This window comes from Bradyrhizobium sp. B117 (assembly GCF_038969555.1).
GTDB lineage: Bacteria > Pseudomonadota > Alphaproteobacteria > Rhizobiales > Xanthobacteraceae > Bradyrhizobium.
Genome location: NZ_CP152414.1, coordinates 5,963,611 through 6,020,024 on the forward strand (window position 1 = coordinate 5,963,611; position 56,414 = coordinate 6,020,024).

General features: G+C 64.7%; 52 protein-coding genes (2 of these 52 only partly in view). 20 read left to right on the forward strand and 32 right to left on the reverse strand.

The window, feature by feature from the left end; all coding sequences use genetic code 11:
- Positions 1-49: the 5' portion of a hypothetical protein gene (locus tag AAFG16_RS29280; protein ID WP_283079952.1), read on the reverse strand. 128 nt of this gene lie to the left of the window's left edge; the window shows 49 of its 177 coding nt (coding positions 1-49); it begins with the start codon at positions 47-49; the stop codon falls past the left edge of the window.
- A gap of 449 nt (positions 50-498) precedes the next feature.
- On the opposite strand from AAFG16_RS29280, the gene AAFG16_RS29285 reads away from it, so the two are divergent.
- Positions 499-1,974, forward strand: coding sequence for an FAD-binding oxidoreductase (locus AAFG16_RS29285; protein WP_342730855.1), 1,476 nt, complete (start codon positions 499-501; stop codon positions 1,972-1,974).
- A 24-nt stretch (positions 1,975-1,998) separates the two neighbouring features.
- On the opposite strand, the gene AAFG16_RS29290 is transcribed toward AAFG16_RS29285, so the two are convergent.
- From AAFG16_RS29290 to AAFG16_RS29305, 4 genes are all read right to left on the reverse strand, one after another.
- A complete protein-coding gene (locus AAFG16_RS29290) occupies positions 1,999-2,535 on the reverse strand; it encodes a hypothetical protein (protein ID WP_342730857.1) in 537 nt (178 codons plus the stop codon).
- A gap of 270 nt (positions 2,536-2,805) precedes the next feature.
- Complete coding sequence (locus AAFG16_RS29295) at positions 2,806-4,503, reverse strand: GMC oxidoreductase (RefSeq protein ID WP_342730859.1); 1,698 nt, start codon at positions 4,501-4,503, stop codon at positions 2,806-2,808.
- Between the two features lie 89 nt (positions 4,504-4,592).
- On the reverse strand, positions 4,593-6,152 hold the full coding sequence (locus AAFG16_RS29300) for a carboxyl transferase domain-containing protein (protein WP_342730861.1): 1,560 nt from the start codon (positions 6,150-6,152) through the stop codon (positions 4,593-4,595).
- On the reverse strand, positions 6,082-7,056 hold the full coding sequence (locus AAFG16_RS29305) for a helix-turn-helix domain-containing protein (protein ID WP_342730863.1): 975 nt from the start codon (positions 7,054-7,056) through the stop codon (positions 6,082-6,084). Before AAFG16_RS29305 ends, AAFG16_RS29300 begins: the two co-directional genes overlap by 71 nt.
- A 94-nt stretch (positions 7,057-7,150) precedes the next feature.
- On the opposite strand from AAFG16_RS29305, the gene AAFG16_RS29310 reads away from it, so the two are divergent.
- From AAFG16_RS29310 to glsA, 4 genes are all read left to right on the forward strand, one after another.
- On the forward strand, positions 7,151-7,372 hold the full coding sequence (locus tag AAFG16_RS29310) for an acetyl-CoA carboxylase biotin carboxyl carrier protein subunit (RefSeq protein WP_342730865.1): 222 nt from the start codon (positions 7,151-7,153) through the stop codon (positions 7,370-7,372).
- Between the two features lie 168 nt (positions 7,373-7,540).
- Complete coding sequence (locus AAFG16_RS29315) at positions 7,541-8,707, forward strand: TAXI family TRAP transporter solute-binding subunit (protein ID WP_342730867.1); 1,167 nt, start codon at positions 7,541-7,543, stop codon at positions 8,705-8,707.
- Positions 8,708-8,944: 237 nt separating this feature from the next.
- Positions 8,945-11,017, forward strand: a complete 2,073-nt coding sequence (locus AAFG16_RS29320; protein WP_342730869.1) for a TRAP transporter permease — start codon at positions 8,945-8,947, stop codon at positions 11,015-11,017.
- Positions 11,018-11,038: 21 nt separating this feature from the next.
- Complete coding sequence (gene glsA, locus AAFG16_RS29325) at positions 11,039-12,886, forward strand: glutaminase A (RefSeq protein ID WP_342730871.1); 1,848 nt, start codon at positions 11,039-11,041, stop codon at positions 12,884-12,886.
- Positions 12,887-13,081: 195 nt separating this feature from the next.
- Here the strand turns inward: glsA and AAFG16_RS29330 are convergent, their stop codons facing one another.
- Together AAFG16_RS29330 and AAFG16_RS29335 are read right to left on the reverse strand one after the other, a co-directional pair.
- Positions 13,082-13,384, reverse strand: a complete 303-nt coding sequence (locus AAFG16_RS29330) for a nucleoside triphosphate pyrophosphohydrolase family protein (RefSeq protein ID WP_283079962.1) — start codon at positions 13,382-13,384, stop codon at positions 13,082-13,084.
- 25 nt (positions 13,385-13,409) lie between these two features.
- The gene (locus AAFG16_RS29335) at positions 13,410-13,937 is read right to left on the reverse strand and encodes a carboxymuconolactone decarboxylase family protein (RefSeq protein ID WP_283079963.1); all 528 of its coding nucleotides are present in this window, start codon (positions 13,935-13,937) and stop codon (positions 13,410-13,412) included.
- 30 nt (positions 13,938-13,967) lie between these two features.
- Here AAFG16_RS29335 and AAFG16_RS29340 point away from each other — a divergent pair, with 30 nt between their 5' ends.
- On the forward strand, positions 13,968-14,165 hold the full coding sequence (locus AAFG16_RS29340; RefSeq protein ID WP_342730875.1) for a hypothetical protein: 198 nt from the start codon (positions 13,968-13,970) through the stop codon (positions 14,163-14,165).
- A gap of 351 nt (positions 14,166-14,516) precedes the next feature.
- Here AAFG16_RS29340 and AAFG16_RS29345 read toward each other — a convergent pair whose 3' ends face one another.
- The 12 genes from AAFG16_RS29345 to ugpC form a co-directional block, all read right to left on the reverse strand.
- Positions 14,517-14,870 (reverse strand): OB-fold domain-containing protein, encoded by a 354-nt coding sequence (locus AAFG16_RS29345; protein WP_342730877.1) that lies wholly within the window; start codon positions 14,868-14,870, stop codon positions 14,517-14,519.
- Positions 14,867-16,003 carry a thiolase family protein gene (locus AAFG16_RS29350; RefSeq protein WP_342730879.1) on the reverse strand — a complete coding sequence of 379 codons (1,137 nt, stop codon included), beginning with the start codon at positions 16,001-16,003 and terminating at the stop codon, positions 14,867-14,869. Before AAFG16_RS29350 ends, AAFG16_RS29345 begins: the two co-directional genes overlap by 4 nt.
- A 140-nt stretch (positions 16,004-16,143) precedes the next feature.
- A complete protein-coding gene (locus AAFG16_RS29355; protein WP_342730881.1) occupies positions 16,144-17,343 on the reverse strand; it encodes a CoA transferase in 1,200 nt (399 codons plus the stop codon).
- 125 nt (positions 17,344-17,468) lie between these two features.
- The gene (locus AAFG16_RS29360) at positions 17,469-17,675 is read right to left on the reverse strand and encodes a hypothetical protein (RefSeq protein ID WP_027557405.1); all 207 of its coding nucleotides are present in this window, start codon (positions 17,673-17,675) and stop codon (positions 17,469-17,471) included.
- Positions 17,676-17,799: 124 nt separating this feature from the next.
- Positions 17,800-18,969: an acetyl-CoA acetyltransferase gene (locus tag AAFG16_RS29365; protein ID WP_342730884.1), complete on the reverse strand. Its 1,170-nt coding sequence runs from the start codon at positions 18,967-18,969 to the stop codon at positions 17,800-17,802.
- Positions 18,970-19,031: 62 nt separating this feature from the next.
- On the reverse strand, positions 19,032-19,682 hold the full coding sequence (eda, locus tag AAFG16_RS29370) for a bifunctional 4-hydroxy-2-oxoglutarate aldolase/2-dehydro-3-deoxy-phosphogluconate aldolase (RefSeq protein ID WP_342730886.1): 651 nt from the start codon (positions 19,680-19,682) through the stop codon (positions 19,032-19,034).
- A 13-nt stretch (positions 19,683-19,695) separates the two neighbouring features.
- Entirely contained in the window at positions 19,696-20,661 is a 966-nt protein-coding gene (locus AAFG16_RS29375) for a sugar kinase (RefSeq protein WP_342730888.1), read from the reverse strand.
- Positions 20,662-20,690: 29 nt separating this feature from the next.
- Entirely contained in the window at positions 20,691-21,677 is a 987-nt protein-coding gene (denD, locus tag AAFG16_RS29380) for a D-erythronate dehydrogenase (RefSeq protein ID WP_342730890.1), read from the reverse strand.
- Between the two features lie 67 nt (positions 21,678-21,744).
- Positions 21,745-22,671: a carbohydrate ABC transporter permease gene (locus AAFG16_RS29385; protein WP_283079971.1), complete on the reverse strand. Its 927-nt coding sequence runs from the start codon at positions 22,669-22,671 to the stop codon at positions 21,745-21,747.
- Positions 22,664-23,617: a sugar ABC transporter permease gene (locus tag AAFG16_RS29390; RefSeq protein ID WP_051377944.1), complete on the reverse strand. Its 954-nt coding sequence runs from the start codon at positions 23,615-23,617 to the stop codon at positions 22,664-22,666. Before AAFG16_RS29390 ends, AAFG16_RS29385 begins: the two co-directional genes overlap by 8 nt.
- Before the next feature lie 64 nt (positions 23,618-23,681).
- On the reverse strand, positions 23,682-25,001 hold the full coding sequence (locus tag AAFG16_RS29395) for an ABC transporter substrate-binding protein (protein WP_283079972.1): 1,320 nt from the start codon (positions 24,999-25,001) through the stop codon (positions 23,682-23,684).
- Positions 25,002-25,040: 39 nt separating this feature from the next.
- Entirely contained in the window at positions 25,041-26,108 is a 1,068-nt protein-coding gene (ugpC, locus tag AAFG16_RS29400; protein WP_130362355.1) for a sn-glycerol-3-phosphate ABC transporter ATP-binding protein UgpC, read from the reverse strand.
- Positions 26,109-26,311: 203 nt separating this feature from the next.
- Between ugpC and AAFG16_RS29405 the strand changes: the two genes are divergently transcribed.
- From AAFG16_RS29405 to AAFG16_RS29430, 6 genes are all read left to right on the forward strand, one after another.
- Positions 26,312-27,412: a LacI family DNA-binding transcriptional regulator gene (locus tag AAFG16_RS29405; RefSeq protein ID WP_283079973.1), complete on the forward strand. Its 1,101-nt coding sequence runs from the start codon at positions 26,312-26,314 to the stop codon at positions 27,410-27,412.
- 122 nt (positions 27,413-27,534) lie between these two features.
- Complete coding sequence (locus AAFG16_RS29410) at positions 27,535-29,364, forward strand: IlvD/Edd family dehydratase (protein WP_342730895.1); 1,830 nt, start codon at positions 27,535-27,537, stop codon at positions 29,362-29,364.
- A 164-nt stretch (positions 29,365-29,528) separates the two neighbouring features.
- Positions 29,529-30,260, forward strand: a complete 732-nt coding sequence (locus AAFG16_RS29415; RefSeq protein ID WP_130362352.1) for an SDR family oxidoreductase — start codon at positions 29,529-29,531, stop codon at positions 30,258-30,260.
- A 17-nt stretch (positions 30,261-30,277) separates the two neighbouring features.
- The gene (locus AAFG16_RS29420) at positions 30,278-31,024 is read left to right on the forward strand and encodes an SDR family NAD(P)-dependent oxidoreductase (RefSeq protein ID WP_342730898.1); all 747 of its coding nucleotides are present in this window, start codon (positions 30,278-30,280) and stop codon (positions 31,022-31,024) included.
- Between the two features lie 27 nt (positions 31,025-31,051).
- Positions 31,052-32,203 (forward strand): serine hydrolase domain-containing protein, encoded by a 1,152-nt coding sequence (locus tag AAFG16_RS29425; protein ID WP_342730900.1) that lies wholly within the window; start codon positions 31,052-31,054, stop codon positions 32,201-32,203.
- A gap of 3 nt (positions 32,204-32,206) precedes the next feature.
- Positions 32,207-32,599, forward strand: coding sequence for a GFA family protein (locus AAFG16_RS29430; protein WP_283079977.1), 393 nt, complete (start codon positions 32,207-32,209; stop codon positions 32,597-32,599).
- 8 nt (positions 32,600-32,607) lie between these two features.
- On the opposite strand, the gene AAFG16_RS29435 is transcribed toward AAFG16_RS29430, so the two are convergent.
- Entirely contained in the window at positions 32,608-33,507 is a 900-nt protein-coding gene (locus tag AAFG16_RS29435; protein WP_342730902.1) for a DMT family transporter, read from the reverse strand.
- 90 nt (positions 33,508-33,597) lie between these two features.
- Here AAFG16_RS29435 and AAFG16_RS29440 point away from each other — a divergent pair, with 90 nt between their 5' ends.
- From AAFG16_RS29440 to AAFG16_RS29450, 3 genes are all read left to right on the forward strand, one after another.
- Positions 33,598-34,464 carry a LysR family transcriptional regulator gene (locus tag AAFG16_RS29440; protein WP_342730904.1) on the forward strand — a complete coding sequence of 289 codons (867 nt, stop codon included), beginning with the start codon at positions 33,598-33,600 and terminating at the stop codon, positions 34,462-34,464.
- 71 nt (positions 34,465-34,535) lie between these two features.
- Positions 34,536-35,216: a site-2 protease family protein gene (locus AAFG16_RS29445; RefSeq protein WP_283079980.1), complete on the forward strand. Its 681-nt coding sequence runs from the start codon at positions 34,536-34,538 to the stop codon at positions 35,214-35,216.
- A 61-nt stretch (positions 35,217-35,277) separates the two neighbouring features.
- On the forward strand, positions 35,278-35,700 hold the full coding sequence (locus AAFG16_RS29450) for a hypothetical protein (RefSeq protein WP_283087003.1): 423 nt from the start codon (positions 35,278-35,280) through the stop codon (positions 35,698-35,700).
- Between the two features lie 33 nt (positions 35,701-35,733).
- On the opposite strand, the gene AAFG16_RS29455 is transcribed toward AAFG16_RS29450, so the two are convergent.
- The 6 genes from AAFG16_RS29455 to AAFG16_RS29480 form a co-directional block, all read right to left on the reverse strand.
- Entirely contained in the window at positions 35,734-36,525 is a 792-nt protein-coding gene (locus AAFG16_RS29455; RefSeq protein WP_342730906.1) for a TonB family protein, read from the reverse strand.
- A 10-nt stretch (positions 36,526-36,535) separates the two neighbouring features.
- The gene (exbD, locus tag AAFG16_RS29460) at positions 36,536-36,997 is read right to left on the reverse strand and encodes a TonB system transport protein ExbD (RefSeq protein WP_027557385.1); all 462 of its coding nucleotides are present in this window, start codon (positions 36,995-36,997) and stop codon (positions 36,536-36,538) included.
- Positions 36,998-37,000: 3 nt separating this feature from the next.
- Positions 37,001-37,945: a tonB-system energizer ExbB gene (gene exbB, locus AAFG16_RS29465; protein ID WP_342730909.1), complete on the reverse strand. Its 945-nt coding sequence runs from the start codon at positions 37,943-37,945 to the stop codon at positions 37,001-37,003.
- Positions 37,942-38,631 carry a Fe2+-dependent dioxygenase gene (locus AAFG16_RS29470; RefSeq protein ID WP_283079984.1) on the reverse strand — a complete coding sequence of 230 codons (690 nt, stop codon included), beginning with the start codon at positions 38,629-38,631 and terminating at the stop codon, positions 37,942-37,944. Before AAFG16_RS29470 ends, exbB begins: the two co-directional genes overlap by 4 nt.
- 19 nt (positions 38,632-38,650) lie before the next feature.
- Entirely contained in the window at positions 38,651-41,200 is a 2,550-nt protein-coding gene (locus AAFG16_RS29475) for a TonB-dependent receptor (protein WP_283087004.1), read from the reverse strand.
- Between the two features lie 224 nt (positions 41,201-41,424).
- Positions 41,425-41,664 (reverse strand): hypothetical protein, encoded by a 240-nt coding sequence (locus AAFG16_RS29480; RefSeq protein ID WP_235547003.1) that lies wholly within the window; start codon positions 41,662-41,664, stop codon positions 41,425-41,427.
- Between the two features lie 375 nt (positions 41,665-42,039).
- On the opposite strand from AAFG16_RS29480, the gene AAFG16_RS29485 reads away from it, so the two are divergent.
- The 3 genes from AAFG16_RS29485 (at position 42,040) to AAFG16_RS29495 (ending at position 47,007) form a co-directional block, all read left to right on the forward strand.
- Complete coding sequence (locus AAFG16_RS29485; protein ID WP_283079985.1) at positions 42,040-43,212, forward strand: efflux RND transporter periplasmic adaptor subunit; 1,173 nt, start codon at positions 42,040-42,042, stop codon at positions 43,210-43,212.
- On the forward strand, positions 43,209-46,355 hold the full coding sequence (locus AAFG16_RS29490) for an efflux RND transporter permease subunit (protein WP_283079986.1): 3,147 nt from the start codon (positions 43,209-43,211) through the stop codon (positions 46,353-46,355). The genes AAFG16_RS29485 and AAFG16_RS29490 overlap by 4 nt, the downstream gene beginning before the upstream one ends.
- A 64-nt stretch (positions 46,356-46,419) precedes the next feature.
- The gene (locus AAFG16_RS29495; protein WP_342730913.1) at positions 46,420-47,007 is read left to right on the forward strand and encodes an invasion associated locus B family protein; all 588 of its coding nucleotides are present in this window, start codon (positions 46,420-46,422) and stop codon (positions 47,005-47,007) included.
- 120 nt (positions 47,008-47,127) lie between these two features.
- Here AAFG16_RS29495 and AAFG16_RS29500 read toward each other — a convergent pair whose 3' ends face one another.
- Positions 47,128-49,416: an arylsulfatase gene (locus tag AAFG16_RS29500; RefSeq protein ID WP_342730915.1), complete on the reverse strand. Its 2,289-nt coding sequence runs from the start codon at positions 49,414-49,416 to the stop codon at positions 47,128-47,130.
- Positions 49,417-49,518: 102 nt separating this feature from the next.
- On the opposite strand from AAFG16_RS29500, the gene AAFG16_RS29505 reads away from it, so the two are divergent.
- Positions 49,519-50,190, forward strand: a complete 672-nt coding sequence (locus tag AAFG16_RS29505) for a TetR/AcrR family transcriptional regulator (RefSeq protein WP_342730917.1) — start codon at positions 49,519-49,521, stop codon at positions 50,188-50,190.
- Here the strand turns inward: AAFG16_RS29505 and AAFG16_RS29510 are convergent.
- The 5 genes from AAFG16_RS29510 to AAFG16_RS29530 form a co-directional block, all read right to left on the reverse strand.
- The gene (locus tag AAFG16_RS29510; RefSeq protein WP_342730919.1) at positions 50,172-50,891 is read right to left on the reverse strand and encodes an ABC transporter ATP-binding protein; all 720 of its coding nucleotides are present in this window, start codon (positions 50,889-50,891) and stop codon (positions 50,172-50,174) included. The two genes, AAFG16_RS29505 and AAFG16_RS29510, sit on opposite strands and share 19 nt — an antisense overlap.
- Positions 50,888-51,655, reverse strand: a complete 768-nt coding sequence (locus AAFG16_RS29515; protein ID WP_342730921.1) for an ABC transporter ATP-binding protein — start codon at positions 51,653-51,655, stop codon at positions 50,888-50,890. Before AAFG16_RS29515 ends, AAFG16_RS29510 begins: the two co-directional genes overlap by 4 nt.
- Positions 51,645-52,616, reverse strand: a complete 972-nt coding sequence (locus AAFG16_RS29520) for a branched-chain amino acid ABC transporter permease (RefSeq protein ID WP_342730923.1) — start codon at positions 52,614-52,616, stop codon at positions 51,645-51,647. The genes AAFG16_RS29515 and AAFG16_RS29520 overlap by 11 nt, the downstream gene beginning before the upstream one ends.
- Positions 52,617-52,629: 13 nt before the next feature.
- Positions 52,630-53,493, reverse strand: coding sequence for a branched-chain amino acid ABC transporter permease (locus AAFG16_RS29525; RefSeq protein ID WP_342730925.1), 864 nt, complete (start codon positions 53,491-53,493; stop codon positions 52,630-52,632).
- Positions 53,494-53,558: 65 nt separating this feature from the next.
- On the reverse strand, positions 53,559-54,812 hold the full coding sequence (locus AAFG16_RS29530; protein ID WP_342730927.1) for an ABC transporter substrate-binding protein: 1,254 nt from the start codon (positions 54,810-54,812) through the stop codon (positions 53,559-53,561).
- Positions 54,813-55,244: 432 nt separating this feature from the next.
- Here AAFG16_RS29530 and AAFG16_RS29535 point away from each other — a divergent pair, with 432 nt between their 5' ends.
- On the forward strand, positions 55,245-56,414 hold the 5' portion of the coding sequence (locus AAFG16_RS29535; RefSeq protein ID WP_342730929.1) for a caspase family protein. Its footprint extends 654 nt past the window's final position; the window shows 1,170 of its 1,824 coding nt (coding positions 1-1,170); the start codon lies at positions 55,245-55,247; the stop codon falls past the right edge of the window.

Here is a 56,414-nt window from a genome sequence, read left to right on the forward strand (position 1 = left end):
GTGTTCTGTATCGCTGTGCCAGTTCCAAGCATTGCGCGGCAGTAACCATTTGGCCTCCAAGGCTCGATTTCGCCCGAGGGATAAAAAGCAACAACCCCTCGAGCAGCGGCTTGGTTCCCTGCCTGTACGCAATCGAACCTGGCAGCGGCGGTCCAAGGGAAACGGGTCGCGACATAAGCCCAGGCAGCGCGATGCTCGCGAGCCTCTCGGCAAGGCCGCGGAAGACGTGCGGACCTGTAACGAGGCAGCAACGGGACCGGTGAGCCTCCGCCTCCGCGCGGCCGTCGACCAACGGCGATGGCCTGCGAAGACAGGCGAGCGGCACAAGAGGCGCCCCGGCGTGACCGGCTGATCGTCGTTGTTCTCTCTGCGGGTCGGCACACCAAGCCGGTCCACAGGTTCTTGCCATATTGCCGTTAGACTCGCCGCCTCAAACGTGGACAATGGCCGAAAGCGCTTCGCGCGCAGTGCACACCAAGATGCGCCAGAGGAAACAAAATGCCGGCTGCCTTCCCGTCATCCGTCCCCGCTATCCCGACCGCTCCCTTGACCGCCTCCCTGCGCGATGCGCTGCGCGCGATCGTGGGCGACAAGGGCCTGATCGAGGACGAGCATGGCAAGCAGCCGTTCGTGACGGACTGGCGCGGATCGCTGGTCGGCGGTGCCGGCGCCGTCGTGCGTCCCGGCAGCACCGAGGAAGTCTCGCAAGTGGTGCGGCTGTGCCATGAGCACGGTGTCGCCGTCGTGCCGCAAGGCGGCAATACCGGCCTGATGGGCGGAGCCACACCCTGGCCCGCGCACACCGGCATCGTGCTGTCGCTCGGCCGTATGAACCGTGTGCTGGAGGTCGATCCCGTCGGTTACGCGATGACGGTCGAGGCCGGCTGCGTCTTGCAGACGCTTCAGGAGACCGCAAGCCAGCACGACAGGTTCCTGCCGCTCAGCCTCGGAGCCCAGGGCTCGTGCATGATCGGCGGCAACCTCTCGACCAATGCCGGCGGCGTGCAGGTTCTGCGCTATGGCAATGCCCGCAACCTCGTCCTCGGCCTCGAGGTCGTCCTCGCCAACGGCGATGTCTGGGATGGACTACGCGCGCTCAAGAAGGACAACACGGGCTACGACTTGAAGCACCTTTTCATGGGCGCCGAAGGCACGCTCGGCATCATCACCAAGGCCGTTCTCAAGCTGTGGCCGGCGCCGAAGGACGTCTGCACGGCATGGCTGGCGATCCGCGATCCGCGCGCGGCACTGGAAATCCTGTCCGACGCGCATGCGGCGTCCGAGGACAATGTCGGCTCCTGCGAGCTGATGAGCCGTGCCGCGATCGACATGGTGCTGCGTCATATTCCCGGCACCCAGGATCCGCTGAAGGCGGAGACCCAATGGTACCTCCTGCTCGAATGGTCGTCGGCGCGCCCGCGCCAGGACGGGGCCGACGGCATGTCCGAGAGGATGGAGCAATTCCTCGCCGATCAGCTCGAGGCCGGCCGCGTGCGCGACGCGGCGATCGCGCAGACGGTCAGTCAGTCGCGCAACATGTGGCGCATCCGCGAGAGCGTCGCCGAGGGCTCGCGGGCCGAGGGTCCGGGCCTCAGCTACGACGTCTCGGTGGCGATCTCCAAGATTCCTGATTTCATCGACAGGGGGCTCAAGGCCGTACTCGACATTCTCCCGAGCATCCGCCCCTACCCGCTCGGGCACATCGGCGACGGCAATCTGCATTTCTCGTTCATGGGACCGAAGGGCATGGATCAGCAGACGCTGAACCAGTACACCGCCGCCATCACGCGGGCCGTGAACGACCTCATCACCTCCATGGGCGGCTCGATCTCGGCGGAGCACGGCATCGGCATCGACAAGCTCGACGAGCTCAGCCACTACCGCTCGAAGACCGAGCTCGACATCATGCGCACCATCAAGCGCGCGCTCGATCCGCAGAACATCATGAATCCCGGCAAGGTGCTCCGGCTGTGATGACGCCGGGCACCCGCCATTGTCTCAGCTGCGCGGGTTGACGATCGTATAGCCCCGCAAGGAGCGCGCGTGCATGCGCGTGGCGTGCCCGCCGGAATTGGCGTCATAGGCCATCCACATATCGCCTCCGAGGTGCTGTTCCAGGACGAACACATGCCCCCGCCTCGCCGCGACCATCCCCGGCGCCGGCGCTGTGCGCGGGAAGCGCAGCCAGTTCGAGGCGAGATTCAATTCCGGCACGACACGACCGAACACGCGCAGGGACGCGCCGCAGCCGCAAAACGATGAGGGACAGCCGGCCGGTCGGCCGCCGACGATGCGCTCGCCGGACGCGACGATCGTGGTGGCGGTGTTGCCTGCATCGGTCAATGTCATTTGGGTAGAACGATAGGCTTGCAACGAATGCCTGGGAGACCGCTCGCGCCGCGTTTGCGCATACGAGAAGTCGCAGGGCATGGTGACGTTGCATTCAGACGCCTGGAGAGCGCGATAATGCCGCGCTTGCGAGGCCGCGGAAGTGACGATAACGATGATGCACGCGGAAAGAACTTGCTTGATCATTGCAGGACTCTGAGTTGGAGGGTCCTGCCCCGCTCGGGAGAGATCAATAAAGGTTTGGCCGAAATGGGCCTAAAGGGCGGCGGAAAAACCGCTTCAACTTGGGCACTTAACTTAGATTATGTTCAAAGTGTTCGGTTCGTGGCGCGATTTGAACATGCATGGATCGAGCTCGAGCTGCGACGAGGCGGAGGAGCTCCGCGCCGAAGCCGCCAGCGCAAGGACCGACCGCAGCGCTGACGCTGCGGCGTGTCCGGGCGAGGATGCCCGCCGCTACTGCATCATCGTGGCCGCGATCTTCTCAGCCGACATCAACACTGGAAAATTGGTGTTGGCGCACGGCACCACCGGGAAGATCGAGGCGTCGACGACGCGCAGGCCCTGGATGCCTTTGACCCGGCCTTGGCTGTCGACCACCGCCATCGGGTCATCGGCACGGCCCATCCGGCATGAGCAGGAGGCGTGCCACACGCCGATGGTCGCCTTGCGCACGAAGGCTTCCAGCGCCTCGTCGTCGTTGATCACCTGGTCGAAGGTAAAACCTTCGACGACGAAATTGTCGATCATGTAGTGGCGCAACGCCGCGGGCCCGTCCATCAGCGTCGCGGCGATCTTGGTCAAAATCCTGTTCTTGGTATTGACCACGCCGATCTTGCGGACCTTGTCGGTATAGGCAGCCGGGAACGGCTTGTCCGTCACCTTCCTGACAATGTCGCTCATCTGAATGGCCGCCATCTTGCGGAAGCCGCTCATCAGGCGATCGAGATCGCGGCGGTCGGACAGCAGATTGAACTCGACGATCGGTTCGGCCGAGGGATCACGGGAGGCGAGCTTGACCTGTCCGGTCTCGGAATAGGTCTTGTTCACGAAAGTCAGTAGCGACCCGATCTGCTCGCCGACGGCGTGCCAGGCCGATTTGCTCAGCAGGACGACAAACATGTCGCCCTTCGGCACGCCTTCGAGCCCGGACGAATAACGCAGGCCGAGCTGCATATGGCGCCTGGTGTGCTCGTTCATGCGCGCGCCGCGGCGTACGAAGGACGACAGCGAGATCGAGGGATGATCCATCAGGCGCTGACCAACGCCGGCAAGGCCCATCAGGACGGGAATGCCCATATCCTTGAGGTGGCCGACCGGGCCGATGCCGGCGCGCAGCAGATGCGCCGGCGAATGGATGGCGCCGCTGGAGAGGATGATCTCACGGCCCCGGAATTCCTGCTCCCGGCCGTCGACCAGCGCCTTCACGCCGACGCATTGCGTGCCTTCGAACAGCAGCTCTCTCACCTGCGTGTTGGTGGAGATGGTGAGGTTGGCGCGCTGGCGCGTGCCGCGATCGAGATAGCCCATCGCGGCCGAGACGCGCTGCTCGGCCTGGTTGGAATGCGTCACCGGGAAATAGCCGTCCACGAACTCGCCGTTCTGATCGGCGACGAATTGATGGCCGGCCTGGTGGAAGGCGTCGGCGAAGGCCTGCGAATGTCTTGTCCAGTGCTCGCGCGGAATGCGGCGCACGGGAATTCGGCCATCCTTGCCGTGATACGGGCCGTCGAAATCGAGGTCACGTTCGACTCTCTTGAAGAACGGCAGCACGTCCTTCCACGTCCACCCCTCGGCGCCGCGTGCGTCCCATTCGTCGTAATCGGTCGGCGCGCCGCGATTGGCCATCTGGCCGTTGATCGACGAGCCGCCGCCGAGCACGCGCGCCTGTTCGTATTTGCGCAAGGGCGGACGGGCTTCGTTGGGATTGTTGTGGCTAACGACCTGGGTCGTCACCTTGAGCTCGGTCCAGTGGAAGCGCGGGTCGAAATAGGCCGTGCCCGGATAGCTGTCCCTGATCTCGGCCGGCTCGTTGCCGGGCGGCGTGTCCTGTCCGGCTTCGCACAGCAGGACCTTGTTGGCGCTCCTGGCGGAGAGCCGGTGGGCCAGCACGGAGCCCGCCGAGCCGCCGCCCACGATGATGTAGTCGTACACGATTGGCGCTTCCTCTTGTTCTTGTTGGCGGAGCTTAGCGTGTTTTTTGAGATTCTGGATTGGTTCGCTGCGCTCGCAATGATTTGCGTCTACGGCCTGATCGTCATGTTCTCCGGTGGTCCAGGTTTCCGCAGCGGCTCGGCCAGCCGCGCGAATTCGCATAGCAGCGACCGCGTCTTGCGGGGATCGATGATCTCCTCGACCCAGAATTTTTCGGCCGAGCGGAACGGCGAGCGCAGCTTGTTCAGCCGATCCTCGATCTCGCGGAGCTTGGCCGCCTTGTCCTCGGCCGCGTCGAGGTCCGCGCGGTAGGCCGCCTCGATGCCGCCTTCGAGCGGCAGCGAGCCCCAATAGGCCGACGGCCAGGCGTAACGGATCGAGAAGCGGTCGGCGGGCTGATGCACCACACCGGCGACACCGAAGGCGTTGCGCAGGATCACGGTGCACCAGGGCACGGTGGTCTGGTTGACCGCGGCCATGGCGCGGACGCCGTGACGGATGGTCGCGGCCTTCTCGGCGTCGAGGCCGATCATGAAGCCGGGGCAGTCCATGAGATAGACGATCGGCAGATGGAAGGTTTCCGCGAAGTCGACCCAGCGCACCACCTTCTGGCAGGCATCGGCCGTCCACGAGCCGCCGTAATGGAAACTGTCGCTGGCGAGCACCATCACCGCCCTGCCCTCTAGCCGGGCGAGACCGACAATGATCGGTTTGCCAAAGTTCCTGGCGACCTCGAAGAACGAGCCCTTGTCGACGACCGACTCGATGATCGGCCGCATCTTGTAGACCTGCTTGCGGTTGCGCGGCACCGCGTTCATCAGCGCTTCGTCGCTACGTTCAGGATTGTCGGCGCAGGGCAAGGTCGGCGGCAGCTCGTAGACCGACGACGGCAGATAAGACAGGAAGCGTCGCGCGCAGGCGAACGCCTCCTCCTCGGTATCGACGGCATGATCGATCGCGCCGGCGCGGGTCTGGATGTCGGCGCCGCCGAGCTCCTCCTTCGAGAGATCCTGTCCCAGCGCCTTCACCACCGGCGGGCCCGCGACGAACATCGCGGACTTCCGCGTCATGATGGAATAGTGGCTGGCGGCAAGCCGCGCGGCGCCTAAGCCCGCAACCGAGCCGAGGCCGAGCGCGACCACGGGCACACGCGACAGGTTTTCGGTCGTGAAGCGATACCAGCGCGTGCCGCCGATGCCGCCCGGCAAGTTGGCCGCGCCCTTGGTCTCGATGGTCTTGACCGAGCCGCCGCCGCCGGAGCCCTCGATGATGCGGATGATGGGCAGGCGGAAGTCGTGCGCCATCTCCTCCGCCATCAGAGGCTTTGCCGAGATCGACGCATCGGCCGAACCGCCGCGTACCGTGAAATCGTCGCCGACGACCACCACGGTGCGGCCGTCGACCCGCGCGCGGCCGAACACGCAGTTCGCAGGCGTCAGTTTCTTCAGATCGCCGTTGGAATCGTACTCGCCGATGCCGGAGACGGCACCGATCTCGTGGAAGCTGCCTTTGTCGATCAGTCTGTCGATACGTTCCCGAACAGTCAGCCGGCCCTGGTCATGCTGTCGCTTGACCTTGTCAACGCCGCCCATCTCCCGCGCGAAGGCTTCGCGCCGGGCGAGCTCGTCGAGTTCCGGCTTCCAGTTCATTCACTCCCTCCGAATGGATCGGCTTGTTATTGTTGTGCACGGCCATGGCGACCGGTTTGCGCGAGATACGGTTGTTGAAGGCGTCGCCTTCCGCGCCCTCCATCAGGCTGCCGAGCGAGCGGCCGAGCGCGAGCATCAGCGGCGCGACCTCGGCATGCAGACGCTCCTCGTCGTACATCGCCGACAGGAGCCCGATCGTGATGACGACGAAGGTCTGGTATTGCGGCGACCAGATCGGCACCGCGAGGCCATTGATGTGCGGGCTCCACAGGCCGCAGGCCACGACATAGCCGCGCTCGCGCAGCGACTGACGGTTGGCCTCGATGCGGGGCTTGAGGATCTTCACAGCCTCGGGCGCTTCCCGCTTCATCTCCGCGATGAAGGCATCGCCGACTTCCGGCGCCAGTGCCGCCGTGTAGGCCGCACCGGCGGCGGTCGACGCCATCGAGATGCGGCTGCCGGTGCCCTCGTGCAGGCCGAGCGCCGCGGCCGAGCGCGCGAACTGGAGATAGACCAGATGGAAGCGATCGGGAACGACGAAGCCGACCGTGCCCGGAAGCTGCTCGGCGACTTCCTGGAGCCGCTGGCGGATCATGCTGCGCAGCTGCGCGCCCTTCATCATCGAGGCGCTCATCGCCACCGCGCTCGGGCCGATGCGATATTTCTGATCGCGCGGCAGATAGACCAGCTGGCCCATGCGGGTCAGCGTGTGCGTGAGCCGCGACACCGTCGATCGCGGCAAGCCGCAGCGATTTGAAATCTCGAGATTGCCGAGCCTCGCCTCGTGGCCCTCGAAGCATCGCAACACGTCGAACGCGCGCGACACCACCTGGATGACATCGCCCTCGCCGGCGTCGCCAGCGAGCGCACCTTGCCTACTCAACCGCTCGGATCGTCGTCCCATGTTCCCTACCGTTTGTTCCGCTCTGCGGAATTAAATTCCACTTGCAGACGACGCTACCTCAGGCATTTTGCGACGACAACAAAAAGGCGATGGCATGCCAGAAATTAAGATCATCACGGAGGTCGCGGGACGAATCTGCGCAACTCCCGTGCAAGTTGGAGGAACCGTTGTGGATGGTGATGACGTTGTAGTCGTCGAAGCGATGAAGATGGAAATTCCGGTGCCTGCGCCCGCGAACGGCACGATCACATCGCTCCTCGTCAAGCTGGATGACGTCGTTGCCGAAGGACAGGCGATCGCGATTATCGCGAACTGAGTGCATTCTCCGTCGTTTCCGCGACAATCTGTCAGTCGCATTCCAGCATGCTCGGGACGGCGTTGCCATCGCCTGATCGCGATGACATGATCTGTTTCAAAACAAACTCTGTTTCAAACAAAGAACGAAAACTCTTCGCGGCAAACGTGAGGATCATTGGAGGGAAACATGCTTCGTGGGCTGGTCATGCTCGCGCCTGCCTTGGTTGCGGGCATTTCATTTGTGTCTACACGCTATGCATTCGCCGAAGACATCAAGCTGCCGGCGACATTGACCTTCACCGCCTATGACACCGGCACCGCCGGCTTCAACATCGCGGTCGGCGTCGGCAAGATGATGAAGGACAAATACGGCACCGACGTCCGCGTGCTGCCCGCAGGCAACGATGTTGCGCGGCTTGCACCGCTACGCGCCAAGCGCGCAGCATCATCGGCGATGGGATCTGGCACCTATTTCGCGCAGGAAGGCGTGTTCGAGTTCGGCGCAAAGGAATGGGGCCCGCAGCCGCTCCAGATCATGCTCTCGACGGTCGATTGCAATTGCGGTTCGCTTGGTGTCGCAGCCGACACCGGCGTGAAAGAATTGAAAGACCTGAAAGGCAAGCGCGTCGGCTTCGTGGTCGGCTCGCCCGCGCTGAACCAGAATTCGCTCGCGGTGCTCGCCTTCGCCGGCCTGACGCAGAAGGACGTCAAGGCCGTCGAGTTCGCCAGTTACGGCGCGATGTGGAAAGGCCTGATCAACAACGACGTCGATGCCGCCTTCGGCACCACCATCACCGGCCCCGCCAAGGAAGCCGAGACCTCGCCGCGCGGCCTGATCTGGCCGCCGCTGCCCGCCAAGGACAAGGAGGGCTGGGCGCGGATGCAGAAGGTCGGCTCGTTTTTCTTCCCGCAAGTCGCGACCTGCGGCGCCGGCATCTCGCCCGACAAGCCGGTCGAGCTCGGCAACTACCCCTACCCGATCTTCGTCGCCTACGCCTCGCAACCGGCTGACCAGGTCTATGCGATGACGAAAGCGATGATCGCGAATTACGATGCCTACAAGGACTCTGCGCCCGGCGCCGGCGGTCTCGCCGCCGACCGCCAGACCAAGAACTGGGTGGTGCCGGTGCATCCCGGCGCGGTGAAGGCGCTGAAGGAAGCCGGCCAATGGTCGGATGCGCAGGAGGCGCACAACAACAAGCTGTTCAAGCGGCAGGAGGTGTTAGCTGCCGCCTGGACGGAGTACGGCAAGTCCAATCCGCCGTCGGACGAGAAAGCCTTCCTCGACGGCTGGATGAAGGCGCGCGCCGCCGCGCTGGCGAAGGCCGACATGCCGAACGGGTTCGAGGATTAGCGCGAGATGGGCTCGTTCGATGCTACGCGCGAGGTGCGCTCCCTCCCCCGCTTGCGGGGGAGGGTTGGGGAGAGGGTTTCTCCACGGCGGGATTCCCCCAGAGGAGAGAGCCCTCACCCGGCGCTGCGCGCCGACCTCACCCGCAAGCGGCAGAGGTTCAGGAGCCCGCGGCCCGACCGCTTCAAGCAACTGCCATTCGCTTAGTCGCTATTTAGCAGCCCACTCGCGGGGTCGATCATGTCTGTTTCCACCAACACCGACCCGCAAGCACAAGCCAAGCGCGTCGTGTTCGACGATCCGCACGGCGCGGCCGGCAACATGCAGGAGGCCGAAGTCACCCGCGTCCGCACATTGCGCGGCGCCTGGCGCTGGACGCTGATCGTCGCGACCGCGGCGACCATCCTGCTCTGCATCAACCAGCAATTCTCGCTGCGCTTCTTCATCGGCTATACCCAGCTCAACACGGAGTATTTCTATCTCCTGATCGCGCTGATGCTGCCGTTCACGTTCCTGATCTTCCCGGGCACCGAACGGGCGCCGCTCGACCGCATTCCCTGGTATGACCTCGTCTTCTTCGTCGTGACCATCGCCGCCGCGCTGCTGTTGATGTCGAACGTGCGCAAGGCGGCTGAGGCCGGCTGGGAATTCGGCGGCGCGCCGAACACCGTGATCGCGGCAGGCCTCGTGATGTGGGTCATGCTGATGGAGGCGCTGCGCCGCACCGGCGGCTGGAGCCTGCTGCTGAGCGTACTGCCCTTCACCGTCTACCCGCTGTTCGCGGAGGCCGGTTGGCTCGGGCCGTTCCGCGGCACACAGTCGACGCTGGAGCAGGCCACCGCCTATCACGTGCTCTCGGGCGAGAGCCTGCTCGGCATTCCGATCCAGGCGTTCGCCGACACCGTGATCGGCTTCCTCGTGTTCGGCACCGCGTTGATGATGACCGGGGCCGGCAAGTTCTTCATCAACCTCGCCTTCGCGCTGTGCGGCACCTTCCGTGGCGGCGCGGCCAAGGTCTGCATCTTTGCCAGCGGCCTGCTCGGCATGATGTCGGGCTCCATCATCTCCAACGTGCTGACCGCCGGCACCATGACCATCCCGGTCATGAAGAAGAGCGGCTTCCGCGCCTCCTATGCCGGCGCGATCGAGGCCTGCGCCTCGACCGGCGCGGTGCTGGCGCCGCCGGTGATGGGTGCGACCGCCTTCGTGATCGCGCAGTTCCTCAATGTCAGCTACGCCGATGTCGCGATCGCCGCGATCATTCCGGCCGCGCTCTATTATGTCGGCCTGTTCATGCAGGTCGATGCCTATGCCGCCCGCCACGGACTGAAGGGTATTCCGCGCGCCGAGCTGCCGCGGATCATGGATACCATCAAGGACGGCTGGTACTACGTCTTCGTGATCGCGCTCCTGATCGTGATGCTGCTCTATTTCAAGCGCGAGAGCCACGCGCCGTTCTACGCGACCGCGCTGCTGCTGGTACTCAACCAGTTCTTCTCCAAGGACACGCGCTGGACGCTCGGCACGATCGGCAAATTCCTCGAGGTCAACGGCCGCACCTTCGTCGAGCTCGTCGGCATCCTCGCCGGCTGTGGCCTCCTGATCGGGGCGTTCTCGATGACCGGCGTGGTGTCGAGCCTTGCCAACGACCTCCTGCACATCGCCGGCGACAATCCGTTCCTGCTGCTCGGCATGTGTGCCCTCACCAGCCTGATCCTCGGCCTCGGGCTGACGACCACGGCCTGCTACATCTTCCTCGCCATCCTGGTCGCGCCGGCGCTGGAGAAGCTCGGGCTCAACAAGATGGCCGTGCACATGTTCATCTTCTACTGGGGCATGCTGTCCTCGATCACTCCTCCGGTCGCGATCGCATCGTTCGCGGCTGCTGGCATTGCCGGTTCGCCGGCGATGAAGACCGGCTGGGAATCGATGTGGGTCGGCAGCATCATCTACTTCATCCCGTTCTTCTTCGTGCTCAATCCCGCGCTGGTGCTGCAAGGGCCAAGCCCTTATCTCGCCGGCCTCGGCCTGATGGGGCTCGCCGCGTTCGGCACGCTGTTCATCTGCGGCGGCATCCAGGGCTACCAGGCCTTCGTCGGCGATCTTCGCGGCACAGGATTGTTGGAATGGCCGATCCGCGTGCTGCTGGTGATCGGCGGCTTCGTGGTCGCGACGCCAGGCGGCGGGATCATGCCGCTGACGCAGATGCAGATCACACTGCTTGGCCTCGCCATCCTGGTACCCACGGTGTTGATCGCCCTGCTGCTGGTCCGGCGACAGGCCATGGTTCCTGACGGGTTGCGCGCGCCCTGATTGCGTTGCACAAGTGGGGCGATGAAACCGCTCTCGCCCGCCGCCACCGCCTGGACGCGTTCGAAACCGCCTTTGCTGCGGTTTCTGGACAATTGCCTCAATGAGTTCTCTGCCGAAACATCGGGCAATGTCGCCGACTACATTCCCGAGCTGAGCAAGGCCGACCCTGCCTATTTCGGCATCAGCCTCGCCACGCTGGACGGCCATGTCTACGAGGTCGGCGACAGCCAGGTGCCCTTCACCATCCAGTCAATGTCGAAGCCGTTCGTGTTCGCGCTGGCGCTGGACCTGCTCGGCGCGAGCAAGATCGAGAGCGCGATCGGCGTCGAGCCATCGGGCGATCCCTTCAACTCGATCCGGCTCAACTCGGAGAACCACCCGTTCAACCCGATGGTCAATGCCGGCGCGATCGCCTGCACCGGACTGATCTACGACAGCAGGGGCACTGACGCCTTCGAGCAGATCCGTGCCGCGCTCGGCCGTTTTGCGGGACGCGACCTCGCCGTGGACGAGGCTGTCTACACCTCCGAGAGCCAGACCGGCGACCGCAACCGCGCCATCGCCTATCTGCTCAAGACCAATGCGGTAATCTCCGACAATGTCGCAGGCGTCCTCGACGTCTATTTCCGGCAATGCGCGGTGCTGGTCACCGCGCGCGACATCGCGGTGATGGCGGCGACGCTCGCCAATCGCGGCGTCAATCCGGTCACGGGCGAGCAGGTGCTGACGCCGTACGCGATCTCGCGCACGCTGTCGGTGATGACGTCGTCGGGCATGTACGACTATGCCGGCGAATGGATCTACCGGATCGGCATCCCCGCCAAGAGCGGCGTCGGCGGCGGCATTCTGGCCGCGCTCCCTGCCCGCCTTGGTCTCGGCAGCTATTCGCCAAGGCTCGACAAGCACGGCAACAGCGTGCGCGGCATCAAGGTCTGCGAGGCGTTATCCTCGCATTACGATTTGCACATGCTCAACCGCAGCGACGATGCGCGCAACGCGGTCATTGCCGACTACGACATCGGCAAGAGCCCGTCCCGCCGAGTCCGCCGCCCGCAGGAGCGCGAGATCCTCGCAGCTCACGAGCAGGAGGTACGGATCATCGAGCTGGTCGGCACGCTGTCGCTGTCGGCGGTCGACTACGTCTCGCGACGGCTTGCGGGACGGCCGCGCCCGCAAATCGTTATCTTCGACCTGCACCGCGTCACCTCCACCACCCGCGCCGGCGCGCGGCTGGTGGCAGAGGCGTTCGAAGAGCTCGCCGCACTGAACGTCACGGTGGTGCTGTCAGGCGTCAGGCGCGCATCGAAGGAGTGGAATACGTTGCGGGAGTGGACGGCGGAGCTGAAGAACGTCCGCGACTTCTACCTGCTCGACACCGCGATCGAATGGGCCGAAGACCAGATCGTCTACCGCTATGGCGGCTCGATCGATTTCCACGAGACCACCGAGCTTGACGAGCAGCCGCTGCTCGCCGGGCTCAGCGCGGAAGAGCTGACCGACCTCGCCTCGATCTGCACGATCCGGACTTTTCAGTCCGGCGCGAAGATCATCACGACGGGCGATCCGGCCGCCTCCCTGTTCTTCCTGCGCAGCGGCGCGGTGCATGTCACCCTGCCCGACGGCGTCCGGCTGGCGACGCTCACGGCCGGCATGGCCTTCGGCGAAATGGCGCTGCTGGAGCCGACGCGCTCGGCCGACGTGTTCGCGGACATGGCGGCGACCGCGTACGAAGTGCCGCTGAAGGACTTTGAGCGTTTCCGCAAGCAGCACCCGCGTGCCAGCGAGCGCGTCATGCGCAACCTCGCCCAGCTGCTCGCCGACCGCCTGATCGTCGCCAATGCCAAGGTGGATATTCTGACGTCGACATAGTGCGGCTGAGGTCTCCACCTCTCCCCAGCGGGGAGAGGTCGGATTGCTATGGCGCGCAATTGCGCGCCCGAGCAATCCGGGTGAGGGGCCGCGGCGTTCAGCTGAGACTGTAACCCCTCACCCGGATCGCATCTTTGATGCGATCCGACCTCTCCCTACGGGAGAGGTGATCCGGGCCTCTCGCTCATGCGCGGCTCAGCGGCTCGCCGCTTCGCTCAGCCGCCGCTTGATCTTCGCCGCGCTTGCCTCGAGCAATTTGGATGGCTGCTGGCCGGTCGCAGCGCACAGGCAGGCCCAGTAGTAGATGACATCGCCGAGCTCATCGACGAGGCCGGCCTTGTCGAGCCAGTCATCGCGGAGCAGCTTCTTGATGTGGTCGGCGACCTCGCCGGATTCGCCGGCGAGGCCGAGGCCGAGATAGGACAGCCGCTCGTTGGACGGATGCTCATCGACTTTGGCAATGCTCGCGGCCCAGACCGCATATTCATCGATCGTCATGAGCATCCCTCGCTGCGGATTTGGATCAGCCCACCACTTCGTTGACGGGCTGGAGATCGATCTCGAACGTCTCCAGGAATTTTGACGTCATGATGTAGAAGCCGACCGAGAGCTGAAGCTCGACCAGCGCGGCCGGCGTCAGTTTCGACGCGATCGCCTTGAAGGTGGCGTCCGTCGGCTTCCTCAGCTTGACGATCTCGTCGGTGAAGGCGAGTGCGGCGCGCTGCACCTCATTGAAGCAGGTCGCAGCCTGCCAGTTCTCGAGCGCCTCGTTCTGCTCGTCGGTGACGCCGACATTCTTGCCGATGCGCTTGTGCGCGACGATCTCGTACGGCGCCTCGCACAGGATGCCGGTGCGGGTGATCGCAAGCTCGCGCACGACCGGATCGAGCTCGCCCTTGTGGCGGATCGCGCCGCCGAGGCGGCAGTACTGCTCAAAATAGCTCGGTGAATGCGCCATCATCCGGAAGATGTTGGCGTGGCGGTTCTTGTCGAGGATTTCGCGGGTGCGATCGGATGCGTTGACTGGATCGCTATAGAGGATGCGGGCCATGATTTTCCTGAAGATTTCCCTAAGCCTTTGATGCTTTTTGTCATTAACGGCGAATATTCCCCAAAACTCTATTCTTGCGCGACCGCAGGAGCAACATCATCGAGTCAAATTGCCGCCGCATTGCTGATCGACCTTGGCACAGTCGATATTCGCCGCGTGGGGACAAATCGCGGCGGATACTCGCAAGGGGTGTTCCGAGTAAAAACAATTGGCCGTCGATTGCGCTAACCACGCATCGATGAGTCACGCCCAAGTCTAGGGAGAAAAAGGCATGAAGGAAGCCACCAAGGGGGCGGCCTCGGGAGCGCTCGCGCATATGCTGGCGGTGACGGCGATGCTCGTCATCGCCAGCATATTGTTCTACGGGCGTTAGTTGCGTTGAGTTTGAGTGTTTTCGTCGTTCCGGGGTGGCGTCTCGCACAGCGCCAGGCCCAGAATCCCGTTCCAGGTTCGGTCCGTTAGGACCGCCCCCGAATGACGAATCAGGCTAAGGCCTCGTTCCGACGAAAGCGGGATGGGGCTTTAGTCTCGTAGCCCGGATTCGCTGCGCTCCCTCCGGGCTACGACATCCAAGTCCCACTATTTATGTTTTGCAAAGAACGGCACGAGCTTTCCGGCGAACGGCCTGAAGCTCGCGACGACCGAATCGCCGATGGCGAGATCGTTCTCGCCGTGCGCCATCATGCGAAAGCCCTCGGCGCAATCGACCAGCAGGATGTTATACGGCACATGCGCGCGCGTCTCGGGCGTGGCGGCGCGGCAGACGAGAGAGGTCGCGTAGACCCTGCCCTTGCCGCTGGCGCGTTGCTCGCGCGGATCGGACGCACCGCAAGCCGCGCAGAAGGCGCGGTGGAAATATTGGACGTGCCCGCATGCGGTGCAGGTCTGGTAGGTGATGGCTTCTTCGCCCTTGGTCCAGTCCGCCAGACTCATCGCACCCGCTCCAGGAACATGCTGACATGGGACGACAGCACGCCGCCGTCGCCGTGCAAGAGCGCGATCGAGGCGTCGCGCACCTGGCGATTCACCGCCCGCCCCGTCATCTGCAAATGCGCTTCGACCAGATGCGCCATGGCGCCGCCGACGCCGCAATGGCCGTAGCTGAGCAGCCCGCCATGGGTGTTGAGCGGCATCGCGCCGTCCTGATTGAAATGGCCTGATCGCACGCGGGCAGCCGCCTCGCCGCGGCCGGCAAGGCCGAGGTCTTCCAGCAGCATCGCGAGCGTGATGGTGAAACTGTCGTAGATCGCGGCGTAACGCACGTCGGAGATCGCAAGGCCCGTGGCCTCCTTGGCGCGCGCGATGGAGATCTCCGCGCCGAGCTCGCTCAGTGCCGGCGCCGCCGTGACATGCTGATGGGTGTGTGCCTGGGCACAGCCGCGGATGCGGACGCCAGCCTCGCCGGTCCGCTCGCGGCTGATGACGAACGCGGCGCCCCCATCGGACACCGGGCAGCAATCCAGCAGCTTGAGCGGCATCGCAACCGGCTTGGAGGCCATGACGTCGGCGACCGTGATGGGATCGTGGAATTGCGCGCCGGGATGAGTGCAGGCGTGGGCGCGCATCAGCACCGCGAATTCGGCGAGGTCTTCTTCGGTCACGCCGTATTCGTGCATGTAGCGCGTGGCGACGAGACCGTAATAGGCGGGAATGGTCGGCCCCAGCGGTACCTCGTAGTCGGGATGTCCGACCTGCGCCAGCGCCTGGATCGAGGCGTCGCGGCTCTGCCCGGTGAGGCGGTTCTCGCCGGCGACGACGAGCACATTGCGTGCAACGCCTGCCTCGACGAGGTGATGGGCGAGCATCGTCATCGCAAGGCCCGTGGCGCCGCCGACCTGCACGGCATGGGCGTAGGATGGGCGAATGCCAAAATGCTCGGCGAACACGGTCGCCAGCATGATGTGCGGGGAGACGGTGGAGTAGCCGCAGAGGATGCCGTCGATCTGGGCGCGCCTGAGGCCGGCGTCGTCGAGCGCGGCTTGCGCGGCCTTGCTCATCAGGTCGAGCGAGGATGAGCCTTCGTGCTTGCCGTAGGGCGTGAGGCCGACGCCGGTGATGAAGCTCATGCTCTCTCCTCCTCGTCATTCCGGGGCGCGCGCAGCGCGAGCCCGGAATCCATACTCCCGATCGTGGTTATGGATTCCGGGCTCGCGACTTCGTCGCGCCCCGGAATGACGGATGAGAGAGTCATCGCCATCTCTTCCCCCTACTCCGGCGCCATGCGCGTGACACCATCGCGGACCATCGCGGCAATTTCGTCCGCGGAGTATCCGATCTCGCGCAAAATATCCACGCCGTGCTCGTTGAGCCGCGGCGCCAGCCGCACAGGCTCGGCCTCGGTCTCCGACCAGCTCGCTGTCACCTTCATGCTGCGGATCGGGCCTTCGGTCGGATGCTCGACCACCGGGAAGAAGCCGGTCGCCTCGAGATGCGGATCATGCAGGATCGATGCGAGATCGTGCATCGGCATCACGGGCACGTCGGCCTTGGTCAAAAGATCGATCCACTCGGCGGTCGTGCGCGTCTCGAAAATCCGTGCGAGCTCGGCATAGACGACGTCGATATTGGCGGCGCGCCCGGCGAAGGTTGCGAATTTGGGATCGGCGCGGAGGTCGTCGCGCCCCGTCGCGTTGAAGAAATTCTCCCACTGCTTGTCGTTGTAGACGATGACGCTGAGATAGCCGTCGGAGGTCTTGTACGGCCTGCGGTCGCGCGAGAGGTGGCGGGCGTAGCCGCCTTTGTCGAGCGGCGGCTCATAGGTGAGCCCGCCCATATGGTCGCCCATGACGAAGCCGGCCATGGTCTCGAACATGGGGATGTCGACGCGCTGGCCGCGGCCGGTGCGGTCGCGGTGCACGAGGCTGGCGCAGATCGCACCGACGGCGGTGAGGCCGACGATGCGGTCAACCAGCGCATTCGGCACGTAGCGCGGCACGCCGTCACCGGTCTGCGCCATCAGCGCCGGCAGCGCGGTCGCGCCCTGGATCAGATCGTCATAGGCGGGCTTTGCCGCATAGGGCCCGTCCTGGCCGAAGCCGAACACGCCGGCATAGACGAGGCGCGGGTTGATCTTGGAGACGACGTCGTAACCGAGCTGAAGCCGCGCCATTGCCTGCGGGCGGACATTGTAGACGAGAACGTCGGCATCCTTCAGCAGCCGCAGCACCGCCTCGCGTCCCGCGGGTTTCTTCAGGTCGAGGCAGATCGAGCGCTTGCTGCGGTTGGTGTTGAGGAACACCGGGCCCATGCCGGCATGGCGGGTCGGGCCGATCAGGCGGGTGACGTCGCCGTCGAGCGATTCCACCTTGATGACGTCGGCACCGTAGTCGCCGAGCATCTGGGTCGCATAGGGCCCCATCAGCACGGTGGTCATGTCGACGACCTTGATGCCCTTCAGCGGCCCCATTCGTTCGCTCCCGATTGCGCGGGCTCTCTGAAAGCGGCCCCGCGATTTCGGTCCAGCTAAAGGCAGCGACGCCGCGCGCGCAAGGGCGGCCGGCGTATGGCCGCATGCATAGGCCGACGCCGATGCTACTTCTTCTGGCGGGATTCGCGGATCTTGATGAGGCGGTCGAGCTCTTCGTTCTGCTGGTTGATGCGGTCGGCGATCCGCGACTCGTTCTGCTCGCCGGAGGCGGCCGCGGCCTGCTCGATCAGCTGGCGGATATTGTCCTCGATGATCGCGATGCGGTCGTTGAGTGCTTCAAGAGAAATTGAATCTTCGTAGCCATTGCTCATGATGCTTTTTCCGCAAATCAATCAGGAGCGTTAAGGTGGGCAAAGCGAAGCGTGCCCACCTTGATTTAGCGCAAGGAAACTGGTGGGCACGGCGCTTTCGCGCCTTTGCCCACCCTACGCGAGCTTACTTCAGCGGCTCCAGCACGGAGACGTAGTTGGCGACCGCCGCGCCGCCCATGTTGAAGATGCCGCCGAGCTTGGCGTTCTTGAGCTGCATGCCCTCGGGCGCCTGGCCGGCGAGCTGCATCGCGGTCATCACGTGCATGGAGACGCCGGTGGCGCCGATCGGGTGGCCCTTGGCCTTGAGGCCGCCGGACGGGTTGACCGGCAGCTTGCCGTCCTTGAGCGTCCAGCCCTCCTTGATGGCGCGGGCGCCCTGCCCCTTCGGCGTCAGGCCCATCGCTTCGTACTCGATCAGCTCGGCGACGGTGAAGCAGTCATGGGTCTCGACGAAGGAGAGATCGGACAGCTGCAGGCCCGCCTTCTCCAATGCACGCTGCCAAGCAATCGTGCAGCCCTCGAACTGGAGGATGTCGCGCTTGGACATCGGCAGGAAGTCCTGGGCATGCGCGGTGGCGCGGAAGCCGATCGACTTAGCCATGCCCTTGGCGGTCTCGGCATCGGCCAGAACCAGCGCCGCGGCGCCGTCGGACACCAGGGAGCAATCGGTACGCTTCAGGGGACCGGCGACGTAGGGGTTCTTCTCGCTCTCGGCGCGGCAGAAATCGAAGCCAAAGTCCTTGCGCATCTGGGCGAAGGGATTGGCGACGCCGTTCTTGTGGTTCTTGGCCGCGATCAGCGCCAGCGCATCGGACTGGTCGCCGTATTTCTGGAAATAGGAGCTGGCGATCTTGCCGAACACGCCGGCAAAGCCGCCGACCGTGTCGCCGTCCTCGGGCAGATAGGACGCCTTGAGCAGGTTCTTGCCGATCTCCGGTCCCGGCGTGCGCGTCATCTGCTCGACGCCGACGACCAGCACGATCTTGGCGGCCCCTGCGGCGATCGCGCGCAGACCCTGGTGCACGGCGGCAGAGCCGGTGGCGCAGGCGTTCTCGACGCGGGTCGCGGGCTTGAAGCGCAGCTTCGGGTCGGCCTGGAGCACCAGCGAGGCGGTAAAATCCTGCGGCGAGAAGCCGGCGTTGAAATGGCCGAGCACGATCTCGTCGACGTCGGAGGCGGAAATGCCGGCATCAGCCAGCGCCTCGTTGGCGACGCGGGTGACGAGGCTTTCGACGGTTTCGGTGTCGAACTTGCCGAACGGCGTATGCGCCCATCCGACGATGCTGGCGGTCATGGTCTCTTCTCCCTGGGGTCTCTTAGCCCTGAGCTAAGTCTTAGCCCAGGGATGGCAAGACTTCACGCAGGTTTAAGGGCCTGGAGGGTGCGCTGGCAGATGGCAGTTATGCCGGCCCAGTTCCCCGCCCTGATCTCGGCCGTCGGGCACAGCCAGGAACCGCCGACCGCAACCACATTGGGCTCGGCAAGCCAGCTCGCCGCATTGGCTTCGCCAACCCCGCCCGTCGGGCAGAACCGCACGTTCGGGAACGGCCCGCCGAGGGCGCGCAGGCCCTTGATGCCGCCGGCCTGCTCGGCGGGGAAGAATTTTGCCACGTCGAAGCCGTGCGACAGCGCCAGCATCAGCTCGGAGGCGGTGGCGATGCCCGGCGCGAACGGCAGGGAGCTGTGGGCGGCGGCCGCGAGGAGATCCGGGGTCAGGCCCGGGCTGATTCCGAAGGCGACGCCGAGCTTCTCGACGCGGGTGAAGTCGGCCGGATTGAGGATCGTGCCGATGCCGACGACCGCCTCGGGGACCTCGGCCATCATCGCCCGCGCCGCCTCGATCGCAACGGGGGTGCGCAGGGTCACCTCCAGGGTGCGGACGCCGCCGGCCACCAGCGCGCGCGCCAGCGGCACGGCGTCCTGGATACGCTCGATGGTGAGGACGGGAATGACGGTCGCGGCCTGGAACAGCGCGACGAGGTGGTTCTGTTGGGCAGTGGTGGGCATGTTGATCGCTTCTTTACTTGGTCGCCTGGCGCGAGGTCGCCGGCCGGAGCCGCTTCTTCGGCGGCATGGCATAGCCCGGAATGATGGCGCCGGGATAGCAGATCACGAGGCTGGCGAGGCGATGCCCGGCCTGGGCGGCCTCGACCGGTTCCGACCCGGCCAGCCGGGCGGCGATATAGGCCGCGGCGAAGCTGTCGCCGGCTGCGGTAGTGTCCACCACCGGCTTGGTCATGGGCTCGGCACGGACCTCGTGGGTCCCGCCGGGGAAACGCAGGCGGCTCACCGGCTCGGCCAGGCGGAACACCAGCTCAGGCGTCGGGATACGCGCCATCAGCTGCTCATGGCTCTCGCCGGGGTAGAGTGCCAGCAGATCCTCGGTCGAGGTCAGCACGATGTCGGCGGCTGAAAATGCCGTGGCGAACACCTCGCGCGCGACCTCGCGATCGGGCCAGCCGCGCGCGCGGAAGTTGGTGTCGAACACGAAGCGCGTGCCGAGCAGGCGCGCCCGCTTGATCGCCGCGAACAGGCGCTCGCGCCCCGGAGCATCGTAGATCGAGAGCGTAATCGCGGAGAGATAGACGATGTCGTAGCTCATCAGCGAGTTGAGCAGCTCGTCCGTCTCCGGCAGGCTCATCAGCTGGCGCGCCGCCGCACTGTCGCGCCAGTGGAAGAACTGGCGCTCGCCCTTGGCATCCGTCTGGATCATGTAGAGGCCGGGAAGCTTGCCCGGCAGCCGCGCGACGCGGCGGGTGCCGACGCCCTCTGCATTCCAGGCTGCGATCATCTCATCGCTCAGGGCGTCATCGCCGAGCGCGGTGAGATAGTCGACCTTGACCTCGAGCCGTGCCAGATACACGGCCGTGTTGAGGGTGTCGCCGCCGAAGCCGCGCGAGTACAGGCCGCCGCCCTGCCCGGCCTGCCCACCTTGGGCCTGCCGGAGCTCGACCATGCATTCACCGATGCAAGCAACGCTCGCCATCGTCATATCCACGCTGTTCATCGGTTAGATCAGGCGACGAAGTTGCCGCCGAGCTCGTCTTCGATGTGAATGCGGATGATGTCGTCGAAGGATTTTTCTTCGGTGGTGAAGCCGAGCTCGCGCGCGCGCTTGGCCTCGAAATTGCGCGGCCAGCCGCCGACGATGCCGACGATGAACGGATCGAGCTCGTGCTTGATGCGCGCGGCGACCTTGTCGCCGGCGACGCGCCGGAGCGCTGCGATCTGCTCGCCGACCGTGGCCGAGAAGCCGGGCATGGTCAGGTTGCGGCGCGGGCCGACCTTGGCGAGATCCATGGTGCCGGCATGGAGCAGGAAGCCGACCGCCGAGCGCGGCGTGGCGTGCCAGTGGCGGACGTCCTCGGACACCGGAAGGATCGCCTCCTTGCCGGCCAGCGGCTCGCGCAGGATGTTGGAGAAGAAGCCCGATGCCGCCTTGTTGGGCAGGCCGGGCCGGATGCAGATGGTCGGCAGGCGGATGCCGATGCCGTCGAGGAAGCCGCGGCGCGAATAGTCGGCGAGCAGCAATTCGCCGATCGCCTTCTGGGTGCCGTAGCTGAGCAGCGGGGTGTGGAAGAACTCGTCGCCGATCGCATCCGGGAACGGCGCGCCGAACACCGCGATGGAAGACGTGAACACGACGCGCGGCTTGTAGCCGCCGCCGGCGAGGCGGATGGCGTCGAGCAGCATCCGCGTGCCGTCGAGATTGATGCGGTAGCCCTTGTCGAAATCGAGCTCGGCCTCTCCCGACACGATCGCGGCGAGATGGAAGATCACGTCGGGGCGGCCGGCGATCAGCTTCTCGGCCGCGCCCGGGACCGCGAAATCGCCCGAGACGGTCTCGACGGGGAAGCCAGCCTTCTCCGGCTTCTTCGGCTCGACCACGTCATGCATGGTCAATTTGGTGATGTCGCCCTTGCCGAGCCGGCCGTCGCGCAGCAGCCGTTCACACAATTTACGGCCGACCATGCCGGCGGCGCCCAGAACCAGAATGTGCAAGAGCCTACTCCTTCTTATTGGCCGGAACGCGCCGCTACTGGCGCGCTCTCAAGGCGGGCCCCGCTGGTCATTCCTTCACGGCGCCGGTCATCGCCGAGACATAATGCTCCACGAAGAAGGCGTAAAGGATGACGAGCGGCAGCGAGCCGGCCAGGGCTCCCGCCATCAGCGACCCCCAGCGATAGATGTCACCGTCCACGAACTCGTTGACGATCGCGACCGGCACCGTCTTGTTGCTGGTCGACTGCAGGAAGGTCAACGCGTAGATGAACTCGTTCCAGCACAGCGTGAAGCAGAAGATGAAGGCCGAGATCAGGCCGGGAATCGCGAGCGGCAGCACGATCTTGATCAGGATCTGCCAGCGGCTCGCCCCGTCGATCAGCGCGCACTCCTCGAGCTCGAACGGGATGGTCTTGAAATAGCCCATCAACAGCCAGGTCGAGAACGGGATCAGGATCGTCGGATAGGTCAGGATCAGCGCCAGCGGCGAATCGAACAGGCCGTACTGGAACACGACGGTGGCGAGCGGAATGAACAGGATCGACGGCGGCACCAGATAGGCGAGGAAGATCAGCCCGCCGACCAGATTGGCGCCCTTGTAGCGCAAGCGCACAATGGCATAGGCCGCGAGTACAGATGCGATGATCGAAAGCACCGTCGCACAGACGGCCACGTACATCGTGTTCCAGAGCCAGTGCGGGTAGTAGCTCTCGAACAGCAGCTTGTGGAAGTGCTTGAACGTCGGATTCCAGGTCCAGAACGGATTGTACCTGTCGAGATCGAGCAGTTGATCGTCGGGTTTCACCGACGTCAGCGCCATCCAGTAGAACGGGAACAGCAGAACGATGACGATGATCGCGAGCGGCAGATAGAGCGTCACGAGCCGGCGCGGCACCGACTGCAGGTAGCTCATGCCCTCGCTGTGATCGGCCGTAGGCGCCGAGCCCGACAGCACATTCTTGAGATCGATGGATCTGGTGGGCAGGTCAGTCATTGCTCTCTCCCTGCTGCCATTTCCGACGCTGCAATCCGAACCATGAGACCATGATCGCGGCGAGCAGGAACGGAATCATGGCGCTGGAGATCGCGGCGCCCTCGCCCAGCTGCCCGGCGATGATCGCGCGCTGATAGGACAGGGTCGCCATCAGATGAGTGGCGTTGACCGGTCCGCCGCGGGTCATGGCCCAGATCAGCTGGAAGTCGGTGAAGGTGAACAGCACCGAGAAGGTCATCACGACAGCGATGATCGGCGTCAGCAGCGGATAGGTGATGTACCGGAAATTCTGCCAGCGCGTGGCGCCGTCGAGCGTTGCTGCTTCATAGAGCGACGGCGACACCGTCTGCAGGCCCGCGAGCAGCGTGATCGCCACGAACGGCACGCCGCGCCAGATATTGGCGAAGATCACGCAGATGCGTGCCCAGGTCGTGTCGCCGAGGAAATTGATGTTCTGGTTGATCAAGCCGAGGTGCTTCAGCGACCAGGAGATGATGGAGAATTGCGAATCGAAGATCCACCAGAACGCCAGCGCCGAGAGCACCGTTGGCACGATGAAGGGGATCAGGACCATCGCGCGCAACATCGCCTTGAACGGCATGTTCTCGTTCAGCAACAGCGCGAGATAAAGCCCGATCGCGAATTTGAGGGCGCTGGCGACGAAGGTGTAGAGCAGCGTGTTGAACACCGACAGCCAGAAGATGGAATCGTCCCACAGCCACTCATAGTTCTCGGTCGCGATGAAGTGCCCCACCCTGCCGATGCGGGTGTCCGTGAAGGACAGCCAGATGCCGAGCCCCAGCGGATAGGCCAGGAAGAAGATCAGGAACGCCATGGCCGGCACCATGAACCAGAAGCCGAGCCAGTTGCGATTGTGTTTGAGCTGGGTCCAGGCGCTGTCCTCGCTCATCTGAGGCTTGGCCCGGGGAATTGCGACATCAGCCATGCCCGATATCCCTGATCGAAATGTTGACGAGCGGGCGGCCGGAAGGCCGCCCGCCCCGTGACCGTCAGCGATAGATGCGCTTCAGCTGGCGCTCGGCTTCCGTCATCGCGCCCTTCGCATCCTTGGCGCCGGTGCAGTAGTTGGCGAACATGTCGACGACGATGAAGTCGGCGATCGCGGTCGCCGCCTTCTCACCGACCGTGCCGATGCCGGAGGCCGGCAGCGTGCGCTTGGAAGCCTGCGAGAACACGGCGTTCTTGGGATCGGCGGTCCAGATCGGTGCCGATTCATAGGCGTTCAGGGTCTGCGTGAGATAGCCCTGCGCGCCGTCCAGCCACTTCTCGTAGTTCTCCTTCTCCAGCATGAAGGCGATGAAGGCCTTCGACGCATTCGGATATTTGGTGAAGTTGAAGGCGAGGATCGGCAGCGCGAGCTGCAACTCGGTCGGCTTGCCGATCGGGCCGACCGGCCAGAGCGCGTGATAGGTATCCTCTGCCAGCTCTTTCTTGGACGCGTCGGTCTTGGCCGCCACGTAGATCGAGATGCCGTTCGCCGTGCAATAGAGCTCGCCGGCGAGGTACGCCTTGTTGTTGGAGGAATCGTTCCAGGACGGAGTGCCCGGAATGAAGCTCTCGTAGAGCGCCTTGCAATATTCCAGCGCCTTCGCCGTCTCCGGCGAATTGATGATGATCTTGTCGTTCTGGTCGACCGTGTAGGCCCCGTGGCCCCACAGCACCCAGTGCAGCCACGAATTGCCATCGCCCGAGGCATGTCCGAGCGCGAAGCCGGCCGGGGTGTTGTTGGCCTTGAGCGCCTTGCACATCTCGAGGAAGCCCGGGAAGTCCTTCGGGAATTCCTTGAAGCCGGCCTTGTCGAGCGCCGACTTGCGGTAGGTCATGTAACCGCCGTTGGTCGCGACGGGAATGCCGAGCCAGTCGTCACCGAGCTTGCAGGTCTTGGCCGCCGCATCGGTCCAGCCGCCATATTTCTTGCCGAGATAATCGGCGACGTCGTTCATCTTCAGCACTTTGGTCGGGAAAAGCTGCGGCAGCGTGTGCAGACCCCAGGCGAGATCGAGTCCCGAGCCGGTATTGGCCGCAACCGAGGCCTTCGGCTGCACGTCCTCGAAGGACTCGCTGAACACGTTCATCTCGGTGCCGGTCGCGGTCTTGAACGCCGCCACCATCGCGTTGAACGCATCGTCTTCCGCCGGCACGAAGCGCTTCCACCGCATCACGGTCAGCTTGGCGCCCGGCTCCGCCTTCCAGGGCGCGCTCTGCGCCCAGGCCTTGGCGAAGTCGAACAGTGCCGGACCGGTCAGCATGCCGGTCGCGGCCAGAGCCGTTCCGCCTTGAAGCAGAGTCCGGCGGGTAAAGTCTTGCATGTCGTCCTCCCTGTGATTCTTTTTTCTTGTCTTGGTCTTTTACGCGTTGAGGCGTTTGCCTGTCGCGTCGTCGAATAAATGAACCAGCGACGGATCTGGCTTCAGCCGGACCTTGTCGCCCGGGTTGAACTGGTGGCGCTCGCGGAACACCGCAACGACCTGCTCGCCGCCGACCTTGGCGAACACCTGCGTCTCCGAGCCGGTCGGCTCGACCACGATGATCTCGGCCTCGGCGCCGTCATCGGCGATGGTGAAGTGCTCGGGCCGCACGCCGTAGACCGCGGGACGGCCGTCGGACGCCGCCGGCGCGGTCTTGAGCGGCAGCTTGACGCCGTTCGGCCCCTCGAACGTCGCAACGCCGTTGACGCGCACATGACCCTTGAGGAAGTTCATGGCGGGCGAGCCGATGAAGCCGGCGACGAACTGGTTGTCGGGCTTGTCGTAGAGCTCGAGCGGCGTGCCCATCTGCTCGACGATGCCGTCATGCATGACGACGATCTTGTCGGCCATGGTCATGGCCTCGATCTGGTCGTGGGTGACGTAGACCGTGGTCGTCTTCAGCCGCTGGTGCAGCTCCTTGATCTCGGTGCGCATGGCGACGCGCAGCTTTGCGTCGAGGTTCGACAAGGGCTCGTCGAACAGGAAGACCTGCGGATCGCGCACGATGGCGCGGCCCATGGCGACGCGCTGGCGCTGACCGCCGGAGAGCTGGCGCGGATAGCGATCGAGCAGCGGCGACAGCGCGAGGATCTCGGCGGCGCGCTTGACGCGCTTGTTGATCTCGTCGGAGCTCGCGTTCCGCAACTTCAGCGAGAAGCCCATGTTGTCGGCGACCGTCATGTGCGGATAGAGCGCGTAGTTCTGGAACACCATCGCAATGTCCCGCTCCTTGGGCTGGACATTGTTCACGACGCGGTCGCCGATCGAGATCGTGCCGGAGGTGATGTTCTCGAGACCGGCGAGCATGCGCAGCAGCGTCGACTTGCCGCAACCGGAGGGGCCAACCAGGACGACGAATTGGCCGTCCTCGATCGGGATCGTCACGCCGTGCAGGACTTCAAAATTGCCGAACGATTTCCGCACGTCGCGGATTTGCACAGACGACATCTAGCTCCCTCCTCGAAAGTCCACGACGCCTCTAGCGCCGCGACCGTCTTGTTTTTCAGACTTCGCCAACCCGAAGCCCGAACCTAGCAGGCGACATTGTCGGCAGTTTGTGCGGTTTTGGCAATTTGTCTTTGGTTAGTCGCTGCTGGTAGCGCTGTCAACGATCCTTTGGTTTCGACATTGGCTATGCTAAAGAGCAGCAAATGGGTCGAAAACGCACCAAGTCAGGCAAAATCCGGCTGGCCGAAGTCGCCGAGCTTGCCGGCGTCAGCCCGATCACCGCGTCCCGCTTCTTCCGTAATCCGGAGGCGCTGTCGGTTGCCAAGCGGACGCGGGTCGAGAGCGCGGCCAAGGAGCTCGGCTACGTGCCGAACCTGGCGGCACGGGCGCTCGCCTCGCAGCGCACCGAAGTGATCGGCGTCTTGATCCCCTCGCTCACCAACAACGTGTTCTCGGACGTGCTGCGCGGCATCTATGACGCCTCCGAGGGCGGCCGCTACTCGATCCAGTTATCCAACACGCGCTACAGCATCCTCCAGGAGGAGAAGCTGCTGCGCCTGTTTCTGGCGCAGAAGCCGGCCGGGCTGATCGTGACCGGCATCGACCAGACCGCGGAATCGCGCGCGATGCTGGAGGCGGCCGACTGCCCGATCGTGCAGATCATGGAGATCGGGCCCAATCCGGTCGACATGATGATCGGCTTTTCGCACTATGATGCAGCCCGCGCCGCGGTCGCGCACCTGTTCGCGCAAGGCCACCGCAAGATCGGCTTCGTCGGCGCGCGCATGGATCCCAGGGTGCAACGGCGGCTGGACGGATATGTCTCGGCCATGAAGGATGCCGGCCTGTTCGAGCAGCGCCTCGTCGTCACCACGGCGACGCCGACCTCGGTGACGCTCGGCGGCGCCCTGTTCACCGATCTCTTGGCGCGGGAGCCCGGCCTCGATGCGGTGTTCTGCGCCAATGACGATCTCGCGCTCGGCGTGCTGTTCGAATGCCGGCGCCGGGAGATCGCGGTGCCCGAGCAGATCGCGATCGTCGGCTTCAACGATCTCGAATTCATGGCCTCCGCCGTCCCTACGCTCACCAGCGTGCGCACCAACCGCTACGAGATGGGCAAAACCGCCGCCACCATGCTGATCGATGCGATCGACGGACGGCGGCCGGAGCAGCCGGTGCTCGATCTCGGCTTCAAGGTGATCGAGCGGCAAAGCTCGTCGGCGCGGCATTCGGACAATCGGCCAGCCGCATCTGGCGGGGCCGCCGCGAACAAAATGGTAGCGTTACCAAGCGGCCATGACTAGTATCGGACTTGTGAGGAAACGACCCGCCAACGGGCAGGCCCATCGTCGCTCACACCGTTGGGCATCGCACAAGCCGACACCACAAGACGGACGCCAGTGCGTTTGCATTGCAGGAGAAACCAATGACAAAAAAGCCAACCAATGGGCACGCGGGCGCCGGTAACGGCACGCGCCGCCACCTCCGCTCGCAGGAATGGTTCAACAACCCGCATAATCCGGGCATGACCGCGCTCTATATGGAGCGCTACCTGAACTACGGCCTCACCCGCGCCGAGCTCCAGTCCGGCAAGCCGATCATCGGCATCGCCCAGACCGGCAATGACCTCTCCCCCTGCAACCGGCACCATATCGAGCTGGCGCACCGCGTCCGCGAAGGCATCCGCGAGGCCGGCGGCATCGCGATGGAATTCCCGACCCACCCGATCCAGGAGACCGGCAAGCGCCCGACCGCGGCGCTCGACCGCAATCTCGCCTATCTCGGCCTGGTCGAGATCCTCTACGGCTATCCGCTCGATGGCGTCGTGCTCACCACCGGCTGCGACAAGACCACGCCGGCCTGCATGATGGCCGCCGCAACCGTGAACCTGCCCGCGATCGTGCTGTCGGGCGGCCCGATGCTGAACGGCTGGCACGCCGGCGAGCGAACCGGCTCCGGCACCATCGTCTGGAAGTCGCGCGAGCGGCTTGCCGCCGGCGAGATCGACTATGAGGAGTTCATGGAGATCGTGGCCTCCTCGGCGCCGTCGGTCGGCCACTGCAACACCATGGGCACGGCTTCGACCATGAACGGCCTCGCCGAAGCGCTCGGCTTCTCGCTGCCGGGCTGCGCGGCGATCCCCGCCCCCTACCGCGAGCGCGGCCAGATCGCCTACGAGACCGGCAAGCGCATCGTAGAGATGGTCTGGGAAGACCTGAAGCCTTCGGACATCCTGACCCGCAAGGCGTTCGAGAACTGCATCGTGATCAATTCGGCGATCGGCGGCTCGACCAATGCGCCGATCCACATCAACGCGCTGGCCCGCCACATCGGCGTCGAGCTGTCGATCGACGACTGGCAGAAGCACGGTCATGACGTGCCGCTGCTGGTCAACATGCAGCCGGCCGGCTTCTATCTCGGCGAGGAATTCCACCGCGCCGGCGGCGTGCCGGCCGTGGTCCGCGAATTGATGAACCACAAGCGCATCCACGAGGACGCGCTCACCGTCAACGGCCGCGGCATCGGCGAGAACTGCAAGGATGCGCCCAAGCCCGACAACGACGTGATCCGGGCCTACGACAAGCCGCTGGTGAAGGACGCCGGCTTCCTGGTGCTCAAGGGCAACCTGTTCGATTCCGCGATCATGAAGACCTCCGTGATCTCCAAGGAATTCCGCGACCGCTATTTGAGCAACCCGAAGGACCTCAACGCCTTCGAAGGCCGCGCCATCGTGTTCGAGGGTCCGGAGGATTATCACGACCGGATCGACGACGCCTCGCTCGACATCGACGAGCACTGCGTGCTGTTCATCCGCGGCACCGGCCCGATCGGCTACCCCGGTGGCGCCGAGGTCGTGAACATGCAGCCGCCGGCGGCGCTGATCAAACGCGGCATCCTGTCCCTGCCCTGCATCGGCGACGGCCGCCAGTCCGGCACCTCGGGCTCGCCCTCGATCCTGAACGCCTCGCCGGAAGCCGCCGCCAATGGCGGGCTTGCGGTCCTCAAGACCGGCGACAAGGTGCGCATCGACCTCAACAAGGGCAGCGCCAACATCCTGATCTCGGACGAGGAGCTGAAGAAGCGCCACGCCGAGCTGAAGGCCAATGGCGGCTTCAAGCATCCGCCGAACCAGACGCCGTGGCAGGAGATCTATCGCAACACCGTCGGCCAGCAATCGACCGGTGCCTGCATGGAGCTCGCCACGCGCTACCAGAACGTCGCCGGCACCTTTGGCGTGGCGCGGGATAATCACTAGCAGCCACACCGTCATTGCGAGCGAAGCGAAGCAATCCAGAGATTTGTCCGCAGAGGCAGTCTGGATTGCTTCGTCGCTACAGTGCAAAATTGCTGCGCAATTTTGTCACGAGCTCGTCGCAATGACGTGGGGTTGGCATTCTAATGAACACAAGGGAGAACAAAATGGCAGATCGCCTCAAGGGAAAGCGCGCGGTCGTCACGGCTGCGGCAGCAGGCATCGGGCGTGCATGCGCCATCGCATTCGCGCGTGAAGGCGCAACCGTCATCGCCACCGACATCAACGAGGCCGGCATCGCTGGCCTGACCAAGGAAGGGATTGCCGAAGTCGCAAAGCTCGACGTCCGCAACACCGCCGACGTCAACGCGTTTGCCAAACGCGTCGGCAAGATCGACATCCTGCTCAACGCGGCTGGCTTCGTGCATCACGGCACCATCCTGGAGTGCTCGGAAGAAGACTTCGACTTCTCCTTCGACCTCAACGTCAAGTCGATGCACCGGACCATCAAGGCCTTCCTGCCCGACATGATCGCGGGCGGCGGCGGCAGCATCGTCAACATCTCGTCCTGCGCGGCCTTGAGGCCGCCGGCGAACCGTTATGTCTACAGCTCGTCGAAGGCCGCGGTGTCGCTGCTGTCGCGCGCGGTCGCGCTCGACTTCATCACCAAGGGCATCCGCTGCAACTCGATCTGCCCCGGCACCGTCGAGACGCCCTCGATGCTCGACCGCGCCGCCGCGCAAGGGCCCCAGGGCAAGGAGATGTTCATCTCGCGCCAGAAGATGGGCCGCCTCGGCACCGCCGAGGAGATCGCATCCATGGCCGTCTATCTCGGCAGCGACGAGAGCGCCTTCACCACCGGCGTCGATCTGGTCGTCGACGGCGGTTACATGCTCTGACGCCAGGGGCACCCGGCATGAACAAGATCGATCTCAATGGCCGTATCGCCGTCGTCACCGGCGGTGCGCAGGGCTTTGGCCGCGCCATCGCCGAGCGATTCGTTGCCTCCGGCGCCAAGGTCGCGATCTGGGATTTTGACGCGGCGCTGGCCGAGAAAACCGCGAAAGAGATCGGCGACAACGTCCGCGTCTTCAAGGTCGACGTCACCGACACCGCTGAAGTCGAGCAGGCCCGCGATGCGACGCTGGCCGCGTTCAGCAAGATCGATATCCTCGTCAACAATGCCGGCATCGCCGGCGTCAACAAGCCGGTCTGGGAGACCGATCTCGAGGAATGGCGGAAAGTCCTGCGGATCAACCTCGACGGCCCCTTCATCTGCTGCAAGGCCATCGTGCCTGAAATGCTCAAGCGGAAATACGGGCGGATCGTGAACATCGCCTCGATCGCCGGCAAGGAAGGCAATCCGAACGCCTCGCATTATTCGGCGTCCAAGGCCGGCTTGATCGCGCTGACCAAATCGCTCGGCAAGGAGCTCGCCGCGCATGACATCCTGGTGAATGCGGTGACGCCGGCCGCGGCGAAGACCGCGATCTTCGACCAGATGACGCAGCAGCATATCGACTTCATGCTGTCAAAGATCCCGAAAGCGCGCTTCGTGCAGGTGGAAGAGCTCGCCGCGATGGTGAGCTGGCTCGCATCCGAAGATTGTGCCTTCTCCACCGGCGCAGTGTTTGATATTTCGGGTGGACGGGCGACCTACTGAGGCATGGGCCGCCCGAGGGGGCGGACCATGCAATTTCGGCGACGGGACTTCGTGAAGCTCGCAGCGGGCGCGCTGCCGCTGCTGTCGTGCCCAGCGCTGGCGCAACTCGCGCCCAACCCGCCGAGCATCCGCCCGCCCTCGCCGGCCGAGCGCGGCGCCATGGCGCGGCTCGCGCGCAGCTTCATGGACAAATACGACGTGCCGGCGCTGTCCTTTGCGATCGGCTATGCCGGCACTGTCGTCCACGAGGATGCCTTCGGGCTTGCCGACCGCGAGCGCAACGAGACCGTGACGCCGCGACATCTGTTCCGGATCGCCAGCGTCAGCAAGATGATCACCTCGGTCGCGATTTTCCGCCTGATCGAGGAGAACCGTCTCAAGCTGACCGATCGCGTGTTCGGCCCAGGCGCTTTGCTGGGCACCGATTACGGGCAGCCGCCCTACTCTGCCGGCATCGACCAGATCACGCTCGAGCATCTGTTGACCCACACTGGCGGCGGCTGGAGCAACGACAACCGCGATCCCATGTTCACCCATCCGCGGATGGATCATGCCGAGCTGATCGCCTGGACGCTCGCCAACCGGCCGCTGGACCGGCCGCCGGGCCAGCATTACGCCTACTCCAATTTCGGCTATTGCGTGCTGGGGCGCGTGATCGAGAAGCTCACCGGCCAGCTCTATGCCGAGCACGTCCGCAGCGAGGTGCTGGCGCGCTGCGGCGTCACCGACATGACGATAGCGGGCAACACGCGCGACCAGCGCCAGGCCGGCGAAGTCGCCTATTACGGCCAGGGCGAAAGCCCCTACGACATGAAAGTGCGGCGGATGGATTCCCATGGCGGCTGGATCGCGACGCCGTCGGATCTCGTCCAGTTCCTGATGCATGTCGACGGCTACACCAGGCCCGCGAACATCCTGCGGCCGCACACCATCCAGGTCATGACCACCGCACCCAGCTATAGCCCGGACTATGCCAAGGGCTTCTGTGTCAACAAGTCAGGCAATTGGTGGCACAATGGCAGTCTGCCGGGCACGAGCACGATCGCCGTGCGCACCCATGGCGGCTTCTGCTGGGCTGCCTTCACCAACACCAGACGCGGGAATTCCAACATGGATGGCGATCTTGACGATCTCAACTGGAGCATGGCGCGCCAGGTCGGCGAATGGCGGGTGGCCTGAGCCATGATCCGGGAAGGTGGATGCCTGTGCGGCGCGGTGAGGTTCAAGGCGGAGGGCGAGCCGCTCAACGTCCGCATCTGCCATTGCCGCTTGTGCCAGAAGGCGATGGGCTCGCCGTTCTTCGCCCGCGCGCAGTTCGACCAGCGCGCACTGACGGTCGAGGGCGAGACCGAGCGCTATGCGTCGTCCGAGAACATCGACCGCGTCTTCTGCAAGCGCTGCGGCACGCGCCTGTTCGCCTGGCGGCGCAATGGCACGCTCGCCGGTGTCTCGCTTGCGACCTTCGATGATCGCAACGCCTTTACGCCGACCGAGCACATCTGGGTGAGCGAGAAGCTCGCCTGGCTGAAGCTCGATGACGGTCTGGTGCAATATCCGGGGACCATCCCGACGTGAGGTCGCGATCAGCCTGAGGCGCCGGCCGCTTCAACGCGCCGGCCCGTCGTGGTCGCAATCCAGATTCCGGCAAACACCGCGACGATGCCGGCCGCGAGATTCCACCGCAGCGGTTCGTGCAGCAACCAGGCGCCGACCAGCGAGGCCGTGATCGGGTTGACCGTCACCGAGATGGCGACGCGCGTCGGCGTCGTCCGCTCCAGCGCGAAGGCCCAGAGATAGAAGGTCAGCGCCGCGCCGAACGCGCCGAGATATGACGCCGCCAGCCATTGCGGCGCGCCGAAGCTTGCGACCGGCGCAAAACTGCCGCGGCCATACGAGAGCAGGATGAGGCAGGCCGCGCCCGCCGCCATGCTCATGGTGGTGAAAGCGATCGGGCTGGAGCGGCGGATCAGCGGCTTCGACCAGATGCCGTAGAGCGCCATGCATAGCGCAGCCGCCATCATCAGGAGATCGCCGCGCCAGGCACCCGGCGGCGCCGAGGTCAGGTCGGTGAGCAGCGCAACCGCAACGCCCAGCGTCGCGATCACGACACCGATCGATTTACGCCAGGTCAGGGCTTCGGCACCGAGTGCGGCTCCGATCACGAGCGACAGCAGGGGAAGCGTCGACAGTGCGAGCGCGCCACGCGCGGCCGTCGTGAAGATCAGCGAGGCGTTGAACAGGATCGGGAACACGGCGAAGAACAGAATGCCGAGGGCGAAGGCGGCCAGCCAGTCGCCACGCCCCGGCCAGCGATCACCGCGCAGCAACGTCAGCGGCAGCAGCAGGAGAACGCCGATGCCGAACCGGAACGAGCCGATCGCGAGCGGGTCGATGCTGCCCACGAGGTACCGCGTGGCGCCGATCGAGGTGCCGCCAAGGCCGCTCGACAGCACCGCGGCCAGAACGCCAAAAGTCTCGCCCACGCTCCCTCCCCCGACTGCTTTGCGGGCGAGCATATGAGACGCGCCGAAACAGGGAATGGAATTTCTGTCATGCCAGGATAAGTTTTCATCATGATCGCACCTGTTCTCGATCCCGACCTGCTGAAGGCGTTTGTCGCCGTTGCCGAACATCGCTCGTTCACACGCGCTGCCGCGACGCTCCACCGCACGCAATCGGCGGTGAGCGTCCAGATCAAGCGCCTGGAGGAGCGGCTTGGTGCAACGCTGTTTCAACGTACCAGGGCGGGCGTCGTGCTGACCACAGCAGGCGACGAACTCCTCGTCTATGCGAGGCGCCTTCTCGACCTCAATGCGGAAGCAATCGGCGCACTCCGCGCACGCAAGCACGAAGCCGTGGTCCGCCTCGGCGTGATGGACGATTACGGCACGATCGTCATTCCGCCCTTGCTCGCGCGCTTTGCCAAAAGCCATCCGGACGTCAGGGTCGAGATCGAGACCGGGTTGACCGCGACTATGCCAGCAAGGCTCGGCGAGGCCTATGACCTCGTCATCGCCATGCATCCGGAAGGACAAGGCGCTGGCGAGCTGCTGCGGCGCGAGCAGGCGGTGTGGGCGGCGGGCGCGTCCTATCCAGCCGGAGCGCGCGATACGCTGCCGGTCGCACTCTATCCGCCAGGCTGCCTGTTCCGGCAATGGGCCGCGGAGGCGCTGGATGCCGCCGGCCGGCCCTGGCGGCTCGCCTTTGTCAGCCGCACACTGGCGGCGGTGGAAGCGATTGCGGCGCAGGGCCTTGCGATTACGGTGGTGAAAGCCGGCACCCTGCCCGCCAGCCTGCATAGCCTGTCGGACGGCCTGCCGCCGTTGCCTGCGGCAGACATCCGCCTGCACCGCGCACGCAACCTGTCGCGTGCCGGCGGCCTGCTGGCGGATCATCTACAGCTTGGGATTTCGCAACCAGCGTCCCATATCCTGCCCTGACGCGTTGCCTCACCACCGGATTGGCCGGGTTGGCTGCAAGGCCACGAGGCGCAAACCGGGATCGACGAGCCGTGAACATTTCCTTTTATGACATTTCGGTTTGGGTGCTGCCGCTGGTGCTCGCCATCACCTTTCACGAGGCCGCGCACGCCTTCGTTGCGCACCGTCTCGGCGACAACACAGCCGCGCAGCTCGGCCGCGTCAGCTTCAACCCGATCCGGCACATCGACCCGTTCGGCACCCTGATCCTGCCGGCGATGCTGCTGTTTGCGCATTCGCCGTTCCTGTTCGGCTATGCCAAGCCGGTGCCGGTGAATTTCCGGAAGCTCAACCATCCGAGGCTCGACATGGTCTGGGTGGCGCTGGCTGGCCCTGCCACCAACATCCTGCTGGCGCTCGCGGCCGCGCTTGCCCTGCACGCCCTGCCATTCGCGCCTACCGGCGCGGCGCAATGGATCTTCGACAACCTCAAGAACGCGCTCCTGATCAACGCGGTCCTGGCGGTGTTCAACATGATGCCGATCCCGCCGCTCGACGGCGGCCGCGTCGCGGTCGGGCTGCTGCCGCGACCGCTCGCTTTGCCCTTGGCCCGACTCGAGCCGTTCGGCATGCTGATCCTGATCGGCCTCTTGATCCTGCTGCCGCTGGCGGGCTCGCAGTTCGGTCTAAATCTTGATGTTATTTCAGCAATACTGCGGACGTTGACCGGATATGTGATTCAGGCTGTTCTCTTCCTGACCGGCAATGCGTAGTTGACTGAACACCCGAATTCCAGCCGAAGGGCCAGAGGCCGACTTGGTCAAAGCTGCCGATATGCTGATCGCGCGACGCGCGGACACCCGTGCCCGCGCCGATTTTGCCACCTGGAAGATGATGGCCAAGCTCAACGGGGCGTCCGCGCTGCCTCCAGACGCCCAGGAGTTCCTCGCCAGCTACAAGAACCTGCTGGCGCGGATGAGCGAGGGTGAAGCCACCGAGGCCACCATCGGCGCGATCTACAAGGCGTACTATGCCGAGATGGGCGGTGCGGGAACCGCGCCTGACGTCCGCCCCCGCCAAGCCGAGCCGGCCGCGGACAATGTTACCGCGTTCCGGCGCCCGGCGCCGAAGCCGAAGAAGGTCAGCTTTTTCGGGGCGGCGACCGCAAGCGGAACCCAGAAGCGGCCGCTGCCGGTGGCGCTGATCTTCGCCTGCCTGGTGGTGGTCTATGTCGGGATCAGGCTCTACTGGCGCTGACGCGCCAAGACACGGGCCAAGATCCGAGCCAAGCTATTTCGCCGGCTTCTTGAAGTTCACGGGCAGGCTGAAGGCAAACTGATCGGCCGTGAGCTCGGCCGGCGGAACCGGTACCGGATCGGAGCGGCGGACCATCGAGACGGCCTCGCTATCGAAAGCCGGATCGCCTGAGGACTCCGTGACATCGACCGAGACCACGTTGCCGCGGCGGTTCAACACCAGGCTGAGCTTGACCGTCGTCGTCTTGCTCTTGTCCTTGGGATAGCGCTTGTGAAGCTCGAAATAGGCGCTGATCCGCTTGCCCCACTCCGCTGTCAGCTTCCGAATGTCCTTGCCGATGCCCTGATGAGGGGCCGCAGCCTTTTCGTCCTCGCGCGCGGTCTCGTTCAACGCCTGCTTGGCCGACTCGACCGAGTTCGGCGCTTCCTCGACGGCCTGGGTTTCGACCTTGGCGACCTTCGTCGTGTCCTCGACCGGCTTCTTGGAGTCGTTCTCGGTCACGAGCCGGTCGGGGTCCTCGGCCTCCTGCGGCATCTCCTTCGGGAGATCGGTCTCCTTGAGCTCGGCCTTCTGCTCCATCTGCTGCGGCTGAAACTGCGAGGCCTCGCTATCCGGGCCCGGCGGCAGATCCGTCTCCGGCAGCTTCGGCGAGGTCATTTCGACGGCGAATTCCGCACCGTTGGCCCCGAGGCCGTCGTCGCCGTCGTCCGCCCGCAAATTCGCCAGCGCCAGCGCGGCGCCGCCAACATGGAGGACGAGCGCTGCCACCGCGGCCAGAACCCAGAGCCGCCGCGGCGTTTTCACCTCGGTCACAGGATCGGACATCGCGCCGTACTCAGGGTTGGGGCGCCGCTTGCGACGGCCCAGCCGCCGCAGCAGGCGCTTCGAGTGCCACCAGCTTGACACGAGAATAGCCGCCGGCACGCAGGATTTCCATGACGGCCATCAACTCGCCGTAAGGCACGGCGCGGTCGGCGCGCAGGAACACGTATTTGTCCTTGCTCATCTCGGACATCCCGTCGAGAGAGCCGATCAGCTCGGTCCGCTTGACCGGGTTCTCCCCGATCGCCAGCGTCAGATCGGGCTTGATGCTGACATAGGTCGGCTTGTCCGGTTTCTTCTGCGGCATCGCGCTCGAGGTCGGCAGGTCGATCGGCAGATCGACGGTCGAGAGCGGCGCTGCGACCATGAAGATGATCAGCAGCACCAGGATGACGTCGATGAACGGCGTGACGTTGATGTCGTGCGTTTCCGCGAAATCGTCGTCGTCATCGTTGTCTGCGAGCGAAACGCCCATGGTTCACTCCGCCGCGCGTGAATGCGCGCTGCCGTGGCTGCGGTCGAGATCGCGTGACAATAGCCGCGCCGCCGCGCCCGAGGCACGGCTGACGAGCTCGAGATAGCCCTTCGTCATGCGCGAGAAGTGATTGTAGATGATGACGGCGGGAATGGCGGCGAAGAGGCCGATCGCGGTCGCGAGCAGCGCTTCGGCGATGCCGGGCGCGACGACGGCAAGGTTCGTGGTCTGCGACTTCGAGATGCCGATGAAGCTGTTCATGATGCCCCAGACCGTGCCGAACAGGCCGACGAAGGGCGATGTCGAGCCGATGGTCGCGAGCACGCCCATGCCGACGCGGATGCGCCGCGCCTCCGCGCGCACGATCTCCTGGAAGCTCGAGGCCGCGCGCTCCTTGATGCCGGCATCGCTGGACAGGCCGGCCGACATCCGCGCCTCGCGCAGCGCCGCCGCCAGGAAGGACGGCAGGATGCCCCCCTTGGCGCCAAGCGCCATCTGGGCTTCGGCGAGCGAGCGCGCCTCCGCGACCTTTTTCAGCGCCGAACGAAGCTTGCTTGATGCGACCGACAGCTCGATCGACTTGGCGATGAGGACGGTCCAGGTCATCAGGGAGGCAAAGGCGAGCCCGATCATCACCGCCTTCACGATGACGTCGGCCGACATGAACATCACCCAGGGCGACAATTCCTTCATGGCCGGCGCGATGCCAGCCGCCGTATCGGGCTTTACGACCGCCGGCGCGGTGGCTGAGGGGGCCGCGGGTGCCGTCGCCGCCGGAGCAGCCGCCGGGGCCGGAGCAGCCACTGGGGCCGGACTGGTCGCAGCCGGCTGGGCCGTCGCTTGTGCCGGGGCCGCCGGCGGGGTCTGGGCGGAAACAGGAGTTGCGAGCCAGGCGGCCGTCAGGACGACAGCTGCGGCAAGGCTTGCTTGGAAGGACATGATCTTCATACTTCGGCCCAGTAGCGAATGAGGTTGTGATAGATACCCGTCAATTTGACCGTTTCGGGATCGTCACGCCCGAGCCGTTCCACCAGCGCCTGTATCGCGGTGTCGAGGTCAAAGATCATGGTACGGGCTTGATCGTCCCGTATCATGCTCTGAAGCCAGAAGAAAGACGCAACCCGCGTCCCCCTCGTCACGGGCGTCACGAGATGCAGGCTGGTCGAGGGATAGAGCACGCAGTCGCCGGCTGGCAACTTGACTTCGTGCGAACCGTAGGTGTCCTCGATCACAAGTTCGCCACCGTCATACTCTTCCGGCTCGGCGAGAAACAGCGTGACCGACAGGTCGGTGCGGATGCGAAGGCCGGTCAGCCGGTCGCCGCGGATCGCATTGTCGACATGCAGCCCGAAATGATGGCCGCTGTTCGCCGCATAGCGGTTGAACAGCGGCGGGAAGATCTGGAGCGGGATGGCCGCCGCAATGAAGCGCGGGTTCGAGGTCAGCGCCGAGATGATGCGGTTGCCGAGCTTGCGCGCGACCTCGCTGTCCGGCGGCAATTGCTCGTTGCGCTTCACCATCGCCGACTGTGCGCCCGCGGTCGAGCGGCCGTCCTCCCACGCGCTGGCGTCCATGATGCGGCGGAAATCCGCCACATCATTTTTGCTGAGAACGTTTTCGATGCATGTCAGCATGAAACTCGTTGTTGCTCCGTCAGTAGCGGGCTGACAGCACCAGGTAAGCGGCACGCCCCGGTGCTTCCAGCACGAAGGGCGCAGCGCTCTGGTACAGCGCGTCGTAGTAGCGCTTGTCGAAGATGTTGTTCACGAACAGCTTGACCTGCCAGTTCTTGTTGATCTTGGCCTCCGCGAACATGTCGAAACGCCAATAGCTCGGAATCGACGTGCCCTGGTTGGCCGCGAGGAAGGTGCCACCATAGATCTTCGAGCGATAGACTGCCTGACCACCCAGCTCCCAGACGTCGTTGAACTGGTACTTGCTGAGCATGCTGAAGGATTGATGGGCGACGTTCGAAAGCGGCAGGCCCACGTTCGTCGTGTAGAGGGCCGTATTTGCAGGCGGGATCAGCGACTTCGTCACCTCGGATTGCATTAACACCAACCCGCCGAAGACACTCCATTTGTCGGTGATCTTGCCGCCGACGCCGAGATCTATGCCTCGAATACGGTAAGCAGCTCCGGCCGTGATACAGGAAACGGTTCCCGTAGTGCCTGCAGGATAAGGACAGGCTGCGGTCGCCGTGGCGGCCGTGATGTTGCGTGACTCGCGCGCATTGTCCTTCTCGGTCTGGAACAGAGCGGCTGTGAGCAGCAGGTGCCTGTCAAACAGCTCCCACTTCGTGCCGAGTTCGATTGCTCTGTTCTTTTCGGGACCAAAAATCTGCGTGGCATTACCGTTGAGCACCGGTGCAAGGCCGCCATACTGGACGCTGGTGCCGTCGAATTCCGCGCCGACCGGGTTCGACGACGTCGCGTAAGCTGCGTAGACGCTGCCGTTCGGCAGCGGCTTCAGCGTGAGACCGAGATTGAAGTTCGGCATTCCGTAGTCTTGCTGCTGCGTGCCGAACACGTTGGCGACCCCATTTACGGTGCCGTATCCGCTCGTCTTGATGTTGTAGTCGTCGTAGCGAACGCCACCATTCAGGATGACCAGATCGCGGTAGTTCGCGCTGTCCATCGCGTAGACGCTCTTGGTGTCGATCGTGATCTTGGTAGGCAGGCCCGACAAGCCGGCCGGTATTCCGAACGGAAGGTTCGTGAACTGCGGATTGAATACGCTCACCCCGGACAATGATCCGGTGCCGCTGAAACCGCCGGGAAGCGCTTCGGAGCTGAGACCGAGATACTTGTCGATGGACGACTTCTCGTGGTCGTATTCGAAGCCGGCAAGTGCCGTGTGTTTGAAGCCGACGCCGTCGTTGAATTTGTATGTCGCCTCCGTCTGGTTGGCGATCACACTGGTCTCCTGGAAGCGGCTCTGCGGATTGGCACTGAGTGTCGACGCCGAAAGCGGATTGGCCAAAACCGGCGCTTCCGGAAGCGTGCCGATGTAGTTCTGGGTGGAATACGAATCCCGGAACTTGTTGGTAATCAACAGGTCGGGTGTGATCTGCACTTCCGCGTTGAGTGTGCCAATGTCCTGGCCGGTCCGATAAAAGTCACGATTGACGAAGCCGTACCAGTTGTTGCGGTTGGAGCCGAAATCCGGGAACGGCCCGCCGGCCGTGCTCGCCGTGCTGGGCCGATAGTAAGGCACGCCGAAGTCGGGCAGACCGGTCAGCTCGGTATGGATGTAACCGGCCTGGATCTTGACCGCATCTACGGGCTTCCACGTCGTAGCGACAAACGCTCCGTCACGATTATCCTTCACATAATCGCGCCCGGCGACGCCTGCGTCCTGGAATAGGCCGCCAGCACGCACCGCCCAGGTCGGGTTGATCACCTGGTTGACGTCGAGCACCACGCGCTTGGTCTGGTCGGTGCCAAACGTCGTGTCCATGTTGTAGAAGCTCCCCGCCGTCGTCGCCTGCTTGGTGACGATGTTGATCGCACCACCGGCGATGCCGCGGCCGGCGAAGGTCGAGCCGGGGCCGCGCAGGATCTCGACCTGCTCGGTGAAGAAGTTCTCACGCACGCTGACGCCGGAATCGCGGACGCCATCGATGAAGACGTCGTTGCGGGCATCGAAGCCGCGGATGAAGAAGCGGTCGCCGAAAGCATTGCCGCCCTCGCCCGTTCCGAGCGTCACGCCGGCCGTGCTCAGGATCGCTTGCTTCAGGGTCGTGGCGTTCTTGTCCTCGAGCACTTCCCTCGTAAGCACGGTGATCGATTTTGGCGTGTTGAGGATTGGCTCAGGGAATTTGCCTGACGCTTGCACTCGGGTGGCCATGTAAGGCGCGGCGGGATTTGCGTATGGATCACGATCAGCAGCAAGACCGCCTGCATTAACCACCGGTGCCGTTGCAGCCTGCTGCCGCTGCGCCGCACGCCGCAGCGCGTTGCGTGCGCGGACCTGCTCGGCCGTCGGTTTCGAAGCGGTGGGACGCGGACGCTCGTGGGGCGCATCGACCGTGACGGGCGGCAGGTTGGACTGCTGCGCATGCGCGCCGCTCGACACCGACGCCACCGCGATCAGGCTCGCAACTGCCGAGACCGTCTTGCCAGAACCACCCGACGACTTCTCATCCATCGAATCGAACGCTGCGACCGAACGCAACGATTTCGGTGCGACCACCTGCCCCATTACCAAACGCCCCATCTTCTTGTTCGCTCATTCACTTCGATGAACGATGGGCTGTTGGTATCGGCGGCAAAATAGCGGGTCAATGCGGGCAAGCCGCCAGAACCCTTGAATACGTCAAGATCAAAACGATTCTAAACTGTAGTTTGAAACGGTTCTAAACGAAGATTGGAGTCGTTCTAAAACAAGCGCGAAAAGCACGTCGCTATCGGCATCGCGCGCACGCTTCAGTCGCTGCTCGGCGGCTTCATCAGCGAGAACAGTTCGTCGATGTTTTTCTGCGCGATCGCGCGCACGCGATCGGTGTTGTCCAGCCCGGCGATGTTGACGCCGTTGACGACGGCTTTGATCTCGTCGCGGAAGTCGGTGAGGAAGCGCAAGGGGTCGCGCTGCTCGTTGGCGACCCGCGCGATCAGTCCCGTGATCAAGATCTGACACGCGATCAGCTTGCCGTTCAATTCGTCCATCCTGCGCTCCCGTTGTGGCGGCGCCGATATGGACGATGCCGATTTTCCTGACAACCGAAACGGTCTGCGCAGAATTTAGAACCGTTCTTGGCTCGCCTGAGCCGGCCCTCCGCGCGGCGCATCTCGCTCTCGCGCACACCACTTCCGAGCATTGCACAAAGTTTGCCCGCTGATCGATCCTCGTGGGAAAATGCAGCACTGCACACCGTAGCGTCACGGTGCTGCCTAAGCCGTGCAAAGCTTTCCAATTGTTTAGGATTCTCCACCGATAGTGCTGTTTACACTGGAACTTGGCGTGTATTATACAAGCGCGCTGGAACCCTACGATTGCCCCATAATTCGTTACTTAGGGCATACGAGCCGACACGAGCCGATATGAAAAAAACACGGCCGATCCTCTGGATTCTGATCATCGCGGCCGTGGCCTCCGCGGGTTACTATGGTTGGCAGAAATACGGCTCGCCCGAGGCCGGAAAAGCCCAGACAGCGCAGAAAGGTCCGCCGCGTGCGCCCGCCGTTCCCGTCAGCGTCGCGCCGGTCCAGACGGCCGATTTCCCGGTTTACCTGACCGGTCTCGGCACGGTTCAGGGTTTCAACACCGTCCAGGTCCGCACCCGGGTCGACGGCCAGATAGACAAGCTCGAATTCAAAGAGGGCCAGATCGTCAAGGAAGGTGACATTCTGGTCTCGATCGATCCCCGTCCCTACCAGGCCGCGCTCGACCAGGCCAAGGCCAAGAAGGCGCAGGACGAGGCCAATCTGGCCAATGCCAATCTCGAGCTCCAGCGCGCCATGAAGCTCGGCGAATTCGCGACCGCGCAACGGGTCGACACCCAGCGCTCCACCGTCGCCCAGCTCACCGCGCAGATCGCTGCCGACGAGGCCGCGATCGACAACGCCCAGACCCAGCTCGACTACACCCAGGTCAAGTCGCCGATCACCGGCGTCGCGGGACTGCGCCAGGTCGACATCGGCAACATCGTCAACGCGTCCTCGCAGACCGGCATCGTCATGATCTCGCAGGTCGAGCCGATCTCGGTGATCTTCACCGCGCCGGAGGACCAGCTTCCCTATATCAGCGAGGGCCAGAAGGCCGGCGCGCTCAAGGTGATCGCCTTCACCACCGACGGCAAGAAGACGCTGGCCGAGGGCAAGCTCGCGGTCATCAACAACCAGGTCGACACGAGCAGCGGGACTATTCGGCTCAAGGCGGTGTTCGACAACAAGGACCACGCGCTGTGGCCGGGCCAGTCGGTGTCGACGCGCCTCTTGGTGCGGACGCTGAAGGATGCGACCGTGGTCCCGGATGACGCGGTTCAGCATTCCACCAACGGCCTCTACGCCTATACCGTCAACCAGGACAACAAGGCCGAAGTGCACAAGATCAAGGTCAGCTACGCCATCGACGGACGTTCGGTCGTGGACGAAGGCTTGAGCCCCGGCCAGCAGGTCATCACCGGCGGTCAATTCAAGGTGCAGCCCGGAAGCCTCGTCTCGACGACGGTGGCGAGCTCGGATCCGGCCCAGAACAAGGTACGACGGGAATGACCGAGGGCGGGATTTCGGCACCTTTCATCCGTTATCCCATCGGCACCTCGCTGCTGATGGCCGGCATTCTCTTTGTCGGTCTCGTTGCTTACCCCTTGCTGCCGGTCGCGCCGCTGCCGCAGGTGGACTTCCCGACCATCCAGATCACCGCCAATTTGCCGGGCGGCAGCCCCGAGACCATGGCCTCGTCGGTGGCCCAGCCGCTGGAGCGCCAGTTCGCGCAGATTCCCGGCATCGCCCAGATGACCTCGACGAGTTATCTCGGCACCGCCTCGATCACCATCCAGTTCGATCTCAATCGCAGCATCGACGGCGCCGCCAACGACGTGCAGGGCGCGATCAACGCCGCCAGCGGCCAGCTGCCGAAAAACCTGCCCTCGCCGCCGACCTACCGCAAGGTCAACCCGGCCGACGCGCCGATCCTGCTGCTGTCGGCAACGTCCGAGACGCTGCCCCTGACCACCGTCAGCGATGCCGTCGACGCCCAGCTCGCCCAGCAGATCAGCCAGCTCTCCGGCGTCGCCCAGGTCTTCATCGGCGGCCAGCAGAAACCCTCGATCCGCATCCAGGTCGATCCGGCAAAGCTGGTGGCCAAGGGCCTGTCGATGGAGGACGTGCGCAGCCAGATCGCGATCACCACGGTCGACAGCCCCAAGGGCAATATCGACGGCGAGAAGCGCGCCTACACGATCTACGCCAACGACCAGCTGACCCAGTCCAAGGACTGGAACGACGTCATCATCGCCTATCGCAACGGCGGTCCGTTGCGCATACGCGACATCGGCCAGGCGGTCAGCGGCGCCGAAGACGCCAAGCAGGCGGCCTGGGCCAACGGCAAGCGCGGCGTGTTCCTGGTGATCTTCAAGCAGCCGGGCGCCAATGTCATCGAGACCGTCGACCGGATCAAGGCGACCCTGCCCCGCCTCGTGGCGGCGATCCCGCCCGCGATCAAGATCGAGCTCATCAGCGACCGCACCACCACCATCCGCGCCGCGGTCGAGGACGTGCAGTTCACGCTGCTCCTGACCATCGCGCTCGTGGTCATGGTCATCTTCATCTTCCTGCGCAGCTTCTGGGCGACGGTCATTCCCACCGTCACGGTTCCGCTGGCGCTGCTGGGCGCCTGCGCCCTGATGTGGGTGTTCGGCTATTCGCTCGACAATCTGTCGCTGATGGCGCTCACCATCGCGGTCGGATTCGTCGTCGACGATGCCATCGTGATGCTGGAAAACATCACGCGCTACATCGAGGAAGGCGAATCGCCGATGGCGGCGGCCTTCCGCGGTTCCAAGGAAATCGGCTTCACCATCGTGTCGATCAGCGTCTCGCTGGTCGCGGTGCTGATCCCGCTGCTGCTGATGGGCGGCATCATCGGCCGCCTGTTCCGCGAATTCGCCGTCGTGCTGGCGATGACGATCTTCGTCTCGATGTTCGTGTCGCTGACGCTGACGCCGATGATGGCCTCGCGCTTCCTGCGCGCCCATGGCGAGGTGACCCACGGCAAGTTCTACCAATGGAGCGAGCGCGCCTTCGACGCCATGCTGCGCGGCTACGAATATGGGCTCGACCATGCGCTGGCCTGGCGGCGCACCACGCTCGTGATCTTCTTCGCCACGCTCGGCCTCTCGGTCTACCTGTTCGTGCTGATCCCGAAGGGCTTCTTCCCGCAGCAGGACGTCGGCCTGATCACCGCGACCTCCGAAGCCTCGCAGGACATTTCGTTCAAGGAGATGCAGCGGCGGCAGGTCGAGCTCGGCAAGATTGTGATGGAGGATCCCGACGTCGCCACCATCGCGATGAACATCGGCGGCAGCGGCCGCGCCGGCAACAACGGCAACATGTTCATCACCCTGAAGCCGCGCAACGAGCGCGAGGCCTCGGCGCAGCAGATCATCGCGCGGCTGCGTCCCAAGCTCGAGAAGGTGTCCGGCGCCCGCCTCTACATGCAGGCGGCGCAGGACGTCCGGCTCGGCGGCCGGCCGACGCGTACGCAGTTCGAGTTCACCCTGCAGGACGCCGATCTCGCCGAGCTCAACGACTGGGCGCCGAAAATCCTAGCCAAGATGCAGACGCTGCCGGAGTTGCGCGACGTCGCGACCGACCAGCAGACCCAGGGCACCACGGTCCAGCTCAAGATCAACCGCGACACCGCCTCTCGCTACGGCATCCAGCCGCAGCTGATCGACGACACGCTGTATGACGCGTTCGGACAGCGGCAGGTGACGCAGTATTTCACCCAGCTCAACACCTACAAGGTGATCCTCGAGATCCTGCCGGAGATGCAGGGCAGCCTCGACAGCCTGGACAAGCTGTACCTGAAATCGCCGCTGACCGGCGACCAGGTGCCGCTCTCGACGTTTGCGACCTGGACCACCGATCCGGTCCGTCCGCTCTCGATCAGCCACCAGGGCCAGTTCCCGGCGATCACGATCAGCTTCAACCTCGCCCAGGGCGTCGCGCTCGGCCAGGCCACCGAGGCCGTGCAGAAGGCGATGGCCGATCTCGGCGCGCCGCCGACGCTGAACTCGAGCTTCCAGGGCACCGCGCAGGCGTTCCAGCAGTCGCTCGGCACCGTGCCGCTCTTGATCCTCGCCGCGCTCGTCGTGGTCTATCTGATCCTCGGCATCCTCTACGAGAGCTACATCCATCCGATCACGATTCTGTCGACCCTGCCCTCGGCCGGCGTCGGCGCGCTCGCGATCCTGATGGCGGCCGGCTTCGACTTCAGCCTCATCGCGTTGATCGGCATCATCCTCCTGATCGGCATCGTGAAGAAGAACGGCATCATGATGGTCGACTTCGCCATCGCCGCCGAGCGCGACGAACACAAGACGCCGGCGGAATCGATCCGGCAGGCCGCGCTGCTCCGCTTCCGCCCGATCATGATGACGACGATGGCCGCGCTGCTCGGCGGCGTGCCCTTGATGCTCGGCCACGGCACCGGCGCCGAAATCCGCCAACCGCTCGGCTACGCCATGGTCGGCGGCCTGATCGTCAGCCAGGCGCTGACGCTGTTCACCACCCCGGTGGTCTATCTCTATCTCGATGAGCTCAACAACTGGTTCTCGGGCTGGGGCCGCACGGGTGACGGCGAAGGCCACGAGACGCCAGAGCACGGCAGCGTCAAGCAAGCCGCCGAGTAAGCTTGCGTCGCGGCTCCCGCGACGCTACAGCGAGACCCCTGGTTCACGCCAACGCGGTTTCGCCATGCTCATGCAATCCAGACTTGTCGCCCTCGCCGCTGCTGTCCTGTTGTCGACGGGTGCCGCGCATGCCCAGCAGGGCGCCAAGAAGAACGCAGCCCCTGCCCCAGCCGCCGCCGCACAGCCCGCCGCCGCACAGCCCGCTCCCGCCCCGACGCAGCAACCGGCAGAAGGCACCCCGGGACAGCCGGGCTGGATTGTCCGCTGCACCAGCGCCAGCCGCGATGCGCCGCTCGAATGCGCGATGGAGCAGAACGCGGTGCTGACCAAGACCGGCCAGACCGTCGTCCTCATCAACATCCGCATCGCACCCGACACCCGCACGCCGATCGCGCTGCTGCAATTGCCGCTCGGCCTCAACCTGCCCGTCGGCGCCAAGCTCCAGGTCGACGAGGGCAAGTCGTTCGACCTCCAGATCCAGACCTGCGAGAACCGCGGCTGCTACGCCTCGACGCCGATCGGGGCGGACCTGCTCGCGGCCCTGCGCTCGGGCAAGCAGCTCAAGGTCTCCTTCCAGAACATGGCCAAGGAGACGATCGCGATCCCGATGCCGCTGAACGATTTCGCGGCGGCCTACGACAAGATCAAGTAAGGGGCGCTGTCATCGCCCGCGAAGGCGGGCGATCCAGTACGCCGCGGCAGCTCGACTCTAGCCGCGCTGGCTCGGAGTACTGGATGCCCCGCCTCCGCGGGGCATGACACCGGTTTTCCCTCACTGCCGCGCCATCTGCGCATTGCCGACGGCATCGCCGTCGAGCTTCTGGTCGTGGTGCATGGTGACGGTGACGCGCTGCAGCCTTCCCTCGAATTCGAACGGCGCCTCGTAATGCGAGACCGGGCTGCCGCGGTCGCGGCCGATGTCGAGGCCGGACCACGAGATCAGCGTGTGGAAGCCGAGCTGGGTCTGGAGCGAGCCCGCCTTCTCGCCGTCGATCAAAAGCGTGTATTCGGTGACGCCAGTGCGCGAGCCCTTGGCGGGCGGCTCCTTGCGCACGAGGCGCTCGACGTGCACGCCGAGCCGGCGCGCGCCTGACGGCACCTTGCGATCCGACCGCACGATCTGGTGGCTGCCGCCGATGTTGAGGTCGTGCACGAGGTGTCCATCCTTGACGTAGAGGCTGTAGCCGGACGTCGCATCGCCATGCGAGATCAGCACGCCATCGGCCCCCCGCTCCTCGATCTCGACATGCGCCTCGATCGTGTAGCTGCGGCTGCGCACGTCGGGCGCGACGTCGGTCGGCACGTGGCCCATGCCGGCATGGAAGACAAAATGATGGCGCGCGCCGTGGAAGCGCGCGGCATTCTCGGCAAAGCGCGGCCCGAAGCGGTCGTCGAGCGGCAGCACCTTGTGCTTCTCGGCTTCGTCCCACCATGTCGCAATCATCTTTGCCAGCCGCTCCGGCTCTTTGAGCGCGAGGTCATTGGTCTCAGAGAAATCCTCGTCGAGATGGAAAAGCTCCCATTTGTCGTTCCCGAACGGTGTGCCTGATGGATGAAAGGCGACGGCCTTCCATCCGGCCTGCCAGAGACCGCGATGACCGAACATCTCGAAATATTGCGGCGAGCTTTTTGAGGGCGCGGCCGCATCATTGATCGAGCGCGCGAAGCTCTCGCCTTCCAGCGGCATCTGCCGGCAGCCCATGATCATGCTCGGCGACTCGATGCCGATCAGCTCCAGCAGCGTCGGCGTAAGATCGCAGGCGTGCACGAATTGGTGCCGCAGCTCGCCCTTCGCCGCGATGCGCTTCGGCCAGTTGATGACGAAGGGATCGCGGATGCCGCCGCCATGGGTGTTCTGCTTGTAGCGGCGCAGCGGCGTATTGGACGCCATCGCCCAGCCATGCGGGAAATTGCTGTGGGTGTCGGGCCCGCCGATGTCGTCGATGCGGGCGAGTTTTTCGGCGATCGGCTCCGGCTTGAAGTTGAACGGCCCCATCGCGTTGACAAAGCCGAGCGGCCCGCCCTCCTGGCTCGCGCCATTGTCGGACATCACGATGATGACCGTGTTGTCGCGGATGCCGGCTGTGTCCAGGAACGCGACGAGGCGTGCAAGATGCCGATCGGAATGGTCGAGCATGCCGGCGAAGGCCGCCTGCAGGCGGGTGAAGACGCGGCGCTCGTCGGCCGAATGCTCGTCCCATGCTTTCACCCCATCGTTGCGCGCCGGCATCCGCGTGTCCGGCGGCACCAGTCCCATCGCCTTCTGGCGCGCGAGACGCTGCTCGCGCTCGACGTCCCAGCCGTGCGCGAAGGCAGCATCATAGCTCCTGATGATATCAGCGGGCGCCTGATGCGGCGCGTGACAGGCGCCGAGCGCGATCCAGGTGAGCCAGGGAATCTCCGGCCGATCGGCCTGGTGGTCGCCGATGAAGCGGATGGCCTGGTCGATCAGGTCCTCGGTCAGATGATAGCCGTCGGCATAAGTGCCCGGCGGATCAATATGCGTGTTGTCGGAGACGAGCTCAGGCGCGTACTGATCGGTCTCGGCATCGAGAAAGCCGTAGAAGCGGTCGAACCCGCGCCCTAAAGGCCAGCCGTCGAACGGGCCGGTGGCGCCGCTCTCGGTCAGCGGCGTGACGTGCCATTTGCCGACCATGTAATTGCGATAGCCGTGCACGCGCAGCATCTCGGCGAGCGTTCCCGCCTCGCGCGCGATCTTGCCGCGGTACCCGGGATAGCCCGAGTCGAAATTGGCGAGACAACCGACGCCGACCGAATGATGGTTGCGCCCGGTCAGCAGCGCCGCGCGCGTGGTCGAGCACATCGCCGTGGTGTGGAAGCCGGAGTAACGCAGGCCCTCCGCGGCGAGCCTGTCAATGGTCGGCGTCCTGATCGCCGAGCCGTAGCAGCCGAAATCGGAGAAGCCGACGTCGTCGAACAACACGACGAGGATGTTCGGCGCGCCCTCGGGCGGCTTCACGGCCTCCGGCCACCAGGGTTTTGACTCCGCAACCGTCTTGCCGACGATGCCGCTGAACGGCGCGGTGCTGCCTGCGCTCATCTGCTCCTCCCTGACCCGGCTCTCGCGGTTGACCCGCAGCTTGGCCGTGGCTAAAACTATAATCCGAATTATGGTTATGATTTAGGCCGGATGCAAGCACGGATGAGGCCACGTTCAGAGCCCGAAGTTCGCGACTTCGACCTGCCCGGCGTCGCCCCGTCGCGCCAGAAGCGCAGCCGCGAGACCACGCTGGCGCTGCTGCGCGCCGGCGCCGACATGCTACGGACTCGCAGCCTTGCCGAGCTCTCGATCGAGGCGCTCTGCAGCGAAGTCGGCGCCACCGTCGGCGCCTTCTATAGCCGCTTCGAGAGCAAGGAAGCCTATTTCAACGCGCTGATGGCGCTTGCCGCGCGCGACGGCGAGCAGCGGCTTAGTGAAATCAGGCGACCGTCGCCCGATACGAGCCTCGACAAGCTCTGCCATCTGATCGTCGGTGGCATCATCGCCTGGATGCGCAACCATGAAGGCGTGCTGCGCGCCGCGCTCCAGCACGACGACACCCGCCCGGACAAGTGGACACCGTTCAAGGCCCTCGCCCAGGCGACGACCGCGCGCGCCACCCCTCTCCTGCTCCCGGCCATGGGCAGGGGTCGCAAGGCAGCAAAGACCCGCACCATCGCCTTCGGCTTCCAGGTCGTGCTGGGCACGCTGGTGAACGCGATCCTCAACGATCCCGGGCCGCTGTCGCTTGCATCGAAAGAGATGGAGACGCGGCTCGCCGGCTGCCTGTTGCTGCTGCTCCAGGCGGAGCTCGGTCAGTCCACCCCGAGATAGGCCTTCTGCACCTGCGGGTCCTCTGCAAGCGCGGCCGCCGTGCCGGACAGCACGCTCTTGCCGACCTGGAGCACGGTGGCAAAGTCCGAGACTTCCAGCGCGAGCTCGATCGACTGCTCGGCGAGCAGGATGGTCAGGCCCTCGCGATGCAGGCGGCCAAACGTCTCGTACATGGATTCGACCACCGCCGGCGCGAGGCCGAGCGAGGGCTCGTCGAGCATCAACAGCTTCGGGTCGCTCATCAACGCGCGGCCGACCGCGAGCATCTGCCGCTCGCCGCCGGACATGGTGCCGGCGCGCTGGTTGCGGCGCTCTTTCAGGCGCGGAAAGATTTCGTAGACGCGTTCGAGCAGCGTGGCCTGGCGCGACCTGTCGTGCAGCGGCGTCGCACCGAGCAGCAGATTGCTCTCGACGCTCTGCTGCACGAACAGCCGCCAGCCTTCCGGCGACAGCGCAAGCCCCTTGCGCACGATCGCAAAGGCCTTCTGGCCGGCGATCTCTTCGCCGCGAAAGCTGATCTTGCCGGAATGCACAGGAATGAGGCCGGCGATCGCATTCAGCGTCGTGGTCTTGCCGCCCCCATTGGAGCCGAGCAGCGCGACGACGCTGCCCTCGGGCACCTCCAGCGACACGTCGGAGACGCCGATGAGGTCGCCGTAGCGCACTTCGAGGTGCTCGATCCGCAGCAGCGCTCCGCTCATAGGTCCGGCCCGCCCATCAGCTCGACCGGCGTATGGCCTGCGGCAGCCTTGGCTGCGCGCGTGCCGAGATAGGCCGCGATCACCGCCGGGTTCGACGTGACCTCGCGCGGCGAGCCGCGGGCGATCTCCTTGCCCTGATGAAACACCATCACGCGGCTCGCCAGCGACATGATCACTTCCATGATGTGCTCGACGATGACGAGCGTGATGCCGGAGCGGTGGATGTCGCGGACGAGATCGATCGCGAGCTTCACCTCGTTCGCATTGAGACCGGCCATGGCCTCGTCGAGCAGCAGCACCTTCGGCTCGGTCGCAAGCGCGCGGGCAATCTCCAGCCGCTTGCGGCCGGGCGTGCCGAGCGAGCGCGCCGGCGCATCCGCAAGGCGGCTCATGCCGACGCGCTCCAGCACGGCCTGCGATTTCGCTTCGGCCTCCTTGCGATGCGAGGTGCGGAGGAACGCGCCGATCATGACGTTCTCGAGCACCGTCATGCCCTCGAATGTCTGCGGCACCTGGAAGGTACGGGCCAGACCGAGGCCGGCGCGCTGCTCCGGCGTGAAGCCGGTGATGTCGCTCCCCGCGAACAGCACGCGGCCGGAGGTGGCCTGGAGGTCGCCGGTGAGACAGTTGAAGAAGGTGGATTTTCCGGCGCCGTTCGGACCGATCAGGCCGAGAATGTCGCCCTGCTCCAGGGTCACGGAGGCATCGTCCACCGCCTTGAAGCTGCCGAATGCCTTTGTGATCCCGCGCGCTTCAAGGAGCATGGCCTGCTCCCTTGTCCGTCTTGTGTTTGCTCCGTCCCGTGAGCAGGCTGAGCAGACCGCCGGGCTGGAAGCGCGCGATCAGCACGATGATCGCGCCATAGACCACGAAGGTCAGGCCGGCGCCCTTGCCGCCGAGCCAGCTGTTCGAGATCTCCTCCAGCGGCACCAGGATCGCGGCGCCCACGAGCGGACCGAACAGCAGCCCTGCCCCGCCCAGCGCCGCCATGATCAGGATTTTCACCGAGATCAGGATGCCGAGGCCGGACTCGGGATCGACGAAGCCGAACATCATCGCGTAGAGCGCGCCGGCGACGCTCGTCAGCGCCGCGCTCAGCATGTAGGCGTAAAGTTTCGTGCGGCTGGCCGGCGCGCCGAGCGAGCGCGCGGCACGTTCGGAATCCTTGATTGCGCGCAGGTAAAATCCCATCCGGCTGTTGGTCATCCACCAGGTGATCAGCAGCGTGATCACGAGGACGGCGAGGAAGAGATAGTAATACGGCAGCGACGACAGGAAGGAGAGATCGAAGATATTGCGCGGCACGGCTGGCCCCGAGAGACCGACGGCCGCGCCCAGCCATTCGGTGTTGGTGACGATCAGCCGCATGGTCTCGGCGACGGCGATCGTCGCCATGCTGAAATAATGGCCCGACAGCCGCAGCGTCGGCACGCCGACGATGGCTGCGAGCCCGACCGCCAGCACGATGCCGCCGGGGATGCCGAACAGCGGCGACAGGCCGAATTTGGCGTACGACCCCATCGCGGCATAGGCGCCACAGCCGAAGAACACGACATGGCCGACCGAGACCTGCCCGGCATAGCCGCCGACGATGTTCCAGGCGGATGCCGCGATGGCATAGAGCAGCACCAGCGCGCCGAGGCGCTGCTGGAACGGCGAGGACAGCAGCAGCGGATAGGCGATCGCGAAGGCCGCGACGGCCGAGAGCCAGATCCAGCGCCGCATCACATCTTCCCCATCAGGACTTACCCATCAAGCCTTGCGGCCGGAACCAGAGGAAGAACAGGAACAGCACGTAGACGACGATGTCCTTGTAGACCGCGCCGATCAGATAGCCGGAGAGCGACTCGATCACTCCGATCAGGAGCCCCGCGACGAGCGCGCCCGGCACGCTGCCGAAGCCGCCGAGCGACACCGTGACGAAGGCGACGATGGCGAGGGTCTCGCCGACGGTCGGCACGATGTAGAAGAAGTTCGCGATCAGCGCGCCGGCGAGCCCCGTGGCGCCCGCCGCGATCGCCCAGGCGATCGCCTGCATGCTGTCGGGCCGGATGCCCATGAGTTGGGCCGCGGTCTGGTCCTCCGCCACCGCCAGCATCTTGGAGCCGAGCGAGGTGCGCGTCAGCAAGAGATGCAGGCCGAGCGTCACCAGCAGCGCGACGACACCGGCCAGCAGCCGCGAGGCCTCGATGCGCAGGCCCGCAAATGCATAGGTGCCGCCGACGATGTTCGGCGGCATCGACAGGAAATTGGCGCCGAACCACCAGAACACGGAATAGCGTAGCAACAGCGCAAGCCCGAAGGTGCCGAGGATCTGGGCCAGCATCGGCCCCTTCATGATGTCGCGGATCAGGCCGAAATAGACCACGACGCCCAAGGTCGCGAGCACGAGCATCGCCAGCGGCGCGCCGACGATGGGCCCTCCTCCCATCAACGTGTAGACGACATAGGCGACGTACATGCCGAGCATGACGAAGTCGCCATGCGCAAAATTGACGATGTTCATCATGCCCCACACCAGCGTGAGGCCGGACGAAAACAGGGCGTAGACGGCGCCAAGCAGAAGCCCGCCGACGATCACCTGCACGAGGACGAAGGACATGAGCCGCGTTGCTCTGATCAAATCATCTGGGAAACGGCGGGGCGTGCCCCGCCGTCAAAACAACTTCACCAGCCCTTGTAGGGCAGCACCGGCGGCTTCTCGGCATTGGCCTTCGGCCACACCGCAACGTAGTTCTCGCCGTCCTGGAGCTGGATGATGGCGCCGGAGGCGAGGATGTTCTGGCCCTTGTCGTCGAACTTGACGCCCTTGTAGCCGATCATGAGCTGCTCGGGCTTCAGGTCCGTCGCCTTCAGCGCGGCCTGGATCTTGGCAGGCTCGGTCGAGCCGGCGCGGTCGATGGCGTCGGCCAGCACGAAGAAGCCCTGCATCTGGCGGGCGACCGTGTCGTCCATGTCCTCGCCGCTCTTCTTCTTGTACATGTCGGCGATGATGGCGGACGGCGAGCCCGAGGGACCAACGACCCAGGACGAGCGGTTGAAGACGCCCTGCGAGATCTTGCCGACCGCCTTGGTGAAGGACGGATCGGAATAGCCGGCATCGTCGGCGAGCAGCACGGCCGGCTTGTAGTCGAGCGACTGCATGGTCTTGGCGAACAGGATCGCGTCCGACGTGTAACTGATCATGATGACGACGTCGGGCTTCTTGTCCTTGAGCTGGAGCACCTGGCCCTGCACGTCGGTCGCGTTGACGGGATAGGCGACGTCGAGCGCGATCGGCTGGCCCTTGTCCTTGAAGGCGCCGGCGATCGTGTTCGCGACCGAGGTGCCGTATTCGGTGTTGTCGTGGACGATCGCGACGCTCTCGGTCTTGGCCCCCTGCGCCTTGATGTCGGCGAGGAAGTCGACATAAATCTTGGCAAAGTCGGTGGCGATCGGCGTAGTCCGGAAGAACCATTTGAAGCCGCGCTCGGTGAGATTGGCGGCAACCGACTCGGAATTGAGGAATGGCACGCCGTATTTCTCGGCGATCGCGCTCGAGGTCAGCGTCACGCCGGACTGATAGGAGCCGAACACGGCCGCGACCTTCTCTTCGGTGATCAGACGCAGCGCCTGGTTCTGGCCGGTTGCCGGGTTGCCCTGGTTGTCGGCGATGATCACCTCGACCTTGGCGCCCCCGAGGCCGGCAAGGCCCGCGTTCTTCGCCAGCGGGAAATTGCCGAGCTCGGGATGAGCGTTGTTGATGATGTCGGTTGCGACATCGAGCGCCGCCTTGGCGTGCGCGCCGATCGAGGCGGTGCCGCCGGACATCGGCATGATCACGCCGATCTTGACGACCTTGTCCTGCGCCTGCGCGGCGGACGCCAGCGCAAGCGACATCGCGGCTACGCAAAGCAGCCCGGTGACATGCTTCAAATTCATGAAATCAGACCTCCCAAAGGGTTTCCCCGACCAAGGTTTTTTGGAAGCCGTGGCTAAGTGCCCGCTTCCGTTTGTTTATGCCTGGCCATGGGAGGATGGCATGGCGGCCGGACACCGGCAAGGTGCAACGGGGTGAGACGATGCTGCGCGCGGAGTAACCCGCATTCTATCTGGCGTCGCTCGATATTTCCCCGACAACCGTCACGTGAACGCGGCTATCGCCGTGGCAATCCCGGCGCCGTTGCTGCGGCACAAAACGCACCAAGCACCGTGGCGCCGGTTCGCTGGTAGCCCGTTCCGCAGCATGCGGGGCACGCCCCTGCGCCTCACCGAGACAAGGCTTTCCGAGACAAGTCGTCGCGCCAGTCTATCCGGCTGTAGCTTGAGTCCGCTCCGACGGCAATGTAAGGTTGTATTTTTCGGGAGGTTCATTTGAGCACAAGACTTTCATTGCTTTGCGTTCACGGCGTCGGCCATGCCGAGATCGACGCCGAGTTTCGAAAATCGTGGTCCGAGGCGATCATACGCGCGGTCCAGTCCGTCGATCAGAGCCTCAACCCGGCCATCGACTTCCTCTCCTATGACGAGCTGTTCGACAAGAACCCGCCGAACCTCGTCACCTACGGCGTCGCACTGGCCAAGCTGCTGGCGAGCGCGACCGTCCACGGGATCGGAGATCTCGTCGCGGGCACGCGCAGCCTCGAAGACGTTCCGACCCTGATCAGATGGACCGCGGGCATGGTCGCCCAGTGGTCGGTGGATGAGCAGTTGCAGACCACGCTTCGCAGCACCGTGCTCGACAAGTTGAAGAGCGGCAATTACGACGTCGTCCTCGCTCACAGCCTCGGCTCGCTGATCTGCTACGACACGTTCGTGCGCAATCCGAATGCGATCAGGGACAAGGTCTTCGTCACGTTCGGCTCGCAGATCGGCAATCCCGCGGTGCGCGACATCTTCGCCGGCCGCATCAAGGACCTTCCGTGCCGGAAATGGTACCACCTGTTCAACCGGGAGGATCGCGTCCTCACCTACCCGCTCGAGATCGCCGCGGACAATTTCCAGCAGGTGCTGACGCCGTTCGACGTCCCCAACGACGTCTTGAATCACAACGCGACCTGGTACCTTTCGCGTCCCGAGACCGTCGCCACCGTCTGGCACGACGTGGTCCCGGTGCCGACATCGCGCTCGATCGTCGGCGCCGTGCGCGAGGTCGCGCGCATCGATGCAAGGCCGACCCGCCGCGCCCTCTTGATCGGCATCAACGACTATCCCGATCCTGCCAACCGGCTCGAAGGCTGCGTCAACGACGTGTTCCTGATGAGCTCGGTGCTCCAGGAAAGCGGTTTCAAGGCCGACGAAATCCGCGTCGTGCTCAACGAGCGCGCGACGACGCAAGGCATCATGGAGCGGCTGCACTGGCTGCTCGACGGCGTGCGCAAGGACGACGAACGCATGCTGTTCTACTCGGGCCACGGCGCCCAGATGCCCAGATACAGTCCGGCCGGCACGCCGGATCGCGTCGACGAGTGCCTGGTGCCCTATGATTTCGACTGGACGCCCGAGCACGCCATCCTGGACCGCCAGTTCGCTCAGCTCTACTCG

What these genes read in the sequence shown, in the direction of transcription:
- AAFG16_RS29285 (WP_342730855.1), top strand. Translation starts at nt 499, where the DNA reads ATGCCGGCTGCCTTCCCGTCATCCGTCCCCGCTATCCCGACCGCTCCC.
- AAFG16_RS29290 (WP_342730857.1), bottom strand. Translation starts at nt 2,535, where the DNA reads ATGATCAAGCAAGTTCTTTCCGCGTGCATCATCGTTATCGTCACTTCC.
- AAFG16_RS29300 (WP_342730861.1), bottom strand. Translation starts at nt 6,152, where the DNA reads ATGAACTGGAAGCCGGAACTCGACGAGCTCGCCCGGCGCGAAGCCTTC.
- AAFG16_RS29305 (WP_342730863.1), bottom strand. Translation starts at nt 7,056, where the DNA reads ATGGGACGACGATCCGAGCGGTTGAGTAGGCAAGGTGCGCTCGCTGGC.
- AAFG16_RS29310 (WP_342730865.1), top strand. Translation starts at nt 7,151, where the DNA reads ATGCCAGAAATTAAGATCATCACGGAGGTCGCGGGACGAATCTGCGCA.
- AAFG16_RS29315 (WP_342730867.1), top strand. Translation starts at nt 7,541, where the DNA reads ATGCTTCGTGGGCTGGTCATGCTCGCGCCTGCCTTGGTTGCGGGCATT.
- AAFG16_RS29320 (WP_342730869.1), top strand. Translation starts at nt 8,945, where the DNA reads ATGTCTGTTTCCACCAACACCGACCCGCAAGCACAAGCCAAGCGCGTC.
- glsA (WP_342730871.1), top strand. Translation starts at nt 11,039, where the DNA reads ATGAAACCGCTCTCGCCCGCCGCCACCGCCTGGACGCGTTCGAAACCG.
- AAFG16_RS29330 (WP_283079962.1), bottom strand. Translation starts at nt 13,384, where the DNA reads ATGACGATCGATGAATATGCGGTCTGGGCCGCGAGCATTGCCAAAGTC.
- AAFG16_RS29335 (WP_283079963.1), bottom strand. Translation starts at nt 13,937, where the DNA reads ATGGCCCGCATCCTCTATAGCGATCCAGTCAACGCATCCGATCGCACC.
- AAFG16_RS29340 (WP_342730875.1), top strand. Translation starts at nt 13,968, where the DNA reads ATGCTTTTTGTCATTAACGGCGAATATTCCCCAAAACTCTATTCTTGC.
- AAFG16_RS29345 (WP_342730877.1), bottom strand. Translation starts at nt 14,870, where the DNA reads ATGAGTCTGGCGGACTGGACCAAGGGCGAAGAAGCCATCACCTACCAG.
- AAFG16_RS29350 (WP_342730879.1), bottom strand. Translation starts at nt 16,003, where the DNA reads ATGAGCTTCATCACCGGCGTCGGCCTCACGCCCTACGGCAAGCACGAA.
- AAFG16_RS29355 (WP_342730881.1), bottom strand. Translation starts at nt 17,343, where the DNA reads ATGGGGCCGCTGAAGGGCATCAAGGTCGTCGACATGACCACCGTGCTG.
- AAFG16_RS29360 (WP_027557405.1), bottom strand. Translation starts at nt 17,675, where the DNA reads ATGAGCAATGGCTACGAAGATTCAATTTCTCTTGAAGCACTCAACGAC.
- AAFG16_RS29365 (WP_342730884.1), bottom strand. Translation starts at nt 18,969, where the DNA reads ATGACCGCCAGCATCGTCGGATGGGCGCATACGCCGTTCGGCAAGTTC.
- eda (WP_342730886.1), bottom strand. Translation starts at nt 19,682, where the DNA reads ATGCCCACCACTGCCCAACAGAACCACCTCGTCGCGCTGTTCCAGGCC.
- AAFG16_RS29375 (WP_342730888.1), bottom strand. Translation starts at nt 20,661, where the DNA reads ATGGCGAGCGTTGCTTGCATCGGTGAATGCATGGTCGAGCTCCGGCAG.
- AAFG16_RS29385 (WP_283079971.1), bottom strand. Translation starts at nt 22,671, where the DNA reads ATGACTGACCTGCCCACCAGATCCATCGATCTCAAGAATGTGCTGTCG.
- AAFG16_RS29390 (WP_051377944.1), bottom strand. Translation starts at nt 23,617, where the DNA reads ATGGCTGATGTCGCAATTCCCCGGGCCAAGCCTCAGATGAGCGAGGAC.
- AAFG16_RS29395 (WP_283079972.1), bottom strand. Translation starts at nt 25,001, where the DNA reads ATGCAAGACTTTACCCGCCGGACTCTGCTTCAAGGCGGAACGGCTCTG.
- ugpC (WP_130362355.1), bottom strand. Translation starts at nt 26,108, where the DNA reads ATGTCGTCTGTGCAAATCCGCGACGTGCGGAAATCGTTCGGCAATTTT.
- AAFG16_RS29405 (WP_283079973.1), top strand. Translation starts at nt 26,312, where the DNA reads ATGGGTCGAAAACGCACCAAGTCAGGCAAAATCCGGCTGGCCGAAGTC.
- AAFG16_RS29410 (WP_342730895.1), top strand. Translation starts at nt 27,535, where the DNA reads ATGACAAAAAAGCCAACCAATGGGCACGCGGGCGCCGGTAACGGCACG.
- AAFG16_RS29415 (WP_130362352.1), top strand. Translation starts at nt 29,529, where the DNA reads ATGGCAGATCGCCTCAAGGGAAAGCGCGCGGTCGTCACGGCTGCGGCA.
- AAFG16_RS29420 (WP_342730898.1), top strand. Translation starts at nt 30,278, where the DNA reads ATGAACAAGATCGATCTCAATGGCCGTATCGCCGTCGTCACCGGCGGT.
- AAFG16_RS29425 (WP_342730900.1), top strand. Translation starts at nt 31,052, where the DNA reads ATGCAATTTCGGCGACGGGACTTCGTGAAGCTCGCAGCGGGCGCGCTG.
- AAFG16_RS29430 (WP_283079977.1), top strand. Translation starts at nt 32,207, where the DNA reads ATGATCCGGGAAGGTGGATGCCTGTGCGGCGCGGTGAGGTTCAAGGCG.
- AAFG16_RS29440 (WP_342730904.1), top strand. Translation starts at nt 33,598, where the DNA reads ATGATCGCACCTGTTCTCGATCCCGACCTGCTGAAGGCGTTTGTCGCC.
- AAFG16_RS29450 (WP_283087003.1), top strand. Translation starts at nt 35,278, where the DNA reads ATGCTGATCGCGCGACGCGCGGACACCCGTGCCCGCGCCGATTTTGCC.
- AAFG16_RS29455 (WP_342730906.1), bottom strand. Translation starts at nt 36,525, where the DNA reads ATGTCCGATCCTGTGACCGAGGTGAAAACGCCGCGGCGGCTCTGGGTT.
- exbD (WP_027557385.1), bottom strand. Translation starts at nt 36,997, where the DNA reads ATGGGCGTTTCGCTCGCAGACAACGATGACGACGACGATTTCGCGGAA.
- exbB (WP_342730909.1), bottom strand. Translation starts at nt 37,945, where the DNA reads ATGAAGATCATGTCCTTCCAAGCAAGCCTTGCCGCAGCTGTCGTCCTG.
- AAFG16_RS29470 (WP_283079984.1), bottom strand. Translation starts at nt 38,631, where the DNA reads ATGCTGACATGCATCGAAAACGTTCTCAGCAAAAATGATGTGGCGGAT.
- AAFG16_RS29475 (WP_283087004.1), bottom strand. Translation starts at nt 41,200, where the DNA reads ATGGGGCAGGTGGTCGCACCGAAATCGTTGCGTTCGGTCGCAGCGTTC.
- AAFG16_RS29480 (WP_235547003.1), bottom strand. Translation starts at nt 41,664, where the DNA reads ATGGACGAATTGAACGGCAAGCTGATCGCGTGTCAGATCTTGATCACG.
- AAFG16_RS29485 (WP_283079985.1), top strand. Translation starts at nt 42,040, where the DNA reads ATGAAAAAAACACGGCCGATCCTCTGGATTCTGATCATCGCGGCCGTG.
- AAFG16_RS29490 (WP_283079986.1), top strand. Translation starts at nt 43,209, where the DNA reads ATGACCGAGGGCGGGATTTCGGCACCTTTCATCCGTTATCCCATCGGC.
- AAFG16_RS29495 (WP_342730913.1), top strand. Translation starts at nt 46,420, where the DNA reads ATGCTCATGCAATCCAGACTTGTCGCCCTCGCCGCTGCTGTCCTGTTG.
- AAFG16_RS29500 (WP_342730915.1), bottom strand. Translation starts at nt 49,416, where the DNA reads ATGAGCGCAGGCAGCACCGCGCCGTTCAGCGGCATCGTCGGCAAGACG.
- AAFG16_RS29505 (WP_342730917.1), top strand. Translation starts at nt 49,519, where the DNA reads ATGAGGCCACGTTCAGAGCCCGAAGTTCGCGACTTCGACCTGCCCGGC.
- AAFG16_RS29510 (WP_342730919.1), bottom strand. Translation starts at nt 50,891, where the DNA reads ATGAGCGGAGCGCTGCTGCGGATCGAGCACCTCGAAGTGCGCTACGGC.
- AAFG16_RS29515 (WP_342730921.1), bottom strand. Translation starts at nt 51,655, where the DNA reads ATGCTCCTTGAAGCGCGCGGGATCACAAAGGCATTCGGCAGCTTCAAG.
- AAFG16_RS29520 (WP_342730923.1), bottom strand. Translation starts at nt 52,616, where the DNA reads ATGCGGCGCTGGATCTGGCTCTCGGCCGTCGCGGCCTTCGCGATCGCC.
- AAFG16_RS29525 (WP_342730925.1), bottom strand. Translation starts at nt 53,493, where the DNA reads ATGTCCTTCGTCCTCGTGCAGGTGATCGTCGGCGGGCTTCTGCTTGGC.
- AAFG16_RS29530 (WP_342730927.1), bottom strand. Translation starts at nt 54,812, where the DNA reads ATGAATTTGAAGCATGTCACCGGGCTGCTTTGCGTAGCCGCGATGTCG.